Genomic DNA, 56,513 nt, shown 5'->3' on the forward strand with positions numbered 1-56,513 from the left:
GTCGAGAGCGACCAGGACCTGCCTGCGGGTGACCTCGGCGACATTCGACTTCCCGTTGAGGACCCGGGAGACCGTCGCAGTGGAGACCCCTGCCTGCTCTGCGATGTCGGCAAGGGTGAGGCGCTGGTGCACGGTGGTCATCTCCTAGGTGCCGATCCGGGTTGGGCGCGCGTCCTGTTCCGGGGAGGACGGGTGGATGGTATCGGAATTCAGGCCCTCGATTTCCCGTGCGACGAGTTCTCTCCCCGCAGTATCCGAGAACGCGAGCGCGCCGTCGCCGATCGTCGAGGAGGAGGGGCTCGAGGAGAACGACGCTCGCCGGTCCGCCCGCGGTGCGGGGCGGACCGGCTTGGCTTCGGCATCCGGTGAGGCGCGGCGGGCCGGGGCGGTCGGAAGGCCGAGTGCGACGGGACCGAGGGGCACGAGCGACGAGGCCCATGGGCGCCGGGAGCCGTCGACGGATCCTCCGGGGCCGGCCGGGGGATGGAGTAGGTCAGCCCTTGACCGCGCCGGCGATCGAGCCGCCGACGATGTAGCGCTGCAAGAACTGGAAGAGCGCGATGACGGGAGCCATCGTCAGGACGGCGCCGGCGGCGAAGGTGCCGAGGTTGGCGGAGTTGTTGTTGCCGGCGACCATGGCCCGCAGGCCCACCGCCAGGGTCTTCGTGGAGTTGTCGGTCAGGAAGATCGACCCCAGGATGAACTCGGAGATCACTCCGACGAATGCCAGGAGGAAGGTCGTGGCGATGATCGGCTTGAGCGTGGGCAGCAGGATGATGCGGAACACCTGCCAGTGGGTGCAGCCGTCGATGATGGCGGCCTCGTCGAGCTCCTTGGGGATCGTGTCGAACGTCCCCTTGATGAGCCAGACCTGCCCGAGCGCCCCACCCATGAGCGCGAGGCAGTACCCGCTCAGGGTGTTGAGACCGAGGAAGGGGATGACCCTGCCCAGGTCGCTCATCATGCTGTAGATCGCGATGATGGACAGCGTGGCGGGGAACATCATGATCAGCAGGAGGGCCAGGAGTCCGCCACGACGTCCTTTGAACCGGAACCGGGAGAACACGTAGGCGGCCAGCAGCGACAGGAAGACCTGGGCGGCGCCGATCACGGCGCACACGATCAGCGTGTTGAGGTACCAGTGCAGGAACGGGCCCCGCTCTCCGGACAGGAGGATCCTGTAGTTGATGAGGCTGACCCCGTTGGTGGGGACGAGCGTGGTGGTGCTCAGCGTTCCCTGGGGGTTGAGGGAGGCCGAGAGGATGTAGAGGACGGGGATGGCGGCGAAGACGAGGGCGAGGACGCCGACGAGATGGCGCCAGCCGATCTCGCGGCACCAGTGGGCGAAGGTCATCCGGTTCGCGTCGGGAGTGGTGGCGAACTCGGGCTGCTTGGACTGATCAGTCGTCATGATGCTTTCCTTCCACGCTCAGTTGACGTCTTCGAGCGCCTTGGTGGCGCGGAACTGCAGGGCGGCCAGGACGCCGGTGATGGCGAACAGCACCACCGAGACGGCGGAGGCGAAGCCGTAGTCGGCCCTGGCGCCGCCGAAGGCCATCCGGTAGATCATCGAGATGAGGATGTCCGTCCCGCCCCTGACGTCGCCGGCCGTCTCGAAGGGGCCGCCGCCGGTGAGCAGCTCGATCGCGTTGAAGTTGTTGAAGTTGAAGGCGAAGGAGCTCACCAGCAGCGGGGCCACCGCGACCAGGAGCAGGGGCGCGGTGATGCGCAGGGTCGTCTGGATCCCCGTCGCCCCGTCCACCTTGGCGGCCTCCTTGACGTCGGCCGGGATCGACTGGAGGGCTCCGGTGCACACGATGAACATGTAGGGGAAGCCCATCCACAGGTTGGTCAGCAGGACGGCTGCCTTGGCCATGGTGGGGTCTCCGAGCCAGTCGATGTTCAGGCGCAGCAGCTCATTGATCAGTCCGAAGTCCTTGTTGTAGAAATTGGCCCATACCAGCAGGGAGACGAAACCGGGGATGGCGTACGGCAGGAGCAGGAAGGACCGGTAGAGCTTCTTGCCGCGGATGCGGTCGTCATTGAGGACCAGCGCCAGGAAGAAGCCGACGATGAAGGTGAGCAGCACCGAGCCGAATGCGAAGACGAGCGTCCACACGAAGGCCTGACCGAACTGGTTGAGGATGGATGAGTTGGTGAAGAGCCTGACGTAGTTGGCGAAGCCGACGTTCTGCTGCCACGACTGGTCGAGGGCCTTGCCGTCGTCCCTGGCGTAGAACTCCGACGTGCCGATCTTCTGCACGGTGTACGTCTTGCCCGTGATCGTGTTGGTGAAGGAGTCGCTGGCCTCGTCGTAGACCATCGAGGCGGTCGCCACCACCGCCTGGTTGAAGCCCTTGACCTGGAGGAAGCGCCCGTCGTCGATGGGCACGTCGAGGTCATTGATCCTGGCCGAGGCGGCGTTGACCTCCCTGGGGCTCAGCAGCGTGTACCCCTCGGCGGCGGTGATCTTGCCGCCCTCCAGGGTGACGGCGCCGGGTTCCGCGGGCGTGAGCGACGACCCGGCCGTGGCCGTGTAGGCCTTGCCGGTGCCGGGGTCCACCAGGAACAGGGTGAAGGGGCCGTCGGCGGCGCTGCCGGTGGTGCCCACGCGCAGGTCGTAGATCGGGGTGTCGGGCACCCTCGTGACGGAGTTGGCGATAATGGCCGAGATCGCCTCGTCCTTCGTCCTGGTGCCGCGGTTGGAGTCGCCGTAGTTCGTGAAGGAGATCTGAACGGTCAGGACGATGGGGACGATGAGGAAGACGGCCAGGAAGAACGTTCCGGGGAAGAGGTACTTTCCGGGGACGAAGCGCTTGGTCGAGTACAGCAGGAACATGGCCGCGGTGGCCGCGCCGACGATGACCAGCCACACCCACATCCTGTAGTGCACGAGGAGCGGTACGAGATAGGCGGCCAGGGCCAGGGTGGCGCCGAGCGCCAGGACGCGGATGAGCACCGAGGTGATCGTGGTGGTCTTCTCCTGCTTCGTAAGACGTGCGTTCTCGGGGGCGGTTGACATCATTGTCTGGGATAAACCTTTCGGACGGCAGACTGGGTTCGGGGATTCGGATCAGATGGCGAGTGCGGACTTGATGGATGCGCCGGCGTCCTCCATCGCGGACTCCGGGTCGTTCTTGCCATTGATGATGTTGGCCTCCGCCCGTCCCAGAGGCGTCCAGATCTCGGCCATCTCGGGGATGGAGGGCATGGGGGGCGCGCTGCTGGCGATGTCGAAGAAGGTCACCATGTCGGGGTTGGACGACTTGAGCTTCTCCGCCAGGTCCTCCTGGGCCGGCGGGAGCTCGTTCTTGGCGAACATGGCCTCGGCGACTGTGGAGTCCTTGGCGACATCGGCGATGAAGCTCTCGGCGATCGAGCGGTTGCTGCCGTTCTGGGCCACGTAGAAGACATTCACGCCCGCGAAGGGCACGGCCTCGTTCATCCCCTCGAATCCAGGGATCTTCGCGATGGCGTAGTCGATGCCCGCTTCCTTGACACCGGACAGGGACCATGGGCCGGAGATGAGGTAGGGGGTCCTCCCGGTGGTGAACAGGTCGGTGGCGTTGTCGGTGCTGATGGAGGTCTTGAGGACGCCCTCGCGCGCAAGAGCGGCCATCTTGGTGCCGGCGGTCACCGAGCCCTCGGCGCCGATCCCCAGATCCTCGGTGTCGTACGTGCCGTCGGAGTAGGTTCCGAACAGGTATCCGCCCGCGGATGAGTAGAAGGGCTGCATGAAGTAGCCGTTGCCCTCGTCGCCGACGGGCAGCGCGAGGACCTCATCGGTGCCGGCGGCCCTGCCCGCCTCGACCAGCTCCTCGACCGTGGCCGGCGCGGTCTTGCTGGTCAGCCCCTTGTTCACGTAGAGGGCCAGCGCCTCGACGGAGTACGGGGCGCCGTAGATCTGGTCGTTGTAGGTCACGGCCTTCAGCGCCATGTCCGAGTAGTTGGCCTGCGCCTTCTCGGAGAGCACGACCGGGGCGATGGCGTTGTTCTGGACGAGCTTGCCGATCCAGTCGTGGGCGCCGATGACGATGTCGGGGCCGTTGCCCGCGCTGTCGGCCGTGATGAAGTTGGTCTCGAGGTCGTCGGCGACCACCTGCACGGCGACCGTCAATCCGCCCTGCTGGTCCGCCCACTGGGTGGCGAACTCCTCGACCGAGGGGGCCTTCTTCTCGTCGGCCCAGATGACCAGGTCAGCGGTGGTGTCGGCGGCGACGGTACCACTGGAGTCGCTGGAGTCACTGGAGCCGCAGGCTGCTGCTGCGGCGAGAGTAGTGGCGATGGCGGTCATGGACAGGAACGACCGGCGATTGAGGGTCACCGTGATTCTCCTTCGAATCTGAAAGGGAGGACGGGTAGGCGAGCACACACAATGTAACGCGAGCGTGCAAGATTTGCAAGAATCTGGCAGATCTTACGCAAACATGATCTGTTCTGCCGGCCTTCGGGGCGGGGCGGCCGCGGAAGGCGCTCGGCACTCGCAGCCGGCGGCCGCCTCAGGCGACGGTGGAGGCCTGGAGCCAGACCGTCGTCGTGGGCGGCACCAGCAGGCGCCGGTCCTCCTGGACCAGTGCCGCCGAGGCGAGCAGCACCTGGGCCTGCTCGGGCAGCGCGACGCCCCGGTCGGAGGTGTTGACCAGCACCAGGATGTCGCGGTTCAGGAAGGTCAGGACGTCCGCCGGGCACCAGTCGAGCCCCACGACGAAGGCGAAGGGGCCGGTGGCCAGCGCGTGCTCCTGCCTCACGTAGGTGGCGTGCCGCACGGTGGACAGGGGGGACCCGAACTGGTCGCCCTGGTCGCCCGAGCGCTCGTTGATGAGCCTGGCCAGCTCCTGCGTCGAGCTCGGCTTGTCCTTGTCCGGCAGGCTGATCTCGTCGCCCTGGCGCAGGTAGACCGCTCCCGGCAGGGCGAGCACGAGCGCCTGCAGCGCCAGCGACCGGCGCCCGCGCTCCTCGTCGCTGGTCTCGAACCAGCAGTACCCGTCGCCGGGGTCGGTGGACCTGACGAGCCGGTAGCTGGGCAGGTACCGCCACACGGGCGGGGCCCCGAAGCGATCGTGCTCGTCCAGGGAGTGCGTGATGTGCCGGGTCAGGGAGTCCGCCTCCCACCGGGTGAGCATGAGCGCGTCGTCACGCAGGTGGTGCAGCCAGTCGTCCTGCAGGTGGTGGCGCAGCGCGTCGGGATAGTCCGCGGAGACGTCGGCCCCGATGAGGCCGTCATCGACGTGCTCGGCCACGAGGGCCTGCAGAAGGGTGAGGTGCTCGCTGAGCAGGTCCAGGTCGGTCTCGGCGCTGACCTGGGGCGGGACGATCGTGCCCAGGTCGACGCCGTCGGCGCCCTCGGCGAGGAAGGCGGCAGCGCGCTGCAGGAGCTTTTCCTCGCCGCTCTCCTGGTCGATGAAGATCGGGTTCGCGTCGCGGGCGTGCGCACCGGTCACGGGCCCCAGCGCCCCCGAGATCCTGGCGATGACGCGCAGGCCGAGCTCGTGGGCCCGGCCTGCGAAGGAGCGGAAGGACGACAGGTCGCCGTCGGTGGGCACCCGCGAGGGGCGCACGAGCACGACATTGAAGCCGAGCGAGGCGACGTGGTCCAGGATGCCGTGAGCCGCGTCGAGGTCGGCGGCGCCGACCTGGGCGGAACCGATCTCGTAGACGAGGCCGTCGCGCCACCATTCCAGCGGCCCGTTGTAGACGCGGTGGACGAGCGTTGTGGTGGTAGTCACAGCAAACGGCTCCCTTCCTCCGGGTCTGGCCCGGACAATTCAGTCCGCGCGTCCGCCGCTCGCGGCCTTGCGGGCGAGCAGCATAAGCGCACAAGTTTATATCTCATAGTAGCCCCATGCTGCGCTACCTTGTGACCATGTCCAGCAACGGGGTGCCACTCCACACCGCCGGCCCCCGTGACGGCCACGGTCCTGCCGGCGGGGAGCGGGATGACCTGGCCGGGTACGGGGCCGGCGACATCGCTCGTTTCGTGCCAGAGCCTGCGAAGAACCCCCAGCGCACGCCCTTCGAGCGCGACCGGGCGCGTGTGGTCCATTCCTCAGCGCTGCGCCGCCTGGGCGCCAAGACCCAGGTGCTGGGGCCCTCCAGCGACGACTTCGTGCGGACCCGCCTCACCCACTCCCTGGAGGTCGCCCAGGTGGGCCGCGCGCTCGGGCAGGCGCTGGGCTGCGACCCCGACGTCGTCGACACCGCCTGCCTGTCCCACGATCTGGGCCACCCGCCCTACGGGCACAACGGGGAGAAGGCGCTCGATGTCGTCGCGGCGTCCATCGGCGGCTTCGAGGGCAACGCCCAGACCCTGCGCATCCTGACCCGCCTGGAGCCCAAGACCATGGACGCCTCCGGACGCAGCGTGGGCCTCAATCTCACGCGCGCCAGCCTCGACGCCGTCGCCAAGTACCCCTGGGCCCGGGGCGAGGGGCCCGGCGGCCCGCAGGGCAAGAGCGCCCGCAAATACTGCTGCTACGACGACGACCGGGAGATCTTCGCCTGGATGCGCGCCGGCGCCCCTGCCGGGCGCCGCTGCCTGGAGGCCCAGCTCATGGACTTCTGCGACGACGTCGGCTACTCCGTCCACGACGTCGAGGACGCCATCGCCCTGGGGCGCATGGACCCGGCCCGGCTGCGAGAGGACTCCGAGGTCGACTCCGTCGTCGAGGACACCAGCGCCTGGTACGGGGCCGAGCCGGGCCGCGCCGCGCTCGGCGCGGCCTGGGAGCGTCTGGCCGCCCAGTCCAGCTGGATCGCCTCCTACAGCGGGGCGCCGGCGGACGCCGCCAGGCTGAAGAACCTCACCAGCCAGCTCATAGGCCGCTTCGTGTCCGCCGTGGCCGCGGCCACCCGGGCCGTCTTCGGGACCGGCCCCCTGACCCGCTACGACGCCGACCTGGTCATCCCCGCGGACACCGCCGCCGAGATCCTGTTCCTCAAGGGCGTCGCCGTGCACTACGTCATGGCGCCGCGCGAGCACGAGCCCGTCTACCTGCGCCAGCGCACCGAGCTGTTCGACCTGGCCGACGTCCTGCTCTCCTCCGGGGGCGAGCACCTGGAGCCCATCTTCGCCGCGGCCTGGCGCCGGGCCGACGACGACGCGGACCGCATCCGGGCGGTCGTGGACCAGATCGCCTCCCTGACCGACACCTCGGCGCGCGCCTGGCACGCGCGCCTGTGCGGGCTGCTCTCGGAGGTATGAGACGAGTCCGGCGCCCCGCCCCGGGCGCATCCGTGTCGGCGCCCTCGCCTAGAATGCCGCCATGGCGGGACTGATCAAGCGCGAGGACATCGACGCGGTGCGCGAGCGCGCGAAGATCGAGGACGTCGTCGGCGAGCACGTCACCCTCAAGAGCGGCGGGGCGGGATCGCTCAAGGGCCTGTGCCCCTTCCACGACGAGCGCACCCCCTCCTTCAACGTCCGCCCCCAGCTGGGCCTGTGGCACTGCTTCGGCTGCGGCGAGGGCGGGGACGTCATCTCCTTCGTCCAGAAGATCAACCACCTGCCCTTCACCGAGGCCGTGGAGTACCTGGCCGGCCGGGTCGGCGTCCGGCTGCGCTACGAGGAGGGCGGCGGCTCGGCCACCCACGGCGTCGAGCCCGGCACCCGCCGGCGGCTCCTGGAGGCCAACCGCCTGGCCGAGTCCTGGTTCCGCGAGCAGCTCGCCGCCCCCGCCGCGCAGGCGGGACGCGCCTTCCTCGGCGGACGCGCCTTCGGCCCCGAGGAGGCCGCCCGCTTCGGAGTCGGCTACGCCCCCGCCGGCTGGGACACGCTGGCGAACATGCTGCGCTCGCGGGGCTTCACCGAGCACGAGCTGGTCGCCTCGGGCCTGTGCGGGCAGGGCGGTGCCGGCGGCGCGCGCGTCTACGACCGCTTCCGCGACCGCCTCATGTGGCCCATCCGCGACGTCACCGGGGCCACCGTCGGATTCGGCGGCAGGCGCCTGTCGGACGAGGACGCCACCGTCCCCAAGTACCTCAACACCCCCGAGACCGCCATCTACCACAAGAGCCAGGTGCTCTACGGCCTGGACCTGGCCAAGCGGGACATCGCCCGCGACCACCGCGTCGTCGTCGTCGAGGGCTACACCGACGTCATGGCCGCCCACCTGTCCGGGGTCACCAACGCCGTGGCCACGTGCGGCACCGCCTTCGGGGCCGACCACGTGCGCATCGTGCGCCGCCTCCTGGGGGACTCCGCCGACCCGTCGGCCGGCGTCATGGCGGGCAATCGCGCCCGCGGCGGGGAGGTCGTCTTCACCTTCGACGGCGACGCCGCCGGGCGCAAGGCGGCCCTGCGCGCCTACGGGGAGGACCAGCACTTCGCCGCGCAGACCTTCGTGGCGGTCGACCCGCACGGCTACGACCCCTGCGACCTGCGCATGGCGGAGGGCAACGACGCGATCCCGCGGCTGCTGGAGCGCCGCGTGCCCCTGTTCGAGTTCGTCATCCGCGCCTGCCTGGCCGATCTGGACCTGGACACCGCCGAGGGGCGGGTGCGGGGGCTGCGCTCGGCCGCGCCGGTGGTGGCGGGCATCCGTGACCGGGCGCTGCGCCGGGAGTACACCCGGCGCCTGGCCGGGTGGCTCGGCATGCCCGACTCCGAGGCCGTGGGGGCGGTGCGCGCCGCCGCGCGGCGCGGTGCGGGCGGCCCGGGCCCGTCGGGCGCCGGTCCGGACGCGGCCGCGCCGGGCACCGTCTCCGTCCCGGCCGGGCTGCCGCCGGTGAGCGACCCGGTGGCCAGGCTCGAGCGCCAGGCCCTGGAGGTCATCGTGCAGATGCCCGTGGTCGCCGCGCGCGCCGGCGCGGACGACATCAGTCCGGTCGCCTTCTCCGCGCCGGTCCACCGGGCCGTCTTCGAGGCCATCGAGGCGGCGGGCGGGGCCGGGGAGGTCCCCGGCCTCATCTCCCGGGCCGAGGCCTCCGGCCTGGCTCATGACGTCGCCGTCAACCGAGCCACCGTCCGCTGGATCGAGCAGGTGCGCGTCGGGGCCATCGGACCGGTCAGCGCCGCCATCACCGAGCTGGCGGTGGCGCCCCTGCCCCTGGCGCCGTCCCGCGGCCAGGCCGACGGGCCCGACCCGCACGTCGTCGAGCGCTACGCTCGAGGCGTCCTGTCGGCCCTGGCCCGCACCGGGATCAACCGCCGGCTCGCCGAGCTGCGCGCCAGGCACCGCCGCATGAGTGCGGACGACGAGGACTACCGGGGGGTCTTCGAGCAGATCGTGGGCCTGGAGAACCGGCGCATGCAGATCGCCCAGCAGTCCTGAGCCCGGCCGGGCGCAGGGGAGCGGCCGCTTGGACACATTGGACACAACCGATGGTGACGGCGGCGACTACTCTGAGGCCATGACCCTCGCCGTCGTCACCGACTCCGCCGCCTGCCTGCCGCCGGCGCTCGCGCAGTGCCGTGGCATCGGGGTCGTGCCGCTCCACGTGATCGACGACGGCGCCGCCCCGACCACCGCACGGCCCAGCGTCGCCGAGCTGGCGGCCGCCTACGCCTCCGCCCTGGAGCGCGCCGACGAGGTCCTGGCCATCCACATCGGCTCGGTGCTGTCGGGCACGGTGGACAACGCCCGTCTCGCCGCCCAGGAGCTCGCAGCCGGGGGCCGCTCGGTCCTGGTCCTGGACTCCGGCGCCTCGGGCGGGGCGCTCGGACTGGCCGCCCTGGCCGCCTGCGAGGCCGGCGACGCGCGCCGGGGGGCCGCCCGCGCCCGGGAGTCGGCGTCGCGGTCCCGCACATTCTTCCTCGTCGATGACCTGACCGGTCTGCGGCGCAGCGGGCGCGTGGACCGCACGACCGGCCTGGTGGGCGGCGCCCTCGGGATCCGGCCGGTGCTGACCATGTCCGCCTCCGGCGTGGCCGTCGCCGAGACCGTGCGCGGCTCGGCGCGGGCCCGGCGCCACCTGATCGCCCAGGCCGTGCGCGCCGCCGGCGGGACGCAGCTGAGCGGGCCGCGGCCCCCGGTCGAGCCGGTGCGCCTGGCCGTCCACTACGGGGAGGACCCGGCGCAGGGCCAAGAGCTCGAGAACGACCTGGCCGAGGCCATGGCGCAGGCCGGGGCGGTGGTGGAGTCCATCATGCGCTCGCCGGTCGACGCCGCCCACCGCGTCCACCTGGGGCCCGGCGCCCTGGGCGTCGTCGTCGCCCCGTGGCTGGGCCGCGGCAGGTGAGCGGCGCCCGGCGGCGGGCCCCGGGCGGGCGTGACCGAGCGCGCTGTCGGCGCCGCGGCCCCACAGGCGCGCCTCGTGCACCCCGCCGGGCGGCTGTCCACAGGCGGCCAGCGCCGCCCGGCGCCATCGCTCTACCGTCGTCACCATGAGCGGTCGGCGGGCGGCGCAGCGGGACGGGCGGTCCCTCGACGGCCTCGTGCGCCTGGCCTGCTCGACCGACCCCGACGAGCCGGTTCGCAGGCCCCGGCGCATCGCCGTGGCGCCACGGGCCGCCATGGTCCTGGGGGCCGCCCTGATCGCCCTGGCCCTCCTCCTCGCGCTGCGCACGGTGATGAACGCGCCCGGCTCGCGCCCCCAGGCCGGTCCGGCGGCCACGGCGACGGCCGGGGCCGGGGAGACCCCGGCCGGCGGGGAGCCCGCGACCGGCCCGGCGACCGGCCCGGCAACCATGCCGGACGGCGGCCCGGGTCACTCCGGCGCCGAGCCCGGCGGGACGGGCGAGGTCCTCGTGCACGTCGTCGGCGCAGTCCGGTCACCGGGGGTGGTCAGGCTCCCGGCCGGTGCGCGCGTCGTGGACGCCATCGAGGCTGCCGGCGGGGTGCGCGAGGACGCCCAGACCGATCAGCTCAACCTCGCCAGGATCGTCGCCGACGGCGAGCAGGTGCGGGTCCCCGTCGTCGGCGAGGCGGTGGAGGCGGCACCCGCCTCGGAGACGGGGACGACTCCCTCCGCGGGAGCCGGGGCCGGCGGCTCCGGGCTGATCAACGTCAACACCGCCTCCGCCGACGAGCTGGAGAAGCTGCCCGGGATCGGGCCCGCACTGGCCGAGCGGATCGTCAGCCACCGGCAGGCCCACGGCCCCTTCGCGAGCCTGGACGACCTGACGGACGTGCCCGGCATCGGGCGGGCCAAGCTCGAGGCCCTCAGGTCGGAGGCGACCGTATGAGCGCCCGCCCCGGGGAGCGCCGCAGCGGGCCCCACGCCTTGCGTGAGGCCGCCCCCGCGCCCCTGGACGCGCGCCTGCTCACGCCGGCCCTGGCCGCCTGGGCCGCCGCCGCCTGGGCCACCGGCCTGTCCGGACGGGGGGCCTGGCGCCACACGCTTGCGGCGGCCCTCGTCCTGGCCGTCCTCGCCCTCCCGCTGGGAGCCGGAGCGCTCCGGTTCCGCCCGCCCCGCCACCGCCGGGATCCGAGGCCCGGTGCGCCGGACGCCCCGGACGGCTCCGCCGTCGGATCGGTGTGCGCGAGCCTCCTGCTGGCCGTCCTGGCCGCCCTCGCGGTGCTCGCCGTGACCGCGGCCGGGTCGTGGAGCCGGGCCGCGGATCCCCTGACCCGGGCGGCGGCCGAGGGCCGTGCCGTCACCATTGTGGGCGCTGTGGCCTCCGAGCCGCGCGTGGTGGCCGGGCCCCGCCGCACCACTGTGGTCGCCGACCTCGACGTCACCGCCGTTGACGGCAGCGGCTCCCGCCTGACCGCCCTGGTCCTGGGCGGCCGGGACTGGTACGGCCTGCCCATGGGCGCCACCGTGCGCGTGCACGCCGCGCCCCGGCCCGCCGACCCGGGCGAGGAGCACGCCGCGGTCCTGGGCTCCGACGCCGTCGTGCGGCTCACCGCCCGGCCGACCGGCGTCCTGGCCCTGGTCGGAGGCGTCCGGGCGGGGCTGGCCGACGCGGTCGGGGAGCCGCGGACGGCACCGGGCCGGTGGCGGTGGCCCGACGGGGCGCGCGAGCTCGTCTCCGGGGTGGCGCTGGGGGACGACCACGCCCTGCCCGCCGACGTCCGGGCCGACATGCGCACCGTGTCCATGACCCACCTCACCGCCGTGTCGGGCGAGCACGTCGCCATCGTCCTGGGCCTGGTCGTGTGCGGGCTCGGCCTCCTGCCCAGGCGGTGGCGGGCCGTCGCCGGGGCTCTGGTGCTGGCGGGACTCGTCGTCCTGGTTCGTCCCGGCGGGTCCGTCCTGCGTGCGGCGGCCATGGGCGCGGTCCTGCTCGCGGGCGTGGCCCTGGGCAGGCGCTCCGCCTCCCTGCCCGCACTGGGAGCCGCGGTCATCGTCCTGCTGCTCATCGACCCCTGGCAGGCGCGCTCCTACGGCTTCGCCCTGTCGGTCGTGGCCACGGCCGGGATCCTGCTGGGGGCCGCCCCCGCCCAGGCGGCGCTCGCCCGGCGCCTGCCCCGGTGGGCGGCCGCCCTCCTGGCCGTGCCGCTGGTCGCCCAGGCCGCCTGCGCCCCCGTCCTGGTCCTCCTCCAGCCCCGGGTGAGCACCTGGGCGGTGCCCGCCAACGCGCTGGCGGCCCCGCCCGTGCCCGTGGCGACCGTGACCGGCCTGCTCGCCGCCGTGGTGGCGCCGTGGTGGCCCGCGCTGGCGAGACTCATCGCCTGGCCCGCGACCGCCTGCTGCGCCTGGCTGGTGGTCGTCGCCGGCTTCTTCGCCGACCTGCCGGCCGCGAGCCTGGAGTGGCCCGGCGGGGCGGGCGGCGCCTGCGCCCTGGCGGCGCTCGAGGCCGCCGGCGCGGCGGCCGCCTCGCGGCGGGGGCGCGCGGGCCTGCGCCGGGCCTCCACGGCCCTGACGCCGGCGGCATGCGCAATCAAGTCGGCGCTGCGTGGCAGGCTTGCCCCATGGCACCGACCCGACGCTCCACCCGAGGCTCCCGGCGCGCACCGGCAGGACCCGCCTGGGACCAGGTCGACCTCGCCCCGGTCGTCCTGATCCGCGCGGGTGAGGAGCTTCTCGCAGACCGCGCCGTGGCCCGGCTCCTGGCCCGGGCGCGCCAGAAGGACCCCGCCACCGAGATCAGCACGATCGAGGCAGCCGCCTACGAGCCCCACCGGCTCGACACCCTCACGTCCCCCTCCCTGTTCGGGGAGCGCAAGCTCGTGCTCGTGCCGGCCCTGGAGCAGATGAACGACGCGCTGCTGACGGACCTGCTGGCCTACACCTCCGACCCCGCGCCCGACGTCGTCGTCCTGCTGCGGCACAACGGCGGCCAGCGCGGCCGCAGGCTCCTCGACGCCCTGGCCGGGTCCCCCTACCCGGTGGTGACCATCGAGGCGGTCAGGTCGCCCAGGGACAAGGCCGCGCTCGTGGGCGCGGACGTGCGCCGGGCGGGCCGCCGCATAGAGCCGGAGGCCGTCGGCGCGCTCGTGGACGCCCTCGGCTCCGACCTGCGCGAGCTGTGCTCGGCCGTCGACCAGCTGATCGCCGACACCCGGGGCACCATCACCACCCAGGCCGTCAACACCTACTACGCGGGCCGCTTCGAGGCCACCGGCTTCACCGTGGCGGACGCCGCCGCCGCGGGGAACGTCGCCAAGGCCATCACCGCCCTGCGCCACGCCGTCGCCACCGGCACCGAGCCGGTGCCGATCGTCGCCGCCCTGGCGATGAAGATCCGCCAGCTGGCCCGCGTGGCCGCCATGGGAGGCAGGCGGGGCATGAGCCCCAAGGACCTCGGCATGGCGCCCTGGCAGGTGGACCGGGCCCGCCGCGAGCTGTCCGGCTGGTCGGACGACGCCCTGGCCGCGGCCATCATGGCGGTAGCCCGGGCGGACGCCGAGGTCAAGGGGGAGTCGCGCGACCCCGTCCACGCCGTCGAGCGGGCCGTGCTCACCATCTGCAGCGCCCGGCGCGGACGCCTGCCCTCCCGCCCGCGCGGCGCCTGAGGGCCGTCGGCGGCGGGGCGGCTCCCGCGGCCTACCCGGCGGGCCGGGCGCCCGCGCCCAGGAGGCGCTCGTTGTACTTGGCCATGACGTCGACCTCCAGGTTGACGCTGTCGCCGGGCCGCCTGCCGCCCAGGGTCGTGCGGCGCAGCGTCTCGGGGATCAGGCAGACGGTCAGCGACCCGGGGAGGCGGGGCCCTCGGCGGCCTCGGCGACGGTCAGGCAGCACCCGCTGACGCAGATGGAGCCACCCGGGCGGGTGCCCTCCATGACCCGCGGGGCGCGGACCGTCAGCCTGGCCGACGACCCGGCGCGCTCCACGCGCTCGATGCGCCCGAGCTCCTCCACGATTCCGGTGAACATCCGTGATCCTCCTGCGGGTGCGGGACGGCGCGCCTCAGCGCTTGCGGTACAGCGTCTTGGTCGCGAACACGGGCTCGTTGGTCACCTGGATGCCGAGGGAGCGGAAGATGCCCTCGTCCACACTGCCCAGGATCGTCGAGGTGTGCACGTCGCAGCCGCGCAGGTTCTCCAGCTGGGCCAGGGCGCGGGCGGCGTTGGGGTCCCCGTTGGCGGACACGGCCAGGGCGATGAGGACCTCGTCGGTGTGCAGGCGCGGGTTGCGGCTCCCCAGGTGCCGGGTCTTGAGGATCTGGATCGGCTCGATCGAGCTCTTGGCCAGCAGGTCGACGTCCCGGTCGATGCCCGCCAGGCGCTTGAGGGCGTTGAGCAGCATCGCCGAGCAGCAGCCCAGCAGCGGCGAGGTCTTGCCGAGCTCGATCGTCCCGTCGGGCAGCTCGATCGCGGATGCGGGCGCCCCGGTGGAGGCCGCCAGGCGCGCCGCGGGGGGCACGACCGGCCGGTCCGCCTTCTCGACCCCGAGCCGGGACATGAGCAGGGAGATGCGCGCCGACTGGACCGGGTCGGTCATGTCGCGCTTCTCGGCGACGAGCGCCCTGTAGTAGCGGCGGATGACCTCCTGCCTGCTGGCCGCACGGCAGACCTCGTCGTCGCTGATGCAGTTGCCTGCCATATTGACGCCCATCTCCGTGGGGGACCGGTAGGGCGAGGCGCCCAGGATCTCCTCGAACAGGCGCTTCAGGACGGGGAAGACCTCGACGTCGCGGTTGTAGTTGACGGTCTGGACCCCGTGGGCCGCCAGGTGGAAGGGGTCGATCATGTTGACGTCGTCGAGGTCAGCGGTGGCGGCCTCGTAGGCGATGTTGACCGGGTGGTCCAGGGGCAGGTTCCAGATCGGGAAGGTCTCGAACTTGGCGTAGCCGGAGGAGATCCCCCGAAGGTGGTCGTGGTACATCTGCGACAGGCAGGTCGCCATCTTGCCGCTGCCCGGCCCCGGGGCGGTGACGACGACGAGGTTGCGGGAGGTCCCGATGTACTCGTTGCGCCCGTACCCCTGCTCGGAGACGATGCGGGCGACGTCGCCGGGGTAGCCGGGGATCGGGTAGTGGCGGTAGACCGTGATGCCCAGCTTCTCCAGCTTGCGCTTGAAGTCGCGGGCCTGGGGGTTGTCGTCGGTCCACCGGGTGATGACGACGCTGCCCACGTACAGCCCGTAGGAGCGGAATGCGTCGATGTGGCGCAGGACCTCGTCCTCGTAGCCGGTGCCCAGATCGGCGCGAACCTTGTTGCGGGCAAGGTCCTTGGCGCTGACGGCGACAATGATCTCGACCTCGTCGGCGAGCTCGGCGAGCATGACGACCTTGTTGTCCGGGGTGAAGCCGGGCAGCACGCGCGAGGCGTGCATGTCGTCGATGAGCTTGCCCCCGAACTCGAGGTAGAGCCTGCCGCCGAACTGCGTGCGGCGCTCGGCGATGCGTTCGGACTGCATGCGCAGGTACTTGTCCCGGTCGAAGCCTATGCGCATGCGCACTCCTGCCTGAGTCGAGGTGAACGGGCCCAGCCGGATCGCGCCTGCCCGCAGCATCCTAGCGCCGTCCGGTCCCGGCCGCGCCGACTCCCTGGCGCGAGCACACGCGCCCGGGGGCGGGCGCGGCGGCGAGGGTCTCGGAGCGGCGCGCGGCTATCGGGCGAGAGCGGGCCGAGTGCCCGGTGGTTGCGGTCTTGGGCCCGGCTCAGAGGGCGGCGACGCGCTTGGCGAGCTTGGACTTGCGGTTCGCGGCCTGGTTCTTGTGGATGACGCCCTTGGAGGCCGCCTTGTCCAGCTTGCGGGCGGCCTTCCGCAGGTGCTCCTCGGCAGCGGCCTTGTCGCCGGCGTCAATGGCCTCCCGGACGCGACGCACATAGGTCTTGAGCTCGGACTTGACGGACTGATTGCGCAGACGGGCCTTCTCGTTGGTCTTGATGCGCTTGATCTGGGACTTGATGTTCGCCACGGTTGGTAAAGCTTTCTTGATTCGAGTGCGGTCAGCGGCCGGAGAGGAGGGGTCGCGCACACGGGCCGGCAAGGGCGCGGTGAAGGCACCCGGCGAGGCCCGGTCGCGGGACCCCGCAGCCGGCCGGGCCAGAGGTCCGAAATGCGACTCTAGCACCGGGGGAGTCAGCAGGATCGAGCGCGTTCCCCGTCGGCGGCGTGAGGTGCGTCGCGCTTGCGGACGACTCGCCCGGCCCCCGGGCGGCAGCCGCCCGCATCTCCGTGCACCGAACGCGCCCAGTGGGCGCGCAGGGCTGCGACGACTCCGTCGAAGACGTCCCGGCACATGGTGGCGCCCTCGCGGCGCACCGCGGACGGCTCGACCACCAGCAGCCGGTCCAGGCGCACCTCGCTGGGCCGGCCCCGGGAGTCCCAGTCCCCGGTGCCGACGTCGTGCCAGTAGCGGCCCCAGCGGGCCTCCTGGGCGGCGTCGCGGTCGTGGTCCCTGCTCGTCATCTGCGTCACGACCAGCCGCCCACCAGGATCGGCTTGGCGCGCGAGCACGAGCACCGGCCGGTCCTTGCCCCGGTAGGCGTCCTCCTCGTAGGGCACCCAGGTCCACACCACCTCACCGGGGTCGGGCTCGCCGTCGGGGTCGGGGGAGTAGACGATATCGGGCAGGCCCCGAGAGGCGACGTCGTAGACGCCTACTCCGGTCCGCTCCGGAGCCGACGGCGGCTCGCCGGCGGAGCCCGCGGGGCCCGGGGCGCGCCTCTGGGCCGGGGCGCGCGGCGGTGAGGGGCGCACGGTCTTTTCGGAGGCCGAGGCCGCGCGCCCGGTCGGCTCGTCGCTCTGCCGCGCGCCGGCGGCCGGAGCCGGTCGGCTCAGCTCATCGACGTCGTCGGGCGCGCCCTTGGCGGCGGTGCCGGCGATGCCGAGGATCCGGCTGAGAAGGGAGACCATGAGGGGACCATAGACGATCCGCCGGCGATCCACTGACTGCGCCATGCTATCGGACCCCGCCGGCGCGCCGCGCCACGGTGACCAGCAGCCCCCAGCACACGAGCGCTGAGAGGGCCGCTCCCACCAGGAGGGTCGCGACGCCGGCGGCATCCAGGTCGCCGGAGGTGCTCACGGCCGCGCTGCCCAGGGTCAGGCCCCGGGTCACCAGTGCCTGGGGCCACGCGTTGGCCGCCCAGCTGTCCTTCATCACCAGTGCCATGCCCACCACCAGGCCGGCGAAGCACACGGCTACCGGCGCCGCGAAGGACCGCATCCGCATGCTCAGCAGGGACTGGACGGCGATGAGGGGCTGCGCTGTGAGGACGGCGAGCAGGCACTCCGCCACGAAGGCCGACGGCGGGGCGATGCCCAGGCCGAGGCACGCTCCGACCACCCAGGTCAGGAGCATGACGGCGATCTGCATGGCGGTTACGGGCGCCGTCAGGACCAGGGTCTTGGCCGCCGAGACCGCGACCGGGCTGTGCTCGGTGGTGCGCATCGCGTTCCAGCTCGTGCCGAGGTGCTCGGGGCGCCACGACGCCGAGGCCAGCAGGGCGATGCCCAGGGAGCAGAAGAACAGGCCGTAGAAGACGAGCACCTGGGAGGTCAGGCTGCCCCACCCGTGGGACAGCTGAGACCGGTTCATCATGTAGTTGACCGATCCGGACACGACCGCCAGCACGGGCAGGATGAGGACGACCACCCACACCGATGAGCGCCGCAGCTTGAGCGCCTCGACCGCCAGGAGCGCGGTGAAGGCGGGGCGGGTCTCGCGGGTCCTGGGCACGGGAGCAGAGGGAGCCAGGGCGTCAGTCATGGGGATCACCTCTCGATCCGGTCGAGCCGCCGGGTGGCGACGGTGAACAGGACGGCGGCCAGGGCCAGGAAGGCGGCCACCCATCCCAGGGGAGGCGCGGTGTACTGGACATCCGTCTCATGCTGCTGGACGCAGCAGATGGTCGCGTAGTAGCCCCAGGGGACCAGACGCGCGACCCAGGAGGGCGCCAGCAGCATGTAGACGGCGGTGAAGGAGCCGAGCAGGCCGACCCCCACCCCGATGAGCTGGTTCTCCCTGACGGCGGCCAGCCACACGTGGAAGGCGCACATGGCCAGGTCGACGGCGATCAGCTCGGCGGTGTACAGGGTCCAGGGACCGGCGTCCAGCGGGACGGTGACTCCCGCCAGGCGCGCCCAGCCGATCAGGGCCAGGCTCTGGCAGGCGACGGCGGGCGCGATCACCGGGCTCAGGGCCGCCACCTTGGCCCGGCACAGCGCTCCCGGGGTGCGCCCGGCGGTGGCGAACAGCGTCCAACCCGCCCCGGAGTGCTCGATGTCGGTCTGGCGGCTGGCGAGGACTGCGGCCAGGATCGGCCCGGTGATCGCGGACATGATGGTGCAGCTCAGGAGCAGCCGCTCCCAGACGTGGGAGTCGGGTGCGGAGAAGCCCGCGCGCGCAGAGGCGGAGAACAGGCTCGTTCCCGACAGGGCGACCGTGGCGGCCACGAGCGCCGCGGCGACCGGCACGGTGCGCAGGCGCCGCATCTTGGCCAGCTCGAGCCGGACGGCCGTGAGCCGCGGACGACGGGCGAGGGGCGCGACGGCGGTCATCGCAGCGCTCATCACAGCACCCCCGCCCCGCCGGTGAGGTCCATGAAGACGTCCTCCAGGCTCTGGGGCTCCCGACGCACCTCGTGGACGACCACCCCCGCGCTCACCAGGCGGCGGACCAGCTCGGCGGCGCCGGCGGGGCTCAGGGCGGGCACGCGCACGCCCCGGCGGGTGAGCACGGCCGCGCCGGTCCCGCTCGCGGGCACGAGGCCGCCCAGGATCTCGTCACTCAGGACGGCCCGGGGCGTGGGGGTGACCACCAGCATGTCGGGCACGGAGCGCTCCATGAGCTGGGCCCGCGTGCCCTGGAAGACCAGGCGCCCGGCGGACAGGATGCCGAGCACTCCGGCCATGCGGTCGATCTCGTCGAGCAGGTGGCTGGAGACCATGACCGTGACGCCCTGGGAGGCGAGCTCGACGAGCAGACGGCGGATCTCCTCGATGCCGGCGGGATCCAGGCCGTTGGTCGGCTCGTCCAGGACGAGCAGCTCGGGCTGGCGGGCCAGGGCCATGGCGATGCCCAGGCGCTGCTTCATCCCCAGGGAGTAGGCGCGCACGAGGCGGTCCTTGTGCTCGCTCAGGCGCACCAGGGCCAGGGCCCGGTCGACCTGCCGGTCGGACAGGCCCAGCATCTTCTGCACGATCCGCATGTTCTCCGCGCCCGTGAGGTGCCCGTAGCCGGGAGGCTGCTCGATCATGGAGCCGATGCGCGCCATGAGGGGGCCGCGGCTGCGGCGGTCCAGGGGCGTGCCGAACAGGGCGATGTCGCCGCGGGTGGGCGCCAGCAGGCCCAGCAGCATCTTCATGGTCGTCGACTTGCCGGAGCCGTTGGGGCCGAGGAAGCCGTAGACGGCGCCGCGGGGCACGATCAGGTCGAGCGAGCTGACGACGGTGCGGGCGCCGCGCCGGTCGGTGAAGGTCCTGGTCAGGCCGCGAGTGGCGACGACGGCGAGGCCGGACGCCGTAGACGGCGAGAACGCCGAAGGCTCTGCGGGCCCTGCGGGCACTGCGGGAGGCGGCGCCTGGGGCGGTGAGAGGCGTGTTGTGCTCATGGCCGCAAGCCTCGCCCGGACCGGGCGCCGGGTCGTCAGGCCGCGGTCTGAACCTCGCGCCCCTTGAGAGGGCCGCCCTCATACCCGGGTATGACGCCCTGGCCGACCGGCCGCCGATACGGTCCTGCCATGAGCAGGCTGACCATTACACGCGCCGCCGAGCGATCCGGGCGGTCGCCCGGCGGGCGGGGGCGCCCCGGCGTGGCCGACTTTCTCCTCGCCGCCCTCCTGGCGTACTTCTCCATATCGAATCCGCCCAGCGCATCGAGATTCAGCGGGTCCGCGACGGTGGCCGTCTTCTACGGCATCACCGCAGTGTGCTGCACGGCGATCGCGCTGCGGCGCCTGCACCCCGTCGCCTCCGTCTGCGCCATCGGGGCGGCACTGACCGGTCACCTGGTCGTCTCCGACGAGGTGTCGCTCTTGTCGATCGTGTCCTGCATGATCGCCGCCGAGACGACCCAGAGCCGCATGCGCAGGCCCTGGAGCCTTGTCCTGCTCGCCCTGGTCTACGTCGGCGTGGTGCCGGCCGCCTGCCGTGCCGGCGCGATCATTGATCCCCGGGTAGCGGGAGACTTCGTCAACCGCATGCTCATACCGAACGTCACCGGGTGGGCGCTGGTCTCGGTGGCGGCGCTCATCGGCGCCGCGCGGCGCCGGGCGCGCGAGCGGGTCGAGCAGGCCCTGGAGCGGGCCGCGATCCTCCAGGCGCAGCAGGACACTGAGCGCCGGCTCGCCGTGGCGCAGGAGCGCCAGCGCATCGCCCGCGACGTCCACGACCTGCTGGGTCACTCCCTGTCGGTGACCGGCATGCAGGCCGCCGGGGCCCGGGCCGTCCTGGCCTCGGATCCGGATGCGGCCGACGCCGCGCTCGCGGTCATCGGGGAGACCAGCCGTCGGGCCGCTGACGAGGTGCGCGCCCTGGTCGACGTCCTGCGGGCCGACGAGGACCGCGCGCCTGCCGGCAGCGACGCGGACGCGCCTGCGGCCCGTCCGGGCGCGGCGCCGTCCCAGCCGCCGCGGCCGCACAGCCGGCCCGTGCCGGTCCCGGCCTCTGAGCCCGCGGACTCGCCCGGGCTGGAGGAGGTGCCCGCCCTGGTCGCCCGCGCCCGCCGCGCGGGCCTGCCGGTGCGCCTGTCGCTGTCGCAGGCGGGCGACGTCGACCCCGCGGTCGGCCGGGCCGTCTACCGCTGCGTCCAGGAGGCCCTGACCAATATCATGCGGCACGCCTCCGGGGCCCCGACCGCCGTGGCGCTGGAGGCGGGCGAGGTCCTCGACGTCGTTGTGGAGAATACGGACGCCGGCGCCCCGGGCGGGGCCCGGCGGCCCGCGGGCTGCCAGGAGCCGGTGGGATCGCGCCGCGAGGGTGCGGGCCTGGCCACCATGGCGGAGCGGCTCGCCGACGTCGGCGGGCACCTGGAGGCCGGCCCCGCGCCCGCGGGCGGCTGGCGGGTGCGCATGACCGTGCCGGCATCGCGGGACGCCGCCCGAGAGCGGGCCGTGGGCATGAGCCGAGGGGTGGCGTGAGCGCATGAACGTGATCCGCATCGGCCTGACTGACGACGAGCCGCTGCTGACCGCGGGGCTGGCCATGCTGCTGGGCGCCCAGGAGGGCATGGAGGTCGTCTGGCAGGCCACCGACGGCTACGAGACCCTGCGCCGGGCGGAGACCGACCCCGTCGACGTACTGCTCCTGGACGTCCAGATGCCCGGCCTGGACGGCCTGGCGACCACCCGCCGCCTGGTGGAGGCCGGGGCCCAGGGCCGCATCGTCATCCTGACCACCTTCGACACCGACGGCTACGTGCTGGGCGCCATCGAGGCCGGGGCGGCCGGGTTCCTGCTCAAGAACACCCCGCCGAAGCGGCTCATCGAGGCGGTGCGCACCGTGCACGCCGGGGACTCGGTCATCTCGCCGGGGCCGACCCGCCGCCTGCTGACCGCCGTGCGCTCGGGCCGCGCCGACGGGGGCCGGGAGGCGGGCGCCGCGCAGGCGCAGCCGACCCCCGAGCGGCTCCCCGCCGACCTGACCGGGCGCGAGCGGGAGGTGCTGGGGCTGGTCGCCGCGGGCCTGACCAACCAGGAGATCTGCGACCGGCTGTGGCTGAGCATGCCGACGGTCAAGACCCACATCTCGCACCTGCTGGCCAAGACCGGCGCGCGCGACCGCGTCCAGCTGGTCCTGGTGGCCCTGCGCACCGGCGTCGTGACCCTCGACGACGTCCTCGCCCGCCCCTGACACCGAGAGCGGTTCACTTCCGCGTCGGGATCGGTCCAGTTCCGCGTCGGGATCGGTTCGGGTGCGACGCCGGGTCATACCGGTCGGCCGGGCGCAGGGCGGCAGCCCTCATCGCGGCCACGAACTCGCGCAGCCCGGCCGTCATCGCCTCCAGCTCGGCGTCGCGGACCGGCGAGCCGGGGGGTGCGGCGAGCAGCGCCGGGGCGTGCGCCTCGACGATCTTGACGGTCGCCGAGCCGCTGATCGCCCCGTCGGCGCCGGCCGCGATCGCCTCGGCGACCTGGTCGGGCCGCGAGATGCCGAAGCCCAGCATGACCGGGGCCGCCGCGTCGGCGCGCAGGCGGGCCACCGACTCGGCCAGGCCGACGGTGGAGGAGACCTGCTCGGTGCCCGTCACGCCGACGCGTGAGACCGCGTAGACGTAGCCGCGCGAGGAGGCCGCCACCGCGTCCAGCGTCCGGGCCGAGGCCGACGGCGGGGCGATGTACACCGCGTCGATCCCGGCCGCCTCGGCCGCGGCGGAGAAGGCTGGCGACTCGCGCACCGGCACGTCGGGCAGCAGCACCGAGTCGATGCCCGCGTCCGCGCACCGGGTGTAGAACTCCTCCAGCCCCACGGAGAAGGGCACGTTGCCGTAGATGAGCATGCCGATGGGCAGGTCGGGGTGGCGCCCGCGGATCCGGGAGACCACGTCCAGGCAGGCGGCGAAGCCGGCGCCCGCCGCGAGCGCCCGGATGTGGGCGCGCTGGATCGTGGGGCCGTCGGCGACCGGGTCGGAGAAGGGGATGCCCAGCTCCAGGGCGTCGGCGCCGCCGTCGACGAGCGCCTCGACGACTGCCTCGGACAGCGCCGGGGTTGGGTCGCCCACCATGACGAAGGGCACGAAGGCGCCCCGGCCGGCGGCGGCCAGGCGCTCGAACATTGCGGGGTAGCGGGACATCTCAGCCCTCCTGCCTGGTCAACGACAGGTACTCGGTGCGCTTGCCCATCTCCTCGACCATGGCCGCGGCCCGCGCCACCGCCGAGTCGGAGGTGAACGAGCCGCCCAGGCGCATGCGGACCTGATCCAGGTCCTTGTCGCCCCGCCCGGACAGGCACACCAGCAGGTGCGGCGCGGGCGCGCCCGGCGGGGTGGCCCGGGCGATCGTGAGGGCCTGGGCCAGGGCGTGGGCAGACTCCAGGGCCGGGACGATGCCCTCCCAGCGGCTCAGCAGCTGGAAGGCCTCGACGGCCTCGTCATCGGTGACGCCCACGTAGCGGGCCCGCCCGGTGTCGGCCAGCCAGGCGTGCTCCGGGCCCACACCCGGGTAGTCCAGGCCCGCGGACACCGAGAAGGACTCCTCGACCTGCCCGTCGGGGGTGCGCATGAGGTAGGAGCGCGCCCCGTGCAGGATGCCGACGGTGCCGTTGCTGATGGGGGCGCCGTTGCGGGGCGTGTCCAGGCCCTCCCCGGCGGGCTCCACGCCGATCAGCCCCACCTCGGCGTCGTCGATGAACTCGCTGAACATGCCGATGGCGTTGGAGCCCCCGCCCACGCAGGCGATGACCTCGTCGGGCAGGCGGCCGGTCAGGGCGAGCACCTGGGCGCGGGCCTCCCGGGAGATGCACCGGTGGTACTCGTGGACGATGGTCGGGAAGGGGTGGGGGCCCGCGGCCGTGCCCAGCAGGTAGTGGGTGGTGGCGAAGGAGGCCGTCCAGTCGCGCAGCGCCTCGTTGACTGCGTCCTTGAGGGTGCCCGCGCCGGAGGCCACCGGCACGACTCTCGCCCCCATGAGCTCCATGCGCTCGACGTTGGGGGCCTGGCGCACCGCGTCGGTGGCCCCCATGTAGATGGTGCACTCCAGGCCCAGCAGCGCGCACACCATGGCGGTGGCGGTGCCGTGCTGGCCGGCGCCGGTCTCGGCGATAATGCGGGTCTTGCCCATGCGGCGGGCCAGGAGCGCCTGGCCCATCACCTGGTTGCCCTTGTGGGCGCCGCCGTGGACCAGGTCCTCGCGCTTGAGGAAGATGCGGGCCCTGCCCTGCCGGGGGAGGTTGCGCAGCTCGGTGACGGGGGTGGGCCGGCCCAGGTAGCGGGTGAGGAGCTCGTCCAGCTCGGCGGCGAAGGCGGGGTCGGCCCGCGCCTCGATGAAGGCGTCCTCGAGCTGGTCGAGGGCCGGAATGAGCAGCTCGGGCACGAGCTGCCCGCCGTAGGGGCCGAAGTAGGCGCTCAGGCGCGGGTGGGCACGGCCCCCGCTGTCGGCCCCGCCGGCCTCGTCAGTGCTGTCAGTGCTGTCAGTGCTGTCAGTGCTGCCAGTGCTGTCAGCGCGCTCGCGCGACTCGCCCCCGGCCCCGGCGGCGGGGGAGCAGCCGGGCACCGGCACGGCGGTGGCGAGCGCCCGGGCGGCCGCCGTCGGGTCCGGGGCGCTGGACAGGGCTGAGCCGACCAGCAGCGCATCGACCAGCCCGGCCAGGCGGCGCACGTCGTCGGCCCTCTCCACGCCCGACTCCCCCACCAGGACCACCCCGGGTGGAGCCAGGGGCGCGTACTCCTCGGTGCGGGAGATGTCGGTGGCCAGCGTACGCAGGTCGCGGTTGTTGATGCCGATGACGGCGGCGCCCAGGGACGCGGCCCGGTGCATCTCCTCGGGGGCGGAGACCTCGGTGAGGACCTCCATGCCCAGCCGGTGGGCGAGCGCGGCCAGCTCGGCGTAGACGTCGTCGGGCACCACGGAGAGCATGAGCAGGATCGCGTCCGCGCCCAGCGAGCGGGCGGCCAGCACCTGGACGGGGTCCACGATGAAGTCCTTGCACAGCACCGGCACGTCCACCGCGGAGCGCACCGCGGCCAGGTCGTCGAAGGACCCGTTGAAGCGGTCCGGCTCGGTCAGCACCGAGACGGCCGAGGCCCACGGGGCGTAGGCGCGCGCCAGCGCCGCCGGGTCGTAGTCGGCGCGCAGCGTCCCGCGCGAGGGCGAGGCCGACTTGCACTCCATGACCAGGGCCGGCCGGGGGGTGGCGCCCGCGCCCGAGCGGGTGCGCAGGGCGCCCGCGAAGGAGCGCCGGGAGCGGGGCAGGTCCGCCTCCCGCAGGCGGCCGAAGCGCTCCCGCAGCTCGGGGATGCGCCCGCGGCGGGCCCGGACGATGGAGTCCAGGACCGTACCCGACACAATGAGGCGCTCGTCGATCCTGCGGCGCTCGGGGCGCCCGTCCGCGGAGGAGTCGGAGACGGCGGCCACGGCGCCGCTCATCGGGCCTGCTCCCCGGCGCCGTCGGCGGCTGCCGGACTGGCGGCGCCGCTCTTGGCCATGGACTCCAGGTGCTCGGCCACCCGCCCGACGGCCAGCTGGTCCAGGGCCATGCGGGCGCCGTCGGCCAGGTTGTCGGCCGGTCCGGCCAGGTACAGCAGGGCGCCGGCGTTGACGGCGATCGCGTCGCGGTGGGCGGGCTCGCCCCGCCCGGCGAAGACCTCCCGCAGCAGGCGGGCGTTCTCGGCCGGCTCCCCGCCGAGCACGTCGGACAGCTCCCAGCGGCGCACCCCCAGCTCCTCGGGGGTGACCTCGTAGGCCTTGACGCCCCGCGGGGTCGCCTCGCGCACCCGGGTCGGGCCGTGCACGGCGATCTCGTCGGTGCCCGAGCCGTGCACGACGAGGGCCCGCTTGCGCCCCAGGCGCACCATGGCCTCGGCGATCATGTCGAGCATGCCCGGGTCCCACACGCCCATGAGCTGGTAGGTCAGGTGGGCGGGGTTGAGCAGGGGACCCAGCACGTTGAAGATCGTGGGAGTGGCCAGCGCCCTGCGGATCGGCGCCACATGCCTCATGGCCGGGTGGTAGGCCTGGGCGAACAGGAAGACGAAGTGGTCGCGGGCCAGGATCTCCACCGCCTCCTGCGGGCTCAGGTTCAGGGGCAGGCCGAGCGCGGCGACGACGTCGGCGGCCCCCGTCCGCGAGGACACGGCCCGGTTGCCGTGCTTGGCCACCGAGATCCCCATGGAGGCCGCCACGATCCCGGCGGCGGTGGAGATGTTGATGGTGCCCGCCCCGTCGCCGCCGGTCCCCACGACGTCGACCAGCGGGAAGGTCACCTCGGGGAAGGGGCGGGCGGCGCGCCGGAAGGCGCTGGCCGCCCCGGCGACCTCGTCGGCGGTCTCCCCGCGCGAGTGCAGGGCGGCCAGGAGGGCGGCGGTCTCGGCCTCGGACAGGTCTCCGGCGCCCAGGGCGGCGAAGACGACGCCGGTCTCGTCCTGGGTCAGCCGCTCGCCCTGGATGACGGCGCGCAGCAGGCGGTGCGCGTCCTCGGAGTCGGCGACGGGGGCGCCCGCAGGGCTTGCGGCGCTCCCGGTATGCATGGCGTTGTTCTCGGCGGGTGCGGGGGCCATATCTGTTCTTTCTCCTCGTGGCTGGTGGGTGGTCCGTGACAGGTGGTGGGGCCTGCGCCGCTGGGCTCAGGCAGACCGGGCGCCGGCGAGCTCGCCGGCGAGCGAGCGCAGGATGTCCGGCCCGTAGGGGGTGAGCACCGACTCGGGGTGGAACTGCAGCCCGACCACCGGGGCGGTGGCGTGGCGGGCGGCCATGACGACGCCCGCGCCGTCGGCCTCGATGGTGCGGGCCAGGCAGGTCAGCGGCGGCGGCAGCTCGCGGGCGCCCAGGGAGTGGTAGCGGGCGACGTCCAGGGGACCGCCGGCCAGGACGGCGAAGGCGGCGTCGGCGCGCCCGGCGGCGGTGACCTCCACGCGCACCGACCGGCCGTGGACCGGGCCTACCCGGCCCACGGCGCCCCCGCAGGCCTCGACGATCGCCTGGAACCCCAGGCAGATGCCGAGCGCGGGGATGGGGCCGGCCAGCGCCGCCGCCACCAGCTCCATCAGGCAGCCGCTGGCGCGCGGGTGTCCGGGCCCGGGCGACAGGCACAGGACGGGACGCTCGCCTCGGCCCGCCTCGGCCCGCGTGGGCTCCAGGGCGCCCAGCACCCTGGCGGCGGGCACCGTGTTGCGGTAGACCTCGATGCCGGCGCCGAGCACGGCGAGCTGGTCGACGAGGTTGTAGACGAAGGAGTCGCGGTTGTCGAGCAGGATGACGCGCATCTCAGGCCTCCTCACCGGCACCGGCCCCGGCCGCCTCGGAGTCGATGACGAGCGCGGCGTCCTGGGCGGCGGCGACGGCGGCGAGCACCGCGCCGGCCTTGTGAACGGTCTCGGCGGCCTCCATGGCGGGCACGGAGTCCGCGACGACGCCGGCCCCCGCCTGCACGAGGGCCCGGCCGCCCGACACGAAGGCGGAGCGGATGACGATGCAGGTGTCGAGCTCGCCGTCGCCGCGGATGTAGCCGACGCTTCCGCCGTAGGAGCCCCGGCGCACCCCCTCGGCGGCGCGGATGAGCTCGGCCGCGCGCAGCTTGGGGGCGCCGGTGAGGGTGCCCATGGTCATGGAGGCCCGGAAGGCGTCCAGCGCGTCCAGGTCGGGGTCGAGCTGCCCGGAGACCTCGGAGACCAGGTGCATGACGCGGCTGTAGCGGTCCACGCGCAGCAGGTCGCCGACCCGGCGGGTGCCGGGCGCGCTCACCCGGGCGACGTCGTTGCGGGCCAGGTCCACCAGCATGACGTGCTCGGCGACCTCCTTGGCGTCGGTGCGCAGCTCCAGCTCCAGGCGGACGTCCCGTTCGTGGTCGAGGCTGCCGTCGCGGTTCAGGCCGCGCGGCCGGGTGCCGGCGATGGGGCGGATGGCGACCCGCCCGGTGGCCGCTGAGTGCAGCAGGGCCGACTCGGGGGAGGCGCCCAGCAGCTCGAAGCCCGGGGCGCCGACATAGAACATGTAGGGGCTGGGGTTGGTCTCGCGCAGCCGGCGGTAGGCGGCCAGGGCGTCGGGGCAGGGCAGGGTGAAGCCGCGGGCGGGCACCACCTGGTAGACCTCTCCGGCGGCGATCGCCCCCTTCAGGTTCTCGACGACGGCCGCGTAGTCGGCGTCGGAGTGGGTGGGCACGGCGTGCACGACGGCGCCCGGCGCGCTCGCGGAAGAGCCGGCCGGGCTGCCGCTCCCGGCTGCCCCGGGGCCGTCGATGGCGGCGGCGATCGCGTCCAGGCGGGTCGCGAGGCCCGCGGCGTCCACGGAGGAGCCCACGAGGGTCGCCTCGCGCGTGGGGTGATCGATGACCAGGATGATGCGGGCGTCGTAGAAGAGGTAGTCGGGGCAGGTGTTGTCCCCCATCGCCACCTCAGGCAGGGTCTCGAAGGTCGCCAGGTAGTCGAAGGCGACGACGCCGGCCACCAGCGGCAGGTGGGGGTGGTCCACCTCGGCGCCCGCCAGGATCCGCAGGGGCTCAATGGTGGAGCGGGCGGTCAGGCGGGCGCGCTCCTCCAGGGAGCCGTCGTCGGGCGCGGCGGGGATCGTCAGCGTGAGGGCCGCCGGGCCCTCCGGGGATGCGGGGGCGTCGGAGGTGACGTACTCGCCCAGCTCCTCGCGCAGGCGGGCCAGGGCGGCCCGGCCGTCAGCGGCGGCCCGGGGCAGGGCCTCGACGACGACGGCGTCCCCGGTGCAGGTCAGCCGGGTGGAGGCCTCCAGGACGGCGACGGTGGTGCGCGAGGTCTTGGTGGCGACATCGGCGCTCTCCAGCAGGACGGCGTCCACGGGGCGGGGCCCGCCGGGGGCGCCGTCGGTCGTGGCGATGAGACCGGCGCGGGCGAGGCGGGCGAGCAGCAGCCCGCCGTCGCCGTGGTAGCGCACCGGGCGCGTCAGCACCGTCGGTGCTGTCGGTGGGGAGGGGGCCATGGGGTGCCTTCCTGTCGGTGCCACCAGGACCCGCCTCCGGATACGCGAAGAGCCCGCCTGATGGCGAGCTCTGTCGTTCGTGTTCCGCTCACGCGGCGCCGGTGGCTCGCCCATCGGGGAGCCACCACCACTGGAAGGTGCGGAGCGCTGTCACGAGGCCGAGGGTAGCGCCTGGCGCGTGCGCGGCCAAATCATGCGGTCCGCATATGAGACGGACGAGACGGCCAGGACGACCAAGAGGGCGCAGAACGGTTGCAGAACCGGGAACGGCGCTGCACCGAGGCCCGTGGTCTCCTGCGCGTCTCCTGATCCGGCCGGATCAGAGTCCTGTCCGCAGACCCTCAGCCCAGGTGCTCGCGCACCTCGTCCACGTCCTTGTCCCCGCGGCCCGAGAGGTTGACCAGGATGAGGGGCCCGTCGTCGGCCCCGGCGCGCTCGCGGTGCTCGCGGGCCATCTTCAGGGCCTGGGCGACGGCGTGGGAGGACTCCATGGCGGGGATGATGCCCTCGTGGCGGCTGAGAAGTCCGAAGGCCTCGACCGCCTCCGCGTCCGTGATCCCCACGTAGGTCGCCCGGCCCGTGTCGGCCAGGTGTGCGTGCTCGGGGCCCACCGAGGGGTAGTCCAGGCCGGCCGAGACCGAGTGGGAGGGCAGGACCTCGCCGTCGTCGGAGAGCATGACGTAGGAGCGGGTCCCGTGCAGGACCCCGGTGCGCCCCGCGCAGATGGGGGCGCCGTGGAAGGGCGTGTCCAGGCCCCTGCCGGCCGGCTCGACGCCCACCAGGGCCACGTCGGCGTCTCCCAGGTAGGCGGCGAACGCGCCGATGGCGTTGCTCCCGCCTCCCACGGCGGCCACGACGGCGTCGGGCAGGCGGCCCGCCCGCTCGGCGACCTGTCGGCGGGACTCCTCGGAGATGACGGACTGGAAGTAGCGCACGATCGTGGGGAAGGGGTGCGGACCGGTGGCCGACCCCAGCACGTAGAAGGTGTCGTCCAGCTGCTCGCACCACCGTCCCAGGGCCACGTCGATGGCGTCCTTGAGACCCGCCGCTCCCTGGGTCACGGGCACCACGGACGCGCCCAGGAGCTCCATGCGCTCCACGTTGGGGCGCTGACGGGCGACGTCGTGGGCGCCCATGTAGATGGTGCACTCCATGCCCAGCAGGGCCGCCACCATGGCGGTGGCGGTGCCGTGCTGGCCGGCGCCGGTCTCGGCGATGAGGCGCCTCTTGCCCATGCGGCGGGCCAGGAGGGCCTGCCCCAGGGTGTTGTTCCCCTTGTGGGCGCCGCCGTGGACCAGGTCCTCGCGCTTGAGCAGGATCCGGGCGCCGCCGCCCAGGGGCAGGTTGCGGCACTCGTAGACGGGGGTGGGGCGGCCCAGGTAGGTGGCGCGCAGCTCGTCGAGCTCGGCGCGGAAGGCCGGATCGGCGACGGCCTCCACGAAGGCGGCCTCGAGCTCGTCGAGGGCGGGCAGGAGGAAGTCGGGGACCTCCTGGCCGCCGAAGCGCCCGAAGAAGGCCGGCAGGATCGTCTCGCGCGGTACGTCCTCGCCGGGGGCGGGAGCGGTGTAGCCGGGGGCGTCGGGTCCCAGTGGACCGCTGGGGGCACGGCTGGCGGTGGGGGCGGAGCCCGGAAGCGTTGTCGTCACCCCTGGGACGGTAGGGACGGGCCGCGCCCGGCGCAAGTCGCGTCCCGGCCGACGGCGCCCACCGCGCAGTGGGCCGGCGCAGCCCCCGGGGGAGGGGACCCGGTCCGGCAGGCCGATGCCGTGGGGGACGGAGGCCCGGGCACTGCGGCCGCGGCCGGGCGGAGCCGCCCGATCCACCTCACAGGCCCGCCCCTGCACCGGGCTGGGGTCCGGAGGCGCCCTCGTGGGAGACTTGTGCCCAGACCCACGCCCCTTGAGGAAGAGCCAGGAACCGATTCACGTGTCACCGATCCCCACGCCAGAGCAGATGAGCGCCGTCCAGCCCGCCGCGACCGAGCAGGCGCGGCTGCGCAACTTCTGCATTATCGCGCACATCGACCACGGCAAGTCCACCCTGGCCGACCGCATGCTCCAGGCCACCGGCGTCGTCGCCCCCCGCGACATGCGCGCCCAGTACCTGGACCGCATGGACATTGAGCGCGAGCGCGGCATCACCATCAAGTCCCAGGCCGTGCGCATGCCCTGGGCCGTCACCGGCCCCGACGGCGTCGTGCGCGCCTACGCCCTCAACATGATCGACACCCCCGGGCACGTGGACTTCTCCTACGAGGTCAACCGGTCGCTCGCCGCCTGCGAGGGCGCCGTCCTGCTCGTTGACGCCGCCCAGGGCATCCAGGCCCAGACCCTGGCCAACCTCTACATGGCCATCGAAGGGGACCTGACCATTATCCCGGTGCTGAACAAGATCGACCTGCCCGCCGCCGAGCCCGAGCGGCACGCCGAGGAGATCGCCTCCCTCATCGGCTGCGGCGAGGAGGAGGTCCTGCGTGTCTCCGGCAAGACCGGCCAGGGCGTCCCCGAGCTGCTCGACCGGATCGTCGAGGCCGTCCCGGCGCCCGCGGGCGAGACCGGCGGCGCCGCCCGCGCCATGATCTTCGACTCCGTCTACGACAGCTACCGGGGCGTGGTCACCTACGTGCGGGTCGTCGACGGCGCCCTGCGCCCCCGCGAGCGCATTGAGATGCTGTCCACCGGGGCCGTCCACGACCTGCTGGAGATCGGCGTCATCAGTCCCGAGCCGGCGCCCACCCGGGGCCTGGGCGCCGGCGAGGTCGGCTACCTCATCACCGGGGTCAAGGACGTGCGCCAGTCCAAGGTCGGCGACACCGTCACCACGGCCGCCGCCCCCGCCGTCGAGCCCCTGGCCGGCTACCAGGACCCCAAGCCCATGGTCTTCTCCGGCCTGTTCCCCGTTGACGGGTCCGACTTCCCGGCCCTGCGCGACGCCCTGGACAAGCTCAAGCTCAACGACGCCGCCCTGACCTACGAGCCGGAGACCTCGGTGGCGCTCGGCTTCGGCTTCCGCTGCGGCTACCTGGGGCTGCTGCACCTGGAGATCATCCGCGAGCGCCTGGAGCGCGAGTTCGGGCTCGACATCATCTCCACCGCCCCCTCCGTGGTCTACGAGGTCACCATGGAGGACCGCAGCTCTCACACGGTGACCAACCCTAGCGAGTTCCCCGAGGGCAAGGTCCTGGACGTGCGCGAGCCGGTCGTGCAGGCCACGATCCTCACCCCGGCCGAGTACGTGGGCACCGTCATGGAGCTGTGCCAGTCGCGGCGTGGCACCATGAAGGGCATGGACTACCTGTCCGAGGCCCGCGTGGAGATGCACTACACGCTGCCGCTGGCGGAGATCGTCTTCGACTTCTTCGACGCCCTGAAGTCGCGCACCCGCGGGTACGCCTCCCTGGACTACGAGATGGACGGCGAGCAGAGCGCGAACCTGGTCAAGGTCGACATCCTCCTCAACGGGGACAAGGTGGACGCCTTCAGCGCCATTGTCCACAAGGACGCCGCCTACTCCTACGGGGTCATGATGACCAAGCGCCTCAAGGAGCTCATTCCGCGCCAGCAGTTCGAGGTGCCCGTCCAGGCGGCTATCGGCACGCGCATTATCGCCCGCGAGACCATCCGCGCCCTGCGCAAGGACATGCTCGCCAAGTGCTACGGCGGGGACATCTCCCGCAAGCGCAAGCTGCTGGAGAAGCAGAAGGAGGGCAAGAAGCGCATGAAGGCCATCGGCCGCGTGGACGTGCCCCAGGAGGCCTTCGTCGCGGCGCTGGGGGCCGACCAGCCCACCGGCAGGGACAAGAGGTAGCAGGAGGCGAGGCGGATGGGGTCACCAGTGGCAGATCCGGCCGCGGCGGGCCCCGACGGCGCCCGCGGACCACGTGGAGGAACCATGACCGACCAGCAGATCAACGGCGTCCCGGTGACCTCCGGGACCCTGGAGGCAGCCATGAACGACGACGGCGCGAGCCTGGGCGACCTGCCACTGGCTCGGGACCTGGGCCTGCCGCACGCCGGAGCCGACGGGCGGCACGCCGACGAGCCCTCGCCCTTCCACGACGGCGACCTGGTCGGGGTGCTCGGAGCGGTCTGCGTGGCGACGCGCATGCGCCCCGACGCCGGCGAGGCGGGGCGGTCCGCCATCGGCAAGGCTGTAGCCGATGGAGCCGACGGGCCGGTCGAGGTCACCCGCACCGGCCTGGTCGGCGACGCCCACGGCGACCGGGTCCGCCACGGCGGGGAGTCCAAGGCCCTCTACGTCATGGACGCCGCCGAGCAGGCGCACTGGAGCCGGGTGCTCGGCGGGGTCGAGCCCGGGAGGCTGGGGGAGAACATCCTCATCGTCCCCGGCGCTCTGGGCGGCATCGACGACGTCGAGCTGGGCGCGATCCTCTCCCTCGGCGACCCGGCGGCAGGCGGAGTGCGGGTGCGCGTCACCGGCGTGCGCAACCCCTGCCCCACCTTCGCCCGAGGAGTGGGCCGCGCCGACTGGGTCGAGGTCTTCTCGGCGAGGGCCCGGGTGGGCGTCTACCTGTCGGTCCTGTCCGAGGGCGCGGTGCGCACCGGCGACGAGGTCCGGGTCGTCTCCTCCCCGGGCCACCGCGTGACCTGTACGCGCTGGTTCGCCCACCACGACCCGCGCGACGCCCAGGCCCTGCTGAGCTCCGAGATCTTCGGCAACTGCGTCATCGCGCCCTACACCAAGAAGTACGTCCGGGCGGCCGCCCACGAGCAGGTCGGCTGAGGGCCGGCAGGACGAACCATGATCCAGAAGCACCCCGCCCGGTCCCACGCCATCCACTCCCGCGTGCGCTCCTTCTCCAGGGCCGGCGGACGCCTGACAGACGGCCAGGCGCGCGCCCTGACGAAGTACGGCGGCCGCTACGTCCTGAACATCCCGCGGGCCGACGCCATCCGGACCGTCGCCGGCTCCTTCCGCCTGGATCCCGAGGCGGCCTTCGCCCACCCCGGCCAGATGCGCCCGCTCATCGTCGAGGTCGGCTCCGGCGGCGGGGAGGCGATTCTCCCGCACGCCGCCGCGCACCCGGGCATCGACCACCTGGCCGTCGAGGTGTGGGAGACCGCGATCGCCAAGCTTGTGCGGGGGGCGGCCGAACTGGGCCTGCACAACCTGCGGGTCGCGCCCGCCGACGCCTCCCAGCTGCTCGCCACCGCCCTGCCGGTGAGCTCGGTGAGCGAGGCGTGGGTCTTCTTCCCCGACCCGTGGCGCAAGCCCCGCCACCGCAAGCGGCGCCTGGTCAGCGCGGCCTTCGCCGACTCCGTCGCCCGGGTGCTGCGCCCCGGCGGCGTGTGGCGGCTCGCCACCGACTGGGCGGACTACGCCTGGCAGATGCGCGACGTCCTCGAGGCCGTCTCCGCCCTGCCCGCGGGCATCGAGCCGGACATGACCGAGCCCTACTTCCGCTACGACGACGCCGGTGCCCGCCCGGAGCTGGGCGCCGAGACCGCCGTCGAGGGGAGCCTGGGCAACGGGCCGGACCCGGGGTCCCCGGCGGGCGTGCGCGGGGGCTGGTCGGAGCGCTTCGCCGGGCGGGCGATGACCCGCTTCGAGGACAAGGGCATCCGCGCCGGGCGCACCGTCCGGGATCTGTGCGCCGTGCGCACCAACATGCCGTGGCGTCCCGAGCTGCGCGAGCCGCTGCTCCAGATCCTTCAGCGCGAGAGCGCTGAGCAGGACGCACGTGACGGAGCCGAGGAGAGGACCTTCCTGCGATGATGAGCACCACCACCGACGGCGCCGGGCGCATCCCCCGGCCGACCGCGAGGGAGACGACCCGTGGCTAGCGTCGGCGTCCTGGCGGACAGGTTCTCGCCGCTTCACTGCGGCCACGTCGCCGCCATTGTGCGCGCATCGACCATGGTCGATGCGCTGCACGTCGTCGTGGCCACCGACGACGCCTGGGAGTGGGACCACCTCTACCGCAACGCGCGCCTGCACTTCTTCCCCTCCCGGTACCGGGAGCGGTGGCTGCGCGCCATCTTCCGCGACCACCCCCACATACGGGTCCACGCCGTGCACCACCCCCGCACCGGCGACGAGGCCGCCGACCGGGCCGAGGGGGCGCGCGCGATCACCCAGGGCGTCGGCGCCTCGATCACGCACGTGTTCTCCACCGGGGCCGAGGACGACGCCGCCTCCGACGAGCTCTACCCCGGCGCCGAGCGCGTGCTGATAGAGCCGGACCACCGGCTCCACCCGGTCTCCTCGGCCCGGATCCGCGCCGAGGGCGCCCTGCGCCACTGGGAGATGATGCCCACAGTCGTGCGCGCCTTCATGGTCAAGAAGGTCGTGCTCATGGGCCCGGAGTCCACCGGGAAGACGGTTCTGGCCCGCAACCTGGCCATGTACTACAACACCGAGTACGTCAGCGAGTACAAGCGGTCCCTGCTGGACCAGGTCGGGGACAACGACACCCTCCTGGAGGACTACCCGCGCATCGCCATGTCCCAGTACCTCGCGGTCTACGAGGCCCGGACGCGCGCCCGCAAGGTGCTGTTCGTGGACACCGAGGCCCTGGTCGCCCAGAACTACTCCGGGCTCTACGAGGGCTTCCACCAGCGCATTATCGACGAGATCGCCCGCCTGCAGGACTACGACCTGGTCCTCTACCTGTCGCCGGACGTGCCGTGGGTCGATGACGGCACCCGGGTGTTCGGCGAGGAGCGCGAGGAGGCCGACGCGGGGCTGCGCGCCCTGCTGGCCAAGCACGGCGTCGAGGTCGTGGAGGTCAACGGCTCCTTCGCACGGCGCCTGGATATCGCCGTGAACGCGGTCGACCGGCTCCTCGAGGCCGAGTCCGCCGGGTCCAACGGCTCCGCCGGGTCCGTCCCCCGGTGAGCCCCGCCCAACCCGATGGGGCGCCCCTGCCGGGCGCGGGGGAGCTGCCGGAGCAGGTGCGTCGGGCGCCGCAGGCCGCACCCGGCCCAGGGAAGGCGGGCGCCCGCCCGTTCTCGGTGTACCTGCACGTGCCGTACTGCCGGGTGCGGTGCGGCTACTGCGACTTCAACACCTACACGAACCTGTCCCTGGGGGGCGGGGCGTCGGCGTCGGACTATAGGAGCACCCTGGCCGGCGAGCTGCGCCTGGCGCGCGCCGCCATGGACCGGGCGGGTCTGCCCGAGCGGGAGGTGCGGACCGTGTTCCTGGGCGGGGGGACCCCGACCGTGCTGCCGGCCGGTGACCTGGCGAGCATGGTCGCCCTGGTGCGGCGGACCTGGGGCCTGGCCGAGGACGCGGAGGTGACGACGGAGGCCAATCCGGAGACCGTGGACGAGCGGTACCTGGAGGCGCTGGCGGAGGCCGGCTTCACGAGGGTGTCCTTCGGCATGCAGTCGGCGGTGCCGCACGTGCTGAAGGTGCTGGACCGCACCCACCGGCCGGAGCGGGTGCCGCTGGTGGTCCGCTGGGCCCGCCGGGCGGGTCTGGCCACGAGCCTGGACCTCATCTACGGGGCGCCGGGGGAGTCGATGGAGGACTGGCGGCGGAGCCTGGATGCGGCGGTGGAGATCGGCCCGGACCATCTGAGCGCCTACGCGCTGGTGATCGAGGAGGGCACGAGGATGTGGGCCCAGGTGCGCCGCGGCGAGCTGCCGATGCCCGAGGACGATGATGAGGCCGCGAAGTACGAGATGGCCGACGCCGCCCTGGCCGGGGCCGGCTACCGGTGGTACGAGATCTCCAACTGGGCCAGGCCCGGCTTCGAGTGCCGCCACAACATGGCCTACTGGCACGACTGGGACTGGTGGGGGGCGGGCCCGGGCGCGCACTCGCACCTGGGCGATGTGCGGATGTGGAACACCAGGCACCCGGTGGCATGGGCCGGGCGGGTGCGCGACGGACGGCTGCCGGTGGCCGGGCACGAGGTCATCGACGCTGCGGCCCGCGAGCTGGAGCGGGTCATGCTCGGGATCCGGCTGCGCCAGGGGCTGGCGGTCGAGTCCTTCGCCCGGGCGGGGGCCGACGACGACGCGCCGCGGGCGGGGCCTGACGGGCCGACGGGCCCCCTGAAGCGCCTGCTGGCGGTGGTGACCGAGCTCGTCGCCGGCGGCCTCCTGGAGACGGAGGCCGCCCTGGACGGTCGCCTGGTGCTGACTCTGCGCGGCCGTCTCATGGCCGACGCCGTGACACGGACCCTCACGGAGGCGTGATGGACCCGCTCCTCAGGGCGTCTTACAATGTCTTACGACAGAAGGGGGTCTCATGGGCACGGCATCGATCACGCTGCGCCTGGATGCGCGGGAGAAGGCGATCATCCAGGACTACGCCTCTACCTTCGGTCAGAGCCTCTCCGAGTTCATGAGGACCGCCGCCCTCCAGCGCATCGAGGACGAGACGGATCTGCAGGCGTGGTGCGAGGCGAGGACCGAGCTCGACGCCGATCCGCAGGTGCGCACTGCGGACGAGATGGCCCGCAAGTACCTATGAGCTACCGGCTCCTGTACTCCCGGCGCGCCGACGACCAGCTCTCCAGGCTTGACCCGGGGGCCGCCCGGGTCATCGTGGCGTGGCTGAACAAGAACATCGACGGCACCAGTGCCCCCCGCGCACGCGGCAAGGGGCTGGCGGGCGGCCAGAGCGGGTGCTGGAGGTACCGGATCGGCGACCACCGGGTCCTGTGCGACATCCGGGACGCAGAGCTGGTCGTGCTGGCCGTCGAGATCGGCCACCGCCGTGTCGTCTACCGGGACTGATCCCGCTGTCACGGTGTTCCCGTCCGGCACTCGCCGGGGCGTTTCCGCGGAAACGGGCGCATGGCGATGGCCGTTGCGGGAGGCGGCGCCCGAGGCGTCGTCGCACATCACGGACGTGGCACAATCGCGCAGAGAGCTGGCGCCGATGTCGGTCCGCCCCACCTGAACCCAGCGAGAGACCGAGGTTGGAATCCAAACGATGAGAACCGGGATGACGATCTGCGAACGCTACCGTCTTGAGCGCAGGCTGGGCTCGGGCGGTCAGGCGTCCGTGTGGCGCTGCCAGGACCTCGTCACGGGGCGCGAGGTCGCGGTCAAGGTGGTGGACTTCGAGGAGGATCCTCGCAAGGCCCGCAGGGCGACGCGCGAGATCCAGACCCTTCAGAGCCTGACCGACCCGCACACCGTGCGCATCCTGGATACCGGCAGGGACGACGACGACCACTACGTCTACATCGTCATGCCCGTGATCACGGGTGAGTCCCTGAGCGACCGGCTGCGCCGCGGGAGCATGGGCGTCGCCGACGTCGTGTCGATCATCCAGGGAGTCAGCAGCTCCCTGAGCGAGGCCCACTCCCTGGGCATCTGCCACCGGGACGTCAAGCCCAGCAACATCATGATCCACGCCTCCGGGGCGGCGGTCCTCCTGGACTTCGGGATCGCCTCCTCCCTGGACCAGTCCACCTCGCTGACCGCGACCGGGACCGTGATCGGGACGCTGCCCTACATGGCGCCGGAGGTCGTCCGCGGGGAGAAGGCGACACCGGCGTCCGACGTCTACGCCCTGGGGGCGGTGATGTACGAGTGCGTCTCCGGGCAGCCGCCTTTCGTGGCGGACACGGCGGCCGCCCTCCTGCTGGAGATCACCAAGGGCGACTACCCGCCGCCCTCCTGCACCGGGGACCTCGGCGACCTCATCGTGGAGATGCTGGACCCCGACCCGCACCAGCGCCCCACAGCCCAGGACCTGCTGGTGAGGCTGGCCGCGATCCACACGAGCATCACACGCCAGGCGGCTGAGCGCGCCCAGGCCGAGACGGCCGCTCCCGCCGGCGACAGCGGCGGGGCCTTCCAGCCGGAGCCGCCCGGGGCAGCCCCGTCGCAGGAGTCCCCGCCCGTGCAGGCGCAGGGCGCTGGGGACGAGGACGAGGAGGGCGGAGATCGTCAGCCGAGGAGGACGCGCAAGGGGGCTCTGAAGGATGAGCTGATGACCGTTCTCACCAGCTTTTCCTTTATCGCGTGCCTCCTGCTCCCGCTGGCCCTGATCATCCCCCTCCTCATCGGGGGCGTCGAAAGATCGATCGCCGTGGTCTTCGTCTACGTGTGGTACTCGGCGGGATTCCTCTCGCTTTTGGCTCAGGCCCCGCTACTGAGGATCTTCGACAGGCTCGGCAGGCGCTACCTGCTCCGCAGCGCGATCGGAGTGGCGATGAACTGGTTCGCGTGCAGCATGCTGTCCTACATCGTCTCCAGCAACCTGCTGCTGTTCGCCTCCGGCCACTTCGATATCCCGGGCTCCCTCCACGAGGGCCTGGGCCTCCCCGACTCGTTCCACGAGATCCTCGCACTCAATGTCAAGTCCTCGAACATTCTGTGGTCGGCCGCGTCGATCGTCACTCTGGTCGTCTTCCTGGTCATCATCGTCCTCGCCTGGGTGAGGCGTCGAGGCTCCGGTCGCTGACTCGTGAGCGCGATCTCGGCGGGCCCGCGGCTTCCTTTCGCCGAGATCGGTCGTATTCCGCGTCGAGATCGGTCCAAGGGGCCGGGGACCGCCGCCGGGCCTCCGTCAGCCCTCCGGGACTCTTCGGGCCCCCCGGGAGCCACCTTTTTGAAGAGTCGCGGCGCACGGCAGGGCGTCAGGTGCTAGGTCCCGTTGCGGAAGTGCGGGGGTGGTCGATGCGGACGGGCGGCCCGCGTCGAAGACCGCGCGCGGTCGCTATTGCGGAGACCCCGGTGGCGGCCTTGAAGACCAGCACCGTGTCCAACGACGGCGAGGCACCCACCGAGGCGCGGAGGAGCGAGCGCGGCATGAGGTGCCCGGCGGCGAAGAGGTCCGCCTCCCTGCATCTCGCCCAGCCCCCACGCCCTGCGCAGCCCCCTCGGCCGCCGCCTCGGGCGTAGCCCGCGCACCGGGGTCCGGAAGGCTCAGTGCGGGCAGCCGCAGAAGCTCTTCCACCTCGCCGTAGAAGCGCACGCCGGTGCTGCCGAACGATTCGGTCGCGGTGGGGAGGACGGCCCCGGATGTGAGGCTCGACATATCACGGGGCGGTGCCTAGGCTGTGCGCATCGGGTGCGACGGCCCCATCGACTCTGACCGTCCTGCGATTCCTGAGTGAGTGAAGAGGCACATGATCTGGTTCAAACGCATCCTCGCATCAGTCCTGGCCCTCGGTCTCCTCAACAGCCTGGCGGTGCAGATGTATCGCCCGGAGCTGAGCCGCACCGGTGACCCGGCTCGCACGACGGGCGCTGTCGTCGGACGGCTTCTCGTCCTGGCGCTCATCGTCTGGCTGCTCGTGAGTGCTCAGCGTGCAGCCAACCGCAAGCGCGAGCAGAAGCAGACGCAGGCGATGCAGGCCATGGGCGGCGCAGCGCCCGGTCGCCCCGCCCCGTCCTCCGCGGCCGCCGGCCCCGAGGGCCCCCGCGGTCGGACCGGCGACGCGGCGCCGGATCCCGGCTCCGAGGCCTAGGCGCTCACAGCCCCTGGGCGCGCAGCTCCCTCATGGCCCTCGCCCGGTTCCTGCGATCGAGGCGGTCCAGGTACAGGTGCCCTTCAAGGTGGTCGCACTCGTGCTGGATGCAGCGGCCCATGAGCTCCTCGCCCTCGACGACCACCTCCTTGCCGTCCAGGTCGATGCCCACGGCGCGGGCATACCACGCGCGCCTGGTCGGGTACCACAGGCCCGGCACGGACAGGCAGCCCTCGTCACCGTCCTGGTGCTCGTCGAAGTCCAGCTCGTCGATCCTCGGGTTGAGGATGTAGCCGATCCGGCCGTCGATGTTCCAGGAGAAGGCGCGCATCCCCACGCCGATCTGGTTGGCCGCCAGCCCCGCGCGGCCGTCCTCGTCGACGGTCTCGAGCAGGTCCTCAACGAGCGCCCTGACGGAGTCGTCGATGTCCGTGATCCACTCGCACTGCGTGCGCAGGATGGGATCGCCGATAATACGGATGTCACGGTATGCCATGGGCTCATCCTCGCACGAAGGACCCGCCGAGACCCTTCGCGGACGTGCGTGGGGCCGGCCGCCCGGTAGCCTTGCGGCCATGCGCCTGCTCCGCCGTCGTTCCACCAGCGCCGCCCTGCCCTCCCGCCTGGCCGCTCTGGTCCCCGGCCGGGAGCAGGTGCTGGGCGCCGTCCCCCTTGACGGGGACGGGCGGCGCTGGGCCGTGGCCACCGTCGAGCACCTGGTGGTCCTCGACGGCGTCGTCGTCGAGGCGCGCCACGGCTGGGACAGCGTGACCCACGGGAGCTGGGACGCCCAGGAGCGCGCCTTCACCCTCGAGCTCCTCCACGACGGCGAGCCGCTGGTGCTGACCGTGCCCGAGCAGGTCGCCGTCGCCGGGCGCGGGAGCGGGCCGGCGGTCGATGAGCGGGCCTTCGCCGCCGCCCTGCGGCATCGGGTCAACGCCGCCATCGTCCACCACGCCACCGACACCCTGCCCAGCGGTCGGCGCGCCACGGCCAGCATCCGCCGCCGCGCCGACGGCTCTCTCTACTCGGTCACCGACCCGCCGCTGGACGGCGGGGGCCGTGAGGACCAGGCGCTCGACGCCGACGACGTCGACGCCCTCCTCGCCCTGGAGAGCCGCGTCCGCGACGGTGTGGGGCTGCCCACACCCTGACCTATGCGTGCGATCGTGCTGAATGCGGACCAGTCGCTGATTCGACGCGGTGGCGCGCGGTTGCTAGAGTTCACCTCGCGCCAGAGCGCGATTCCCGCGTAGCTCAATGGCAGAGCATCCGACTGTTAATCGGACGGTTATTGGTTCGAGTCCAATCGCGGGAGCGCCTCGAAGCCCGGCCCGAGGGCCGGGCTTCCGTGTGCCTGAGCGCTCCGCCGGGCCGCAGACGGGGCGTGACGCCACGCTCATGGCGGGAATCCGGCATGTTCCCGCCATCGGCGTGCTCTAACCGTTACGATCACTCCGATGACCGCTACGCCAACACCCGAAGCCCCTGCCGCTCCGATCACTGAGAACTCGGCCCACGCAGGTCCTGACCGCCCCCCGCGGGATGGTCCTGACCGCTTCGAGGGCCGCAAGCTCGTCATCGCCTCCGCCCACGGGACGCAGGACGCCGACGAGTGGGTCGCCCGCGCCCAGGACCTGGGCGTGACCGTCATGCGCCTGACCGACGTCGTCCAGACCAGCCTCGAGGACTGCCTGAGCGACCCCGATGACAGGTACGAGGAGATGGACTCCAGAGCGCGCGCCGCCGTGGACGCCGGCATGGGAGTCGTCCTGGACCTGTCCTTCATCCGGGACGCGGCGGTCCGGGCCGGCCGCAACCCCTACCGCACCGACTTCGACTGGGCGCCCTATGTCACGTCGCTGCTCACCCGGCCGTTCCCGACCGGGGACACCTACGGTACCAGCGAGCACGTCGTCTACATCTCGCTGCCCAGTGAGCCCCGCGTGGACTGGGGCGAGGATCCCAATGAGAGGGCCGAGAGCGCCGAGGACCTCATCGCCTTCTACCAGCGCCTGGCCCGACTGGTGCGGCGCGCCACCGTCGACCGGCCCCTGGCGGCCGCGGGCTTCGTCCACCACACGGCCGACGGCAACGGCACCGACGCCGGCCTGGACATCACGGCCGTGTACAGCCTGGTCGAGGTCGACGTGTGCACGACCCACGCCTACGACCAGGACTCCCTCAACGCGCTGCCGATGCTCACCCGCTACGCTCATGCGCTGGGCAAGCCGCTCATCCTGGAGGAGACGGGCCGTGACGCCCAGGAGCGACCCGACGACGAGATGGCCGACTGGATCGCCCGCCTGCAGAAGGCGTGCGCGGCCGCAGGCGTCGACGGCGTCGGCGTGTGGGACGCCGAGCAGAGCCGCGGTTTCGACGTCCGACCCCCGCAGTACCCTCTGACCGCCGCCGCCGTGCGGCGCATGGTCGACGCCGTGATCCCCGAGGGCATTGACGTCCAGAAGGACCCGGTGACCCACGGCGAGCACGCCGCCACGCCCGACGAGGCCGCGTCACGGGATGTGCCGAGTGCCGGGAGCGCGGGCGACAACGATGGCGAGACCGCCGAGGGGGACGACCGGGACGCGCTCGCCGGGCTCGGGGCCGCCGAGGACGAGACGGCGGGCGCCGGAAGGGCCGACGGCGGAGTGCCCGATGACGACGCCTCCGCCACGGCGAGCGCCGATGGCGCCGCGGACGGCGGGCCGCAGGTCGCTGGCGGCGAGCGGGCCGCCGGTGCCGACGAGCCCGCCGATGCTGCCGATGCCGGCTCGGAGGCCGGGGCCGAGCCCGGTGCCGACGGCGCGGGTCGCGACGAGGGGGCCCCGGGCGCCGAGGGGCCTGCCGACCTTCAGGCGCTTCGCGCCCTGATCGACGTCGGATCCGTGCCGGCGCCCGATGCCGCTGAGAGTGTGCTCGACCGGGGCGAGGATGCTATCTGGCAGAGCATGATGGCGCCGGATCCTGTGCCCGGTGGCGACCCGGACCCTGGCGAGGGGGATGATGCCGCCGACGAGGACGGCGCTGGAGACGCCGCCGAGGACGTGAGCGCCGGTGCGGCGGACGGCGGAAGCGACAGGGACGGCGGGGACGTGCCGCATGTCGCTCTCACGGGCGTCGATGAGCTGGATGACGAGGAGGATGCCCCAGACGACGAGGCGGTGCCGCCGCGCCGCGCCTGGGAGGATCTTCCGCCGCTGAGCTGACGCCGGGCGGGCTCTGCCCCTCGGAGCGGGTCCGCAGGGCCGGCCGCCCCCGGGGGTGCCACGACGTCGTGGGGCTCGCGGTGCCGGGTGGCGCGCGCCTTCCTGGACCCAGCCGTCTTCGTCTGGCAATATGTTCCTGCACGCCGCGTGCGTCACGCTGTGCTCCGGGACGTGTCGAGACCGTTGGGGAAGGCGAATCTCGAAACGACCAGGAGGCGATTCATCGTGAACGGTGCTTTCACCCGCGGTGTACTTTTCGTGCACTCTGCGCCCCGAGCGCTGTGCCCGCACATTGAGTGGGCGGCCGCCGAGGTTCTCGGCGTCCGCGTCCATCTCGACTGGACCGAGCAGGCCGCTGCTCCGGGGATGATGCGCGCCGAGACGAGCTGGGTCGGCCCGGTCGGCACCGGCGCGCGGCTGACAAGCGCCCTGCGCGGCTGGGCGAACCTCCGCTACGAGGTCACCGAGGAGGCCTCGCCGGGCAATGACGGCGGCCGCTGGTCGCACACTCCCGACCTCGGGATCTTCCACGCCCAGACCGACGTGCACGGCAACGTCGTCATTCCTGAGGACCGCATTCGCGCCGCTCTTCTCCACGCCGACGAGCCCGCCGCCATGCGCCGCCAGCTCGACCTGGCCCTGGGGCAGGCCTGGGACGACGAGCTCGAGCCCTTCCGCTACGCGGGCGCCGGCGCACCGATCCGCTGGCTTCACAGGGTGGGCTGAGCACGCTCCCGATCGTGCGGGATTCGACGATGTCGGGCCCGGCGGCCACCTGGCGGGCCGTCGGGCCCGACGCCGGTCCGGGGGTCACCGGGCGAAGACGAGAGCGACGTTGTGACCGCCGAAGCCGAAGGAGGTGCTCACCGCCGTCTCCAGCCCGGGCGCCTGGCGGCCCTGGGGCCCCACCACGTCCAGCCCGAGCCCGGCGATGGCGGGATCGATCCCTCCCGGCTGGAGCGTGGGGGGCATCCACCCGTCGCGCAGGGCCATGACCGTCAGAACCGCCTCCAGGGCGCCGGCGCCCCCGAGGAGGTGGCCGCTGGCCGACTTGGTGGCCGACACCGGCGCGCCAGGGAGCGTGCGGGCCAGGACCTCCGCCTCGACCTGGTCCCCGATGGGTGTGGACGTCGCATGCGCATTGACGAGCCCGATCTGATCGGCCCGGGTGCCGGCCCGCTCCAGGGCCAGGCGCAGCGCCCGCTCCTGCTGGGTCCCGCTGGGCTCGGGCCGGGCGGTGTCGAAGGCGTCCGCCGTGACCGCGGCGCCGGCCAGGACTGCGAGGATACGGGCCCCCCGTGCCGTCGCGTGCGCCACGGACTCCAGGACGAGCACGCCGGCGCCCTCGCCGAGCACGAAGCCGTCGCGGTCGGCGGCGAAGGGGCGCGACGCCGCCTCGGGCTCGTCATTGCGCGTCGACAGCGCCCGCATGGCGGCGAAGGCGGCCACCGTCATGGGGTGCAGCGCCGCGTCGGTGCCGCCGGCCACGACGACGTCGGCGCGTCCCAGCGCGATGAGATCGGCGCCGTGGGCGATGGCCTCCGCCCCGGACGCGCAGGCCGCCGCCGGGGAGTGGATGCCGGCGCGGGCCCCGAGCTCGATGCCGACGCTCGCGGCGGGCGCGTTGGGCATGAGGGCGGGGACGGCGGTGGGGGCGACCCGCCGCGGGCCGCGCTCCCGCAGGGCGTCCCAGGCCTCCATGACGGACAGCACCGGCCCCATCCCCGGAGCGATCGACACGGCCAGCCGCTCGCCGCGGACCCGCGGAGAACCGGCCTGCACCCACGCCTCGCGCGCCGCCAGCAGGGCGCACTGGCTGGCGCGGTCCAGACGGCGGAGCTCCTTGGGGCTCAGCTGCTGCGCGGGGTCGGCGGCCAGCGGCGCCGCGATCATGGCGGGCAGCTCGAAGCCCTGGGTCCATGAGCCGTTGAGCCTGCGCACCGCGCACCGCGACCGCCGCAGCGCTGACCACGTGGAGGCGACGTCGCCGCCCAGGGGATTGGTGGTGCCCAGCCCGGTCACCACGGCCATGCGCGGGTCGAGCTCGGCGCCGCCCTCGGGGGAGACGGCGAGGAACTCGCGGGCCAGGGATGCGGAGATCGCTGCCGACAGACCCATCTCAGCCCTTCTGGTCGGCCACGAGGTCAACCAGTGCGCCGACTGTCGGAAGCGTAGGTATCGCCGAGTCGTCCAGGATGACTCCGAAGCGCTCCTCGACCTCGGTCGCGATCGTGAGCAGGCCGAGGGAGTCGATGTCGAGGTCGGCGGCAAATCTGGACTCGCGGCTGATCGCGGAGGCCTCGACGCCCGCCTCCTTGGCGGTGATCTCAGCGATAACGGTGAGAATATCGGTGGTCTCCTCGGCCATGAGGACCTCCTTCGGCTCGGGTTCGGCGGCGCGTCGCCGCCTGACTGGACTCATTGTCACCCACCGGTGCGCATCTCAGCGAGTTCGCCTCCTCCACGCGGCGCGCACCCCTTTCGCCCGGCCAGGATCCCGGACCCCGGCGCACCGTCGTCGGCCCTACTCGACGGTCCCCCCGGACAGCCGGCCCACGATGACGGCCATGTGGAGCATGAGGCCGTCACGGGGATCGGTGGCGTCCCACCCGACCTGCTCGGTGACGCGGCCCAGGCGGTAGCGGACCGTGTTGGCGTGCACGAACAGGGTGCGGGCGGTGGCCTCCAGGCTCCCGCCCAGCGCCAGGTAGGTGGCCACCGTCTCCTCGAAGGGCGAGCCCATGGCGTGCAGGGGCCCGCCCACGAGGGCGGCGATCTGCTCGGCGGCCAGGTCGTCACCGGCGAGAAGCCGTTCGGGAAGCAGCTCATCGGCGTGGACCGGGTTGGGCGCCTCCGCCCAGCCGGGCAGGGCCCGCAGCCCCGCCAGGGCCGAGCGCAGGGAGCGGCCCGCCTGGGCGATGCCGGCCACGACGGGGCCGACGACGGCGGCGCCGTCGAGTCTGCCCGCCACCTCCAGGGCCACCTTGTCGATGGCCTGCTCGGGGTCCTGGACCTTGTCCTTCGGCGGCCGCGCGCCCGGAGTCGTCGGGGGGCCGCCCAGGATCACGATGACGGAGTCTCCCCGCACCGAGACCAGGCTGTCGGTGGTGGCCTGGCGACAGGTGTGCCGCAGGTGCGAGCTGGCCAGGGCGTCCAGGCTCGTGCGGGCGGCGATGGCCACCACGGGCCCCGTGCCGCGCCAGCCCGCGGTGCCGGCACGGCTGGCGGCGTCGGCGGGGGAGTCGTGGAGCATGGCGTCCACGGCGACGGACTCCAGGCGCGCGTCCCAGGCGCCGCGGGCCTCGGCGGCGTGCGCGTAGACCTCGGCGGCCGCGAAGCCGACGTCACGGCCGAAGGTGAGCACCAGGATGCGCACGGCGTTGTAGTCCTTGGCGGGAACCATCCGGGGGGCCTCGTCGACGACGACGTCCAGGACGGTGCGCACCAGGGCCAGGGTCTGCTCCAGCGTGATGGTGCCGGTCAGCGCGGCGGGCGCCACGTTGAAGATCCGCGACGGCGAGGTGGTCGTGCCCGGCGACTCGACGGAGTCGACGAACATGGTCACGCCCAGGCGCGCGACGGACTCGATCTGGCGCCTGGGCACCTCGGGCAGCGTGCGGTACCACGGGTGAGCGGCGCTGATGCGATCGAGGGAGTGCTCGATGATCGTGTTCTGCGCCTGCCTCAGGGAAGCCACTGCAGGGGTGCTGAGCTTGTCCATACTGGGGATGGTACAGAGCGCCTCCCTCACAAGTGAGATTGCTCTCCCAGGGCCGAACCGGGTCGCCCCGGGGCTGGCGCGCCGAGAGCCGTCAGCGGGGAGTGCCGAACGCCTGACCGGCGGCGTGCCGACAGGCACGATGACGCGCCGTCTTCCCGGCCTCGGGCGAGTAGTGTTGGGTGCGGCACGAGCGCGCGGTGGCCTCCCCGCCGAGGCCCGGCCGATGCGGGCAGTGTCAAGAACGATCAGTGATGATCGATGGTGATGAACGGCGACCCCGCCGAGTCAGGAGCGATGATGACACAAGCCACTCGTACCGAGGAAGATCTTCTCGGGCGGCGCGAGGTTCCGCTGGAGGCCTACTGGGGGATCCATACGCTGCGCGCCACCGAGAACTACCGTCTCTCCGGAGCGGTCATTGGCGACGAGCCGAGCTTCGTGCGCGGCATGGTCCAGGTCAAGAAGGCGTCCGCCCTGGCCAACCGCGAGCTGGGCACCCTCACGCCGGAGGTGGCCGACGCGATCGTGTGGGCGTGCGACCAGATCCTGAAGGCCGGCCGCTGCCTCGACCAGTTCCCCATCGACGTCTTCCAGGGCGGGGCGGGGACGAGCGTCAACATGAACACCAACGAGGTGGTGGCCAACCTCGCCCTGGAGCATCTGGGATACGCCAAGGGCCGCTACGACATCGTCCACCCCAACGACCACGTCAACAAGTCCCAGTCGACCAACGACGCCTACCCCACGGGATTCCGCCTGGGCCTGTACGCGGCGGTGCAGGGGCTCGAGGCCGAGCTGTGCGAGCTCATTGACGCCCTCCTGAGCAAGTCCCGCCAGTTCGCCGACGTGCTCAAGATGGGGCGCACCCAGCTGCAGGACGCCGTGCCCATGAGCCTGGGGCAGGAGTTCCAGGCCTTCGCCGTGCTCCTGGACGAGGAGGTTGAGCGCCTCATCCACAACTCCGACCTGCTCCTGGAGGTCAACCTCGGGGCCACCGCCATCGGCACCGGACTCAATACCCCTCCCGGGTACCAGGAGGTGGCGGTGCGCCACCTGCGTGAGGTCACCGGGGTCAATGTCAAGGGGGCGGCCAACCTGCTCGAGGCCACGAGCGACACCGGGGCCTACGTCTCCATGCACGCGGCGATCAAGCGTCTGGCGGTCAAGCTCTCCAAGATCTGCAACGACCTGCGGCTGCTGTCGTCGGGGCCGCGGGCGGGTCTGGGGGAGATCCGCCTGCCTGAGCGGGCGGCGGGCTCCTCGATCATGCCCGCCAAGGTCAACCCCGTGATCCCCGAGGTCGTCAACCAGGTGTGCTTCAAGGTCATCGGCAACGACGTGGCCCTGACCTTCGCGGCCGAGGCCGGTCAGCTCCAGCTCAACGTCATGGAGCCGGTCATCGGGCAGGCGGCCTTCGAGTCGATCCGGCTCCTGCGCCACGCCATGAAGACCCTGCGCGAGTTGTGCGTCATCGGCATCGAGGCCAATGAGGAGGTCTGCCGCAACAACGTGCTGGGCTCCATCGGGATCGTCACCTACCTCAACGAGGTCATCGGCCACCACAACGGCGACCTGGTCGGACGCGAGTGCGCCCGAAGCGGCCGCAGCGTGCGCGAGGTGGTTCTGGAGATGGGGCTGCTCGACGAGGAGGTCCTCGACCAGCTCCTCAGCCCCGAGAACCTGCTGCGACCGCGTTACCGGGACGCGAGTCTGTACTCGGGCGGCGAGCCGGCGCCCGCCGACAAGGCCCCTCGCGACCGCGGGGGCGAGGACTAGCCTGCGGCCCGCCGGGCGTGGGGAGGGGAGCGGCCGTCCGACCGCTCCCCTCCCCGGCTCGAGTCCGGCGCGTCTCAGCCCTCCCGGAAGGAGACGCCGAAGCCGCCGCGCGGATAGCGCCAGCTCAGGGCCCCGGGCGCGGCCACGGCCAGGCAGGTGCCGCACTCGAGGCAGGCCGCGTACTCGACCGCGATCGTTCCGTCCGGCTCCTCGCTGTAGACGTGGGCCGGGCACACGGCGACCAGCAGCTTGCCGGTGCCGGTGGACCGCGCGATCTCCTGGTTGACCTTGATGTGACTCTGCTCCTCATCGGTGGTGAAGTCGTCCCGCCCCAGGCGCTCGACGACGGTTCCCAGTTTCATGGTGGTGGCTCCTTGGCGGTTCAAAGGGATCGCACCGCCTTCCACGCGATCACCATCAGCTGGGGGATCGTGAGGGGGGAGGCGCGGACTGCATCCAGCGCGGCGAGCACGAGGCGCCGGCGCGGCCTGAGATCGTGGTTGAAGACGTTGTGGAAGACGTCCGCGACCAGCGGCCCCACGTGGGTGTACATCGCGCTCGTCTCGAGGAACGCGGGCGCCCGCCTGTAGGTCGCCATGTCCTTGCCGACGAACGACGCGTCGAGCTCGGCCCGGTAGGCGCTGAGGGCCTCCTGCGAGAGGTCGCCGGCCTCGAGCGCCCGGTGGACGGCCGTGGCGGCGGCCAGCGCGCTGCCCGCCGCCAGGTCCATTCCGCGGATCGTCATCCCCGTGTTGAGGGTGAAGCCGGCGGCGTCGCCGATAATGACGAGACCGGGCCGAGTGATGTCGTGGGAGACCATCGCCGGTCCGTCCTCGATCGTGAGGTGGCACCCGTACTCCAGCAGCTCGCCGTCCTTCAGGAGCGGGGCGATCGCGGGGTGGCGCAGGAAGTGGTCGTGCACGTCGGAGGACCTCAGGCCCTTCGAGACCAGGTCGTCGAGCCTCAGGACGACGCCGACGGAGACGGAGTCCGTGTTCGTGTAGAGGAACCCGCCGCCCGCGCAGCCCTGGGTGGCGTCTCCGACAATGGCGTAGGCGACGCCCTCGTCCCCGGTGAGGCGGAAACGGTCCTCCAGGGTCTCGCGCGGGATCCGGAAGACGGACTTGACCCCGACGGCGAGGTGCTTCGTGGGCTCCTTGGCGCGGATCCCGGCCGCCCTGGCGAGGAAGGAGTTCACGCCGTCGGCGCACACGACGACCCTGGCGCGCAGCTCGTCCTCGTCGGCCCTGACGCCCACGACCCGGCCGCCGTCGACGATGAGCTCATCGACCTTGACCCCGGGCATCACCATGACGCCGGCCTCCTCGCACTGCTGGGAGAGCCAGGGGTCGAGGTGGGCCCGCAGGACGGATACCGCGTTGACCGGCTCCGCCAGGCGCTGGTCCCAGTAGTCGATGTCCACCGACGACGTGGGGTTGAGGAAGGACACGATGTTGCGGGTGATCCGCCTCTCCACGGGTGCGCGCTCGACGAAGCCCGGGAACACCCGCTCCATGACCCGGCAGTAGAAGACCCCGCCGGAGAGGTTCTTCGCCCCGGGCTCGTCGCCGCGCTCGATGAGGACCACCTCGTGGCCCGCCGACGCCAGCCGGTAGGCGCACACCGCACCCGCGACGCCACCGCCGACCACGATGACGTCGAATGTCTCCTCGTCCTCCTCCATCGCCGGCTCCGTCACCGCAGGGCCCGGGTGAGCGCCGGCAGGACCTCGTGGAGGTCGCCGACGATCCCGTAGTCGGCCTGCGCGAAGATCGGGGCGTCGCCGTCGGAGTTGATTGCGACGATAGTGCGAGCGTCCCTGGCGCCCGCCATGTGCTGCATCTGGCCGGAGATGCCCACCGCGACGTAGATGTCGGGCTTGACCTTCTGCCCGGAGACGCCCACGTACCTGGACTTGGGCATCCAGTCGACGGTCTCCGCCAGCGGGCGCGAGCAGGCCACCTCGGCGCCGAGGGCGGAGGCGAGCTCGTCGAGGAGCCCGAGCTCCTCCTTGGCCTTGAAGCCGCGTCCGCCCGAGACGATCCTCTTGGCCGTGCCGAGGTCGACCTCGGCGACATCGGCGGCGGAGACGGCGCTGACGGTCAGCGGGTGGGCCTCGGAGCTCGCGGCGACCTCGGCCGCGACGGTCTCGCCGTCGGCCGCGGAGCCTCCGGCGGCGATGACGACGGCGGGGCCGGACGCGCGCACCGTCTCGACCGTGATGCCCCCGTAGCGGGCGACCGTCACGGTCGAGCCGTCGACGGCCGTCACGCCGGTGAGCACCGGTGCGTCGAGGCGTGCGGCGACGGCGCCCGCGAGCACGCGCTCGGCGGCGCGGTCGGCGGCCAGGACGAGGTCTCCGGGGGCGGCGGCGACGACCTCGGCGACCGCCGGGGCGAGCGCCTCGGCGGGCGTGCCGTCGGGCAGCGGGACGGAGATGACGGAGTCGGCCCCGCGGACGGCGACGTCGCCGACGGCCACGGCCGTGACTGTCGGCGAGGCCCGGTGAGCGAGGTCCAGGAGTGCGGAGATCTGGGGGGTGGTGGTGATGATCCACGTGCTGGTCATGACTGTTCCTTCTCGGCTGGTGCTCAGAGCACGCCGTCCGTGCGCAGGACGGCGACGAGCTCATCGGCGTCGGCGACGATCTTGTTCTTGCGGCTGCGGGTCTCGGGGCGGGTGCGCTCGACCAGCTCGACGGACACGGGCGGGGTCCCGGCCTTGGCGACGGCGACCTTCTTCTTGCCCGCGGCCAGAATGTCCTTCATGCCGGGCACCTTGGTCTTGGCGGCGTCAGCGGTCACCGCGATGACCGCGGGGCCGTTCACCGTGACGGCGCGAGTTCCTCCGGACACGGACTGGGTGGCCGTCCAGCCCGAGTCGGTCTTCTCGACCGCCTGGACCTCTTGGAGGCAGGGCCAGCCGAGGTAGCCGGCGACGAGGGCCGAGGTCATTCTCGCGTTCTCGTCAATGGACGCGTCGCCGGTCAGCAGCAGGTCGACATCGCCGATGGTCCGGACCAGGTCGGCCAGGGCCCGTGCGACCGCAGTGAGGTTCCAGCCCGCGACCGCGTCGTCGGCCACGACGACCCCGCGGTCGAAGCCGCGCGACATGGCGGCCTTCTTGGCCATCGATCCTGACACCGCCCTCGTGCCGACCGAGACCCCGACGAGCTCGGCGCCCGTCTGGTCGGCGAGTGTCCGCCCGACCTGCGCGGCGACCGGGTCGTACTCGCTGACCGCAGGTTTGGCGCGGGACCAGTCCACGGTCCCGTCTGCGCCGACGGATGCGTCCTGGGGATTTGCTGCCCACTTGTAGGCCACGGCAATGGTCATCGAAGCCCTTCCTCCTGGTGACGGTGCTCTCGTGCTCTGCGGGCGCTGCATCGCGCCCTCGGACGGGCCGGGCCCGTCGAGCACCTCGCCAGCACTATTAACTGGCGAGTACAATCATGGCATGGTGAGATCGGAGTTACAGGGTCGAAGGTCCCGGGAGCCCGGCCGGCCGGACGGTGCGGGAGCCGCTGCGATGCTCACCCCGCCCTGCGAGATCGCCTGCGACGCGGGCGAGCCCGTCCGCGGCTGGCTGCACGCGCTCCAGGCCGATGATGTCCTCCGGGCCTGGAGGATGATCACGCGGATGAACCCGCTCCCGGCGTGCATGGGCAGGATCTGCTACGCGCCGTGCGAGCAGAGGTGCGTGCTGGGCGCGCGGGCGGGAGCGGTCGGCATCCGCGCCCTGGAGGCGGCCGTGGGGGAGCTGGCCCTGCGCGAGGGCTGGAGGCTCGACGAGCCGCGGGAGTCGACGGGCGTGCGGGTCGTGGTCGTCGGCTCCGGCCCGTGCGGCCTGTCCGCCACCCACCAGCTCGTCCTGGCCGGCCACGAGGTGACGCTGCTCGACGCCCACCACTGCCTCGGCGGGATGCTGCGCAGGGGCATCACCGAGCGGCGTCTGCCCAAGCGCATCCTGGACGCGGAGATCCAGCGCATCGTCTCGGGACGCGCCCGCGTTCAGACCTCGCGCGCCGTGCGCCGCATCGGGGAGGTCCTCTCGAAGTGCGACGGCGTGATCTGGGCCGCGGGAGCCTCCCGGTGCATGGCGGTGGTCGAGGGAAGAACGATCTGGAGGCAGCCGATCCACACGGATCGAAGCGCCAGGCGCACGGCCACGCTGTCGATCGGCCGTGGGGCCCGGGCGGCCGAGGCGCTGAGCGACCACCTGCTCGGCAGCGCCCCCTCGGGTCTCGACTCCGGCGCGACGACGGCCGCGGCAGCGCCGTCGGCGGCCCTGCCGGCTCCGCCGGGCTCATTGAAGGCTGCGACAATCAAAGAGGCAAACCGTTGTATCCTGTGCGGGTCCCGTGGGGCCCTGCGTCGTCCGCGCACCAAACTCGAGAACGTCTCGCTCATGCATGAACACCGGGCCCCCTGAAGATCGAGCAGAGGAGTGGCGAGTGTTGGATGAGAATCATGCCGCCCGCAGGCGGACGAGGAACTCCCGACGCGATCCTGAGCTGACTCGCTGGGAGATCCTGGAGGCCGCCGTCCAGGAGTTCGCCACTCACGGCCCCAGGGGCGCCCGCACCGAGGACATCGCTCATCGGACGAACACCTCCAAGCGGATGATCTTCTACTACTTCGGGTCCAAGGAGGGACTCTACCGGGCGGTGCTCGAGGAGAACTACCGCCGGATCCGGGCTCTGGAGTCCTCGCTCAGGCTCGACCACCTCGAGCCCGCGGCGGCGCTGCGCGAGCTGATCCGGGCGTCTCTCGAGCACTACGAGCGCAACCCGGATCTCGCCAGGATCGTCGCCATGGAGAACCTCATTATGCACGGCGGCGTCGCCGCCCAGATCGACGAGTTCTCTGCGATGAACGCGTCGGCGGTGGAGACGATCGCGGGGATCCTCGAGCGCGGCCGCTGCCTCGGCATCTTCCAGGAGGGCCCGGGCGCCCCCAGCGCCCTCGACGTGCACCAGGTCCTGTCCGCGCTGGTCCTCAACAGGATCGAGCACCAGTGGACCTTCAGCCTCGCTTTCGGGCGGGACATGCTTGGCGACGACTCCGCGCACGTGCGGGACCTCATTGAGGAGGCCGTCATGCGCCTGGTGTCCGGGGGCTCTCCCGGGGGGACCGGGCCCTCGCGGTCAGCGGCACGATGACGCGGGCGGCCGGAAGGATCCCGCCCGCCGTTTGAGCGTGACCTTGTCGACCTTGCCGGCGCTGGTGGTCGGCATCTCCTCCAGGTGCTCGACGTACTCGGGGATCTTGAACTTGGCGACACCCTGGGCGATGAACCACTCGCGCAGCGCCGGCACATCGACCGCCGTCGCCCCCGGCCTGCGCACGATGTACGCCAGGGTCCTCTCGCCCAGCACCGGGTCCGGCACCGGGACCACCGCCGCCACGGCGATCGCGGGGTGCCCCATGAGCACGCCCTCGACCTCGGAGGGGCTGATGTTCTCCCCGCCCCTGATAATGAGGTCCTTGCGGCGCCCGGAGATGCGGATGTAGCCCTCGGCGTCCATGACCGCCAGGTCGCCGCTGTAGTACCAGCCGTCGTCGTCGAGGACCTTTCGCGTGAGGTCGGGGCGACCCAGGTACCCGCTGAAGACCGCCGGGCCGCGCGACGCCTGCTCGCCCTCGACCCCCGTGGGCAGGACCGCGCGGGTGACGGGATCGACGATCCTCACCTCGGCTCCGGCGCAGGCGCAGCCGTCGGTGCTCAGGACCCTCTCGTCGGAGTCCTGGGACGTGGTCATGGTGTGGGGCGCGTGCTCGGTGGATCCGTACACCGAGTACAGCCGCACGCCCAGGCCGCGGGCCCGCTCCAGGAGCCGCCGCGGAACCGGCGCTCCGCCGCAGCACAGGAACCGGAGCCGGGCGAGGTCGGCCGCGTTCTCCTGGCAGCTGCACAGGATGGTGTCGATGACGGCGGGGACGGACATGCCGCAGGTCGCGCCGTGCCTGACGAGCATCCGCGACATCTCGGCGCCGTCGGTCGAGTCGCACAGGATCGAGGTGCCGCGGGTGAGAACGGGCATGACGACGCCGTGGAGGAAGCCGGTGGCGTGGCCGAGGGGGGAGGGCATGAAGATGCCGTCGTCCACGCCCAGCCGCAGCCCGTAGGCGAAGGCGTTCTCGGAGGCGATCATGTTGTTGTGCGACAGCATCACTCCCTTGGGCGCCGCCTCCGAGCCCGAGGTGAACAGGACGGCGGCGATGTCGTCCCCGCGCGATCGCCTCCATGCCCGCCGAGCCAGGGGAGGGCTCGTGCGCACGACGTCGTCGAAACGGGGCAGGCCGGCCTCCGGGGCGCCGTCCTCCCGAGGGCCCACCAGGAGGACGGACTCCAGGGCGTTGTCCTCCTCGAGCAGCTCGCGGGCCAGGGCGGAGTGCACGGTCCGGCGGAAACGGGTGGGCATGACGGCGACGCGCGGCGCGCACAGGTCGAGCGCGTTCGCCCACTCCGAGTGGCGCAGGTTGGGCGACAACGGGGTGATCGCCGCGCCGGTCTTCATCACGGCGATGAGCACGGGGAGGAACGGCGACCAGCTCGGCAGCTGGACCGGCACAATGTCCCCGGGGCCCGTTCCACGGTCCGCCAGCCAGGACGCGAGCCTGGACGAGACCTCGTCCGCCTGCGCGTAGGTGTAGGCCGTGCCCGCCCGGTCGACCACGGCCAGCGCGTCCGGGCACGCGGCAACGGCGAGCGACCACCAGTCGAGGAGGCAGTGGTCGCCCCACCATCCGCTCGCGCGCCAGGCGCTCCTCATCTCGGCGGGCGCGGCGGTCACGCCCCGCCGCTGCCACCGGTCCACGTCGTCCATCGTGGGTCCCCTCACGCGTCGTCGGCTCAGAGCCTTCAGAGCCTTCAGAGCCTTCAGAGCCTTGAGTCCTCAAGGCACTCAGAGCCTGGCCGAGTACTCCTTCTTGAGCCGCCGCGCGATGACGATCGACTGGATCTGGTTGGTGCCCTCCATGATCTGGAACACCTTGGCATCGCGCATGATCTTCTCGACGGGGTACTCCTTGGTGTAGCCGTTGCCGCCCATGACCTGGACGGCGTCGGAGACGACGTCCTGGAGCATGTCGGTGACGAATTGCTTGGTGATCGCCCCGTCCTTCTGGACGTCCTGCTCCTCGTCGACCAGCTTCATCGTGTGCTGGACCAGGCAGCGGCACGCCACGACCTTCGCGGACATGCGCGCGAGCATGTCCTGGACCATCTGGAACTCGAAGATGGGGCGGCCGAACTGCTCGCGCTGGAGCGCGTAGAGGGCGGCCTCGTCGAGCGCGCGCTGCATCATGCCGACTGCGATGGTGGCCATGAAGGGGCGGGAGATGTCCAGCCCTGACATGGCGATGCGGAAGCCGTTGCCCTCCTCGCCCACGAGGTGGTCGGCGGGCACGCGCACGTCGTTGAGGGTCAGGTCGCAGGTGTTGGAGGTGCGCAGGCCCATCTTGTCCTCGTGCCGGCCGTGCGAGAGCCCCTCGCGGTCCGCCTCGACGAGGAAGGTCGAGATCCCGTGGGCGCCGGCGTCGGGATCGGTCTTGGCCGAGATGAGGTAGATGTCGGCGATGCCGCCGTTG

The 56,513-nt window shown here is 72.7% G+C and carries 49 protein-coding genes, 1 tRNA gene and 2 pseudogenes (2 of these 52 cut by a window edge); 24 read left to right on the forward strand and 28 right to left on the reverse strand.

Annotation, left to right across the window (positions count from 1 at the left end; all coding sequences use genetic code 11):
* The 5 genes and pseudogenes from AIF0345_RS07045 to AIF0345_RS07065 form a co-directional block, all read right to left on the reverse strand.
* A pseudogene (locus AIF0345_RS07045) lies at positions 1 to 141 on the reverse strand (LacI family DNA-binding transcriptional regulator); its annotated part reaches 873 nt to the left of the window's first position; the annotation flags it as partial.
* Positions 142 to 493: 352 nt separating this feature from the next.
* Complete coding sequence (locus AIF0345_RS07050) at positions 494 to 1,411, reverse strand: sugar ABC transporter permease (protein ID WP_268917041.1); 918 nt, start codon at positions 1,409 to 1,411, stop codon at positions 494 to 496.
* 18 nt (positions 1,412 to 1,429) lie between these two features.
* Positions 1,430 to 3,025, reverse strand: coding sequence for an ABC transporter permease subunit (locus AIF0345_RS07055; protein ID WP_268917040.1), 1,596 nt, complete (start codon positions 3,023 to 3,025; stop codon positions 1,430 to 1,432).
* A 48-nt stretch (positions 3,026 to 3,073) separates the two neighbouring features.
* Positions 3,074 to 4,324, reverse strand: coding sequence for a sugar ABC transporter substrate-binding protein (locus AIF0345_RS07060; protein ID WP_043559227.1), 1,251 nt, complete (start codon positions 4,322 to 4,324; stop codon positions 3,074 to 3,076).
* Positions 4,325 to 4,499: 175 nt separating this feature from the next.
* Positions 4,500 to 5,726 carry an alpha-amylase family protein gene (locus AIF0345_RS07065; protein ID WP_043559224.1) on the reverse strand — a complete coding sequence of 409 codons (1,227 nt, stop codon included), beginning with the start codon at positions 5,724 to 5,726 and terminating at the stop codon, positions 4,500 to 4,502.
* 137 nt (positions 5,727 to 5,863) lie between these two features.
* Here AIF0345_RS07065 and AIF0345_RS07070 point away from each other — a divergent pair, with 137 nt between their 5' ends.
* The 6 genes from AIF0345_RS07070 to holA all read left to right on the forward strand — a co-directional run bounded on the left by AIF0345_RS07070 (position 5,864) and on the right by holA (position 13,838).
* Complete coding sequence (locus AIF0345_RS07070) at positions 5,864 to 7,201, forward strand: deoxyguanosinetriphosphate triphosphohydrolase (RefSeq protein WP_404976005.1); 1,338 nt, start codon at positions 5,864 to 5,866, stop codon at positions 7,199 to 7,201.
* A gap of 61 nt (positions 7,202 to 7,262) precedes the next feature.
* Complete coding sequence (dnaG, locus tag AIF0345_RS07075; RefSeq protein ID WP_285297759.1) at positions 7,263 to 9,269, forward strand: DNA primase; 2,007 nt, start codon at positions 7,263 to 7,265, stop codon at positions 9,267 to 9,269.
* A gap of 79 nt (positions 9,270 to 9,348) precedes the next feature.
* A complete protein-coding gene (locus AIF0345_RS07080; protein WP_285297760.1) occupies positions 9,349 to 10,176 on the forward strand; it encodes a DegV family protein in 828 nt (275 codons plus the stop codon).
* 196 nt (positions 10,177 to 10,372) lie between these two features.
* Positions 10,373 to 11,122: a helix-hairpin-helix domain-containing protein gene (locus tag AIF0345_RS07085; RefSeq protein ID WP_285297902.1), complete on the forward strand. Its 750-nt coding sequence runs from the start codon at positions 10,373 to 10,375 to the stop codon at positions 11,120 to 11,122.
* Positions 11,119 to 12,885, forward strand: a complete 1,767-nt coding sequence (locus AIF0345_RS07090; protein WP_268917038.1) for a ComEC/Rec2 family competence protein — start codon at positions 11,119 to 11,121, stop codon at positions 12,883 to 12,885. Before AIF0345_RS07085 ends, AIF0345_RS07090 begins: the two co-directional genes overlap by 4 nt.
* Positions 12,795 to 13,838: a DNA polymerase III subunit delta gene (gene holA / locus AIF0345_RS07095; RefSeq protein WP_268917037.1), complete on the forward strand. Its 1,044-nt coding sequence runs from the start codon at positions 12,795 to 12,797 to the stop codon at positions 13,836 to 13,838. Before AIF0345_RS07090 ends, holA begins: the two co-directional genes overlap by 91 nt.
* Positions 13,839 to 13,869: 31 nt before the next feature.
* On the opposite strand, the pseudogene AIF0345_RS16825 reads toward holA, so the two are convergent.
* The 7 genes and pseudogenes from AIF0345_RS16825 to AIF0345_RS07135 all read right to left on the reverse strand — a co-directional run bounded on the left by AIF0345_RS16825 (position 13,870) and on the right by AIF0345_RS07135 (position 19,829).
* Positions 13,870 to 14,198, reverse strand: a pseudogene (locus AIF0345_RS16825) (hypothetical protein).
* A 34-nt stretch (positions 14,199 to 14,232) separates the two neighbouring features.
* Positions 14,233 to 15,720: a DUF1846 domain-containing protein gene (locus tag AIF0345_RS07110; RefSeq protein WP_268917034.1), complete on the reverse strand. Its 1,488-nt coding sequence runs from the start codon at positions 15,718 to 15,720 to the stop codon at positions 14,233 to 14,235.
* A 208-nt stretch (positions 15,721 to 15,928) separates the two neighbouring features.
* The gene (rpsT, locus tag AIF0345_RS07115) at positions 15,929 to 16,189 is read right to left on the reverse strand and encodes a 30S ribosomal protein S20 (RefSeq protein WP_043559210.1); all 261 of its coding nucleotides are present in this window, start codon (positions 16,187 to 16,189) and stop codon (positions 15,929 to 15,931) included.
* Positions 16,190 to 16,353: 164 nt separating this feature from the next.
* A complete protein-coding gene (locus AIF0345_RS07120; RefSeq protein WP_268917033.1) occupies positions 16,354 to 17,130 on the reverse strand; it encodes a type II toxin-antitoxin system PemK/MazF family toxin in 777 nt (258 codons plus the stop codon).
* Between the two features lie 46 nt (positions 17,131 to 17,176).
* A complete protein-coding gene (locus AIF0345_RS07125) occupies positions 17,177 to 17,986 on the reverse strand; it encodes an ABC transporter permease (RefSeq protein WP_268917032.1) in 810 nt (269 codons plus the stop codon).
* A 5-nt stretch (positions 17,987 to 17,991) separates the two neighbouring features.
* The gene (locus tag AIF0345_RS07130) at positions 17,992 to 18,789 is read right to left on the reverse strand and encodes an ABC transporter permease (RefSeq protein ID WP_084682313.1); all 798 of its coding nucleotides are present in this window, start codon (positions 18,787 to 18,789) and stop codon (positions 17,992 to 17,994) included.
* On the reverse strand, positions 18,789 to 19,829 hold the full coding sequence (locus AIF0345_RS07135) for an ABC transporter ATP-binding protein (RefSeq protein WP_268917031.1): 1,041 nt from the start codon (positions 19,827 to 19,829) through the stop codon (positions 18,789 to 18,791). Before AIF0345_RS07135 ends, AIF0345_RS07130 begins: the two co-directional genes overlap by 1 nt.
* A 129-nt stretch (positions 19,830 to 19,958) precedes the next feature.
* Between AIF0345_RS07135 and AIF0345_RS07140 the strand changes: the two genes are divergently transcribed.
* Positions 19,959 to 21,356, forward strand: a complete 1,398-nt coding sequence (locus AIF0345_RS07140; RefSeq protein WP_285297763.1) for a sensor histidine kinase — start codon at positions 19,959 to 19,961, stop codon at positions 21,354 to 21,356.
* Positions 21,357 to 21,366: 10 nt separating this feature from the next.
* Positions 21,367 to 22,068 (forward strand): response regulator, encoded by a 702-nt coding sequence (locus AIF0345_RS07145; RefSeq protein WP_404976006.1) that lies wholly within the window; start codon positions 21,367 to 21,369, stop codon positions 22,066 to 22,068.
* Positions 22,069 to 22,081: 13 nt separating this feature from the next.
* Here the strand turns inward: AIF0345_RS07145 and trpA are convergent, their stop codons facing one another.
* The 6 genes from trpA to trpB (AIF0345_RS07175) all read right to left on the reverse strand — a co-directional run bounded on the left by trpA (position 22,082) and on the right by trpB (AIF0345_RS07175) (position 30,460).
* Positions 22,082 to 23,008 carry a tryptophan synthase subunit alpha gene (gene trpA / locus AIF0345_RS07150; RefSeq protein WP_285297764.1) on the reverse strand — a complete coding sequence of 309 codons (927 nt, stop codon included), beginning with the start codon at positions 23,006 to 23,008 and terminating at the stop codon, positions 22,082 to 22,084.
* A gap of 1 nt (position 23,009) precedes the next feature.
* A complete protein-coding gene (trpB, locus tag AIF0345_RS07155; RefSeq protein ID WP_285297765.1) occupies positions 23,010 to 25,298 on the reverse strand; it encodes a tryptophan synthase subunit beta in 2,289 nt (762 codons plus the stop codon).
* Positions 25,295 to 26,428 carry an anthranilate phosphoribosyltransferase gene (trpD, locus tag AIF0345_RS07160; protein ID WP_404975987.1) on the reverse strand — a complete coding sequence of 378 codons (1,134 nt, stop codon included), beginning with the start codon at positions 26,426 to 26,428 and terminating at the stop codon, positions 25,295 to 25,297. The genes trpB (AIF0345_RS07155) and trpD overlap by 4 nt, the downstream gene beginning before the upstream one ends.
* A 66-nt stretch (positions 26,429 to 26,494) precedes the next feature.
* On the reverse strand, positions 26,495 to 27,133 hold the full coding sequence (locus AIF0345_RS07165; RefSeq protein WP_273166408.1) for an anthranilate synthase component II: 639 nt from the start codon (positions 27,131 to 27,133) through the stop codon (positions 26,495 to 26,497).
* 1 nt (position 27,134) lies between these two features.
* Positions 27,135 to 28,814 (reverse strand): anthranilate synthase component 1, encoded by a 1,680-nt coding sequence (locus tag AIF0345_RS07170; RefSeq protein WP_043559195.1) that lies wholly within the window; start codon positions 28,812 to 28,814, stop codon positions 27,135 to 27,137.
* Between the two features lie 341 nt (positions 28,815 to 29,155).
* Entirely contained in the window at positions 29,156 to 30,460 is a 1,305-nt protein-coding gene (gene trpB / locus AIF0345_RS07175) for a tryptophan synthase subunit beta (RefSeq protein WP_404975988.1), read from the reverse strand.
* Positions 30,461 to 30,740: 280 nt separating this feature from the next.
* On the opposite strand from trpB (AIF0345_RS07175), the gene lepA reads away from it, so the two are divergent.
* The 9 genes from lepA (at position 30,741) to AIF0345_RS07220 (ending at position 40,215) form a co-directional block, all read left to right on the forward strand.
* Positions 30,741 to 32,621, forward strand: coding sequence for a translation elongation factor 4 (gene lepA / locus AIF0345_RS07180; RefSeq protein ID WP_285297766.1), 1,881 nt, complete (start codon positions 30,741 to 30,743; stop codon positions 32,619 to 32,621).
* Positions 32,622 to 32,705: 84 nt separating this feature from the next.
* Positions 32,706 to 33,557, forward strand: coding sequence for an MOSC domain-containing protein (locus tag AIF0345_RS07185; protein ID WP_268917023.1), 852 nt, complete (start codon positions 32,706 to 32,708; stop codon positions 33,555 to 33,557).
* A gap of 18 nt (positions 33,558 to 33,575) precedes the next feature.
* Positions 33,576 to 34,550, forward strand: a complete 975-nt coding sequence (gene trmB / locus AIF0345_RS07190; protein ID WP_043559186.1) for a tRNA (guanosine(46)-N7)-methyltransferase TrmB — start codon at positions 33,576 to 33,578, stop codon at positions 34,548 to 34,550.
* 60 nt (positions 34,551 to 34,610) lie between these two features.
* Positions 34,611 to 35,672 (forward strand): AAA family ATPase, encoded by a 1,062-nt coding sequence (locus AIF0345_RS07195; RefSeq protein ID WP_043559183.1) that lies wholly within the window; start codon positions 34,611 to 34,613, stop codon positions 35,670 to 35,672.
* Positions 35,669 to 36,982: a radical SAM family heme chaperone HemW gene (gene hemW / locus AIF0345_RS07200; RefSeq protein WP_285297767.1), complete on the forward strand. Its 1,314-nt coding sequence runs from the start codon at positions 35,669 to 35,671 to the stop codon at positions 36,980 to 36,982. The genes AIF0345_RS07195 and hemW overlap by 4 nt, the downstream gene beginning before the upstream one ends.
* A 52-nt stretch (positions 36,983 to 37,034) precedes the next feature.
* Positions 37,035 to 37,259, forward strand: a complete 225-nt coding sequence (gene relB, locus AIF0345_RS07205) for a type II toxin-antitoxin system RelB family antitoxin (RefSeq protein WP_043559181.1) — start codon at positions 37,035 to 37,037, stop codon at positions 37,257 to 37,259.
* Complete coding sequence (locus tag AIF0345_RS07210; protein ID WP_043559178.1) at positions 37,256 to 37,525, forward strand: type II toxin-antitoxin system RelE family toxin; 270 nt, start codon at positions 37,256 to 37,258, stop codon at positions 37,523 to 37,525. The genes relB and AIF0345_RS07210 overlap by 4 nt, the downstream gene beginning before the upstream one ends.
* 211 nt (positions 37,526 to 37,736) lie before the next feature.
* The gene (locus AIF0345_RS07215) at positions 37,737 to 39,206 is read left to right on the forward strand and encodes a serine/threonine-protein kinase (RefSeq protein WP_285297768.1); all 1,470 of its coding nucleotides are present in this window, start codon (positions 37,737 to 37,739) and stop codon (positions 39,204 to 39,206) included.
* Positions 39,207 to 39,873: 667 nt separating this feature from the next.
* Entirely contained in the window at positions 39,874 to 40,215 is a 342-nt protein-coding gene (locus AIF0345_RS07220; protein WP_285297769.1) for a hypothetical protein, read from the forward strand.
* Between the two features lie 4 nt (positions 40,216 to 40,219).
* Here AIF0345_RS07220 and AIF0345_RS07225 read toward each other — a convergent pair whose 3' ends face one another.
* A complete protein-coding gene (locus AIF0345_RS07225) occupies positions 40,220 to 40,711 on the reverse strand; it encodes a peptide deformylase (RefSeq protein ID WP_043559175.1) in 492 nt (163 codons plus the stop codon).
* Between the two features lie 79 nt (positions 40,712 to 40,790).
* Here AIF0345_RS07225 and AIF0345_RS07230 point away from each other — a divergent pair, with 79 nt between their 5' ends.
* The 4 genes from AIF0345_RS07230 to AIF0345_RS07245 all read left to right on the forward strand — a co-directional run bounded on the left by AIF0345_RS07230 (position 40,791) and on the right by AIF0345_RS07245 (position 44,150).
* A complete protein-coding gene (locus tag AIF0345_RS07230; RefSeq protein WP_285297770.1) occupies positions 40,791 to 41,369 on the forward strand; it encodes a hypothetical protein in 579 nt (192 codons plus the stop codon).
* Positions 41,370 to 41,461: 92 nt separating this feature from the next.
* Positions 41,462 to 41,533: transfer RNA gene (locus tag AIF0345_RS07235), tRNA-Asn, on the forward strand.
* Between the two features lie 142 nt (positions 41,534 to 41,675).
* The gene (locus AIF0345_RS07240) at positions 41,676 to 43,424 is read left to right on the forward strand and encodes a hypothetical protein (RefSeq protein WP_285297771.1); all 1,749 of its coding nucleotides are present in this window, start codon (positions 41,676 to 41,678) and stop codon (positions 43,422 to 43,424) included.
* A 225-nt stretch (positions 43,425 to 43,649) separates the two neighbouring features.
* A complete protein-coding gene (locus tag AIF0345_RS07245) occupies positions 43,650 to 44,150 on the forward strand; it encodes a DUF3145 domain-containing protein (RefSeq protein WP_043559165.1) in 501 nt (166 codons plus the stop codon).
* An 84-nt stretch (positions 44,151 to 44,234) separates the two neighbouring features.
* Here AIF0345_RS07245 and AIF0345_RS07250 read toward each other — a convergent pair whose 3' ends face one another.
* From AIF0345_RS07250 to AIF0345_RS07260, 3 genes are all read right to left on the reverse strand, one after another.
* Positions 44,235 to 45,542, reverse strand: a complete 1,308-nt coding sequence (locus AIF0345_RS07250) for a beta-ketoacyl-[acyl-carrier-protein] synthase family protein (protein WP_285297772.1) — start codon at positions 45,540 to 45,542, stop codon at positions 44,235 to 44,237.
* 1 nt (position 45,543) lies between these two features.
* Positions 45,544 to 45,792, reverse strand: a complete 249-nt coding sequence (locus tag AIF0345_RS07255; RefSeq protein WP_268917014.1) for an acyl carrier protein — start codon at positions 45,790 to 45,792, stop codon at positions 45,544 to 45,546.
* Between the two features lie 156 nt (positions 45,793 to 45,948).
* Complete coding sequence (locus AIF0345_RS07260; RefSeq protein ID WP_043559156.1) at positions 45,949 to 47,145, reverse strand: PucR family transcriptional regulator; 1,197 nt, start codon at positions 47,143 to 47,145, stop codon at positions 45,949 to 45,951.
* Between the two features lie 297 nt (positions 47,146 to 47,442).
* Between AIF0345_RS07260 and aspA the strand changes: the two genes are divergently transcribed.
* A complete protein-coding gene (gene aspA / locus AIF0345_RS07265) occupies positions 47,443 to 48,921 on the forward strand; it encodes an aspartate ammonia-lyase (RefSeq protein WP_285297904.1) in 1,479 nt (492 codons plus the stop codon).
* A gap of 74 nt (positions 48,922 to 48,995) precedes the next feature.
* Here the strand turns inward: aspA and AIF0345_RS07270 are convergent, their stop codons facing one another.
* The 4 genes from AIF0345_RS07270 to AIF0345_RS07285 are packed head-to-tail and all read right to left on the reverse strand — an operon-like array spanning position 48,996 to position 52,256.
* Positions 48,996 to 49,283, reverse strand: coding sequence for a ferredoxin family protein (locus AIF0345_RS07270; protein ID WP_043559153.1), 288 nt, complete (start codon positions 49,281 to 49,283; stop codon positions 48,996 to 48,998).
* Positions 49,284 to 49,303: 20 nt separating this feature from the next.
* Positions 49,304 to 50,605: an FAD-dependent oxidoreductase gene (locus AIF0345_RS07275; protein ID WP_268917011.1), complete on the reverse strand. Its 1,302-nt coding sequence runs from the start codon at positions 50,603 to 50,605 to the stop codon at positions 49,304 to 49,306.
* Positions 50,606 to 50,616: 11 nt separating this feature from the next.
* Complete coding sequence (locus AIF0345_RS07280; RefSeq protein ID WP_268917010.1) at positions 50,617 to 51,489, reverse strand: electron transfer flavoprotein subunit alpha/FixB family protein; 873 nt, start codon at positions 51,487 to 51,489, stop codon at positions 50,617 to 50,619.
* 23 nt (positions 51,490 to 51,512) lie between these two features.
* On the reverse strand, positions 51,513 to 52,256 hold the full coding sequence (locus tag AIF0345_RS07285) for an electron transfer flavoprotein subunit beta/FixA family protein (protein ID WP_043559145.1): 744 nt from the start codon (positions 52,254 to 52,256) through the stop codon (positions 51,513 to 51,515).
* A gap of 193 nt (positions 52,257 to 52,449) precedes the next feature.
* On the opposite strand from AIF0345_RS07285, the gene AIF0345_RS07290 reads away from it, so the two are divergent.
* Both AIF0345_RS07290 and AIF0345_RS07295 read left to right on the forward strand, forming a co-directional pair.
* Positions 52,450 to 53,352, forward strand: coding sequence for an NAD(P)-binding protein (locus AIF0345_RS07290; protein ID WP_052374552.1), 903 nt, complete (start codon positions 52,450 to 52,452; stop codon positions 53,350 to 53,352).
* 25 nt (positions 53,353 to 53,377) lie between these two features.
* Entirely contained in the window at positions 53,378 to 54,082 is a 705-nt protein-coding gene (locus tag AIF0345_RS07295; RefSeq protein ID WP_285297773.1) for a TetR/AcrR family transcriptional regulator, read from the forward strand.
* On the opposite strand, the gene AIF0345_RS07300 is transcribed toward AIF0345_RS07295, so the two are convergent.
* Positions 54,068 to 55,750: an AMP-binding protein gene (locus tag AIF0345_RS07300; RefSeq protein WP_285297774.1), complete on the reverse strand. Its 1,683-nt coding sequence runs from the start codon at positions 55,748 to 55,750 to the stop codon at positions 54,068 to 54,070. The genes AIF0345_RS07295 and AIF0345_RS07300 overlap by 15 nt on opposite strands.
* 78 nt (positions 55,751 to 55,828) lie before the next feature.
* Positions 55,829 to 56,513, reverse strand: partial view of an acyl-CoA dehydrogenase family protein gene (locus AIF0345_RS07305; protein ID WP_043559142.1) — the 3' portion only. The gene runs 467 nt beyond the window's last position; the window shows 685 of its 1,152 coding nt (coding positions 468-1,152); its start codon lies off the right edge, out of view — the gene reads right to left on this strand; its stop codon occupies positions 55,829 to 55,831.

Source organism: Actinomyces israelii (assembly GCF_030253495.1).
In the GTDB taxonomy this organism is placed as follows: Bacteria; Actinomycetota; Actinomycetes; order Actinomycetales; family Actinomycetaceae; genus Actinomyces; species Actinomyces israelii.

Coding starts and splice junctions, on each gene's coding strand:
- AIF0345_RS07050 (WP_268917041.1), bottom strand. CDS start 1,411: ATGACGACTGATCAGTCCAAGCAGCCCGAGTTCGCCACCACTCCCGAC.
- AIF0345_RS07055 (WP_268917040.1), bottom strand. CDS start 3,025: ATGATGTCAACCGCCCCCGAGAACGCACGTCTTACGAAGCAGGAGAAG.
- AIF0345_RS07070 (WP_404976005.1), top strand. CDS start 5,864: ATGTCCAGCAACGGGGTGCCACTCCACACCGCCGGCCCCCGTGACGGC.
- dnaG (WP_285297759.1), top strand. CDS start 7,263: ATGGCGGGACTGATCAAGCGCGAGGACATCGACGCGGTGCGCGAGCGC.
- AIF0345_RS07080 (WP_285297760.1), top strand. CDS start 9,349: ATGACCCTCGCCGTCGTCACCGACTCCGCCGCCTGCCTGCCGCCGGCG.
- AIF0345_RS07090 (WP_268917038.1), top strand. CDS start 11,119: ATGAGCGCCCGCCCCGGGGAGCGCCGCAGCGGGCCCCACGCCTTGCGT.
- holA (WP_268917037.1), top strand. CDS start 12,795: ATGGCACCGACCCGACGCTCCACCCGAGGCTCCCGGCGCGCACCGGCA.
- AIF0345_RS07110 (WP_268917034.1), bottom strand. CDS start 15,720: ATGCGCATAGGCTTCGACCGGGACAAGTACCTGCGCATGCAGTCCGAA.
- AIF0345_RS07120 (WP_268917033.1), bottom strand. CDS start 17,130: ATGGTCTCCCTTCTCAGCCGGATCCTCGGCATCGCCGGCACCGCCGCC.
- AIF0345_RS07125 (WP_268917032.1), bottom strand. CDS start 17,986: ATGACTGACGCCCTGGCTCCCTCTGCTCCCGTGCCCAGGACCCGCGAG.
- AIF0345_RS07130 (WP_084682313.1), bottom strand. CDS start 18,789: ATGAGCGCTGCGATGACCGCCGTCGCGCCCCTCGCCCGTCGTCCGCGG.
- AIF0345_RS07135 (WP_268917031.1), bottom strand. CDS start 19,829: ATGAGCACAACACGCCTCTCACCGCCCCAGGCGCCGCCTCCCGCAGTG.
- AIF0345_RS07140 (WP_285297763.1), top strand. CDS start 19,959: ATGAGCAGGCTGACCATTACACGCGCCGCCGAGCGATCCGGGCGGTCG.
- trpA (WP_285297764.1), bottom strand. CDS start 23,008: ATGTCCCGCTACCCCGCAATGTTCGAGCGCCTGGCCGCCGCCGGCCGG.
- trpB (WP_285297765.1), bottom strand. CDS start 25,298: ATGAGCGGCGCCGTGGCCGCCGTCTCCGACTCCTCCGCGGACGGGCGC.
- trpD (WP_404975987.1), bottom strand. CDS start 26,428: ATGGCCCCCGCACCCGCCGAGAACAACGCCATGCATACCGGGAGCGCC.
- AIF0345_RS07165 (WP_273166408.1), bottom strand. CDS start 27,133: ATGCGCGTCATCCTGCTCGACAACCGCGACTCCTTCGTCTACAACCTC.
- AIF0345_RS07170 (WP_043559195.1), bottom strand. CDS start 28,814: ATGGCCCCCTCCCCACCGACAGCACCGACGGTGCTGACGCGCCCGGTG.
- AIF0345_RS07185 (WP_268917023.1), top strand. CDS start 32,706: ATGACCGACCAGCAGATCAACGGCGTCCCGGTGACCTCCGGGACCCTG.
- trmB (WP_043559186.1), top strand. CDS start 33,576: ATGATCCAGAAGCACCCCGCCCGGTCCCACGCCATCCACTCCCGCGTG.
- relB (WP_043559181.1), top strand. CDS start 37,035: ATGGGCACGGCATCGATCACGCTGCGCCTGGATGCGCGGGAGAAGGCG.
- AIF0345_RS07210 (WP_043559178.1), top strand. CDS start 37,256: ATGAGCTACCGGCTCCTGTACTCCCGGCGCGCCGACGACCAGCTCTCC.
- AIF0345_RS07215 (WP_285297768.1), top strand. CDS start 37,737: ATGACGATCTGCGAACGCTACCGTCTTGAGCGCAGGCTGGGCTCGGGC.
- AIF0345_RS07220 (WP_285297769.1), top strand. CDS start 39,874: ATGATCTGGTTCAAACGCATCCTCGCATCAGTCCTGGCCCTCGGTCTC.
- AIF0345_RS07225 (WP_043559175.1), bottom strand. CDS start 40,711: ATGGCATACCGTGACATCCGTATTATCGGCGATCCCATCCTGCGCACG.
- AIF0345_RS07230 (WP_285297770.1), top strand. CDS start 40,791: ATGCGCCTGCTCCGCCGTCGTTCCACCAGCGCCGCCCTGCCCTCCCGC.
- AIF0345_RS07240 (WP_285297771.1), top strand. CDS start 41,676: ATGACCGCTACGCCAACACCCGAAGCCCCTGCCGCTCCGATCACTGAG.
- AIF0345_RS07250 (WP_285297772.1), bottom strand. CDS start 45,542: ATGGGTCTGTCGGCAGCGATCTCCGCATCCCTGGCCCGCGAGTTCCTC.
- AIF0345_RS07255 (WP_268917014.1), bottom strand. CDS start 45,792: ATGGCCGAGGAGACCACCGATATTCTCACCGTTATCGCTGAGATCACC.
- AIF0345_RS07260 (WP_043559156.1), bottom strand. CDS start 47,145: ATGGACAAGCTCAGCACCCCTGCAGTGGCTTCCCTGAGGCAGGCGCAG.
- aspA (WP_285297904.1), top strand. CDS start 47,443: ATGACACAAGCCACTCGTACCGAGGAAGATCTTCTCGGGCGGCGCGAG.
- AIF0345_RS07270 (WP_043559153.1), bottom strand. CDS start 49,283: ATGAAACTGGGAACCGTCGTCGAGCGCCTGGGGCGGGACGACTTCACC.
- AIF0345_RS07275 (WP_268917011.1), bottom strand. CDS start 50,605: ATGGAGGAGGACGAGGAGACATTCGACGTCATCGTGGTCGGCGGTGGC.
- AIF0345_RS07280 (WP_268917010.1), bottom strand. CDS start 51,489: ATGACCAGCACGTGGATCATCACCACCACCCCCCAGATCTCCGCACTC.
- AIF0345_RS07285 (WP_043559145.1), bottom strand. CDS start 52,256: ATGACCATTGCCGTGGCCTACAAGTGGGCAGCAAATCCCCAGGACGCA.
- AIF0345_RS07290 (WP_052374552.1), top strand. CDS start 52,450: ATGCTCACCCCGCCCTGCGAGATCGCCTGCGACGCGGGCGAGCCCGTC.
- AIF0345_RS07300 (WP_285297774.1), bottom strand. CDS start 55,750: ATGGACGACGTGGACCGGTGGCAGCGGCGGGGCGTGACCGCCGCGCCC.